Origin of the sequence: Flavobacterium hydrophilum (assembly GCF_003202405.1) — a bacterium.
Lineage (GTDB): Bacteria > Bacteroidota > Bacteroidia > Flavobacteriales > Flavobacteriaceae > Flavobacterium > Flavobacterium hydrophilum.
Window position 1 is genome coordinate 1 of record NZ_QJHL01000001.1, and the last position, 57,527, is coordinate 57,527.

The following is a 57,527-nucleotide window of genomic DNA, read 5'->3' on the forward strand; positions in this document are numbered from 1 at the left end:
TCACCTCTTCCCATCCCGAACAGAGAAGTTAAGCCCGCCTGCGCAGATGGTACTGCAATTATGTGGGAGAGTATGTCGTCGCCTTTCTTTGAAAACCCTATTCTTATGGATAGGGTTTTTTGTTTTAAATGAGGTACCTTAGCTCAGATGGTAGAGCAATGGACTGAAAATCCATGTGTCCCTGGTTCGATCCCTGGAGGTACCACAAGAATGCTCGGATGGTGAAATTGGTAGACACGCTGGACTTAAAATCCAGTGGACAGCAATGTCCGTGCGGGTTCAAGTCCCGCTCTGAGTACTGAAAACTCCAATTGGCTATGGCTGATTGGAGTTTTTTTTTTCTTAATGAAATTACTTGCTTAAAAACTGAAGCTTCCCGATGTTCCATACTGCGCTAGGGATGCAAGGGGAATCCTTTTGTGAGCCCTTATATTCCTGTATCATACCAAAACTGCCTGAACGAAAGATACACCGTAAAGCCCGCCCCGTAGAGAAACGCTAAAAAGAGTTTTATACTTCTGTTAAATTTTGATCAATTTTAATTTTAAATTTATGTATGTTTAGCCTTTCCAGATACGAATCTGTATTTTTGCTTTAAATATTTATAAGTTGACTATGAAAAAAAGTATTGTATTGTTGGTGCTATTTGTTATTTCAAATCTAGCTGCTCAACAACGTCCTAAGCTGGTTGTTGGAATTGTAGTTGATCAGATGAAAATGGAATATTTATATCGATTTTCGAATGATTTTTCTCCAAACGGATTTAAAAGATTAATGAATAATGGATATACTTTTCAAAATATGCATTATAATTATGTGCCTACATATACAGCTCCGGGTCATGCATCAATTTATACTGGTACTACACCTGCAACACATGGGATTGTAGGAAATGAATGGTTTAGCAGAACTCTTGGAAAGCAAATGTATTGCACAGATGATGCTTCTGTAAAAACAGTTGGAAACGGAACTGCAGATGAAGGAGAAATGTCTCCAAAAAACCTGCAAAGTACAACCATTACTGACGAAGTTAGAATGGCTACAAATTTTCAGGGAAAAGTTATTGGAATGAGCCTTAAAGATCGTGGTGCCATTTTACCAGCTGGGCATTTTGCTAATTGGGCTTTTTGGTACAGTAAAACAGGTTCTTTTATTTCCAGTACTTTTTATGGAGAAAAATTACCAGAATGGGTATCCGAATTTAATAATGAGAAAAATTATCTGAAATACATAAATAAGGGTTGGGATTTGTATAAACCTGCTTCAACTTACAATGAAAGCCTTCCGGATGATAATCCTTATGAAGGGAAATTATATGGCAGTTCTGCTCCTGTTTTTCCGTATGACCTGAAAACAATGTATGAGAAAAATGATGCCGGAATTTTGAGATCTACTCCTTATGGAAATGATTTATTAGCGGATTTTGCAAAAAAAGCAATTGAAAAAGAAGAGTTGGGTAAAGATAATATTACGGATTTCCTGACGGTGAGTTTCTCTTCTACTGATTATGTTGGCCATTTATTAGGGCCACGTTCAATGGAACTTCAGGATACTTATTTGCGGCTAGACCAAACGATAGCTGATTTTTTAGCTTATCTGGATAAAACGGTAGGAAAAAATAATTATTTACTGTTCTTAACCGCTGATCATGCAGGAGCAGAGAATGTTATTTACTTGAAAGACAGGAAATATGATGTTGATAATTATCCGTCAAAAGATTTTAGAAAGAGTTTGCAGGATTTCTCTGTGAAAACATTTGGAGTAGATTTACTTTTGAATTATTCTAATTTTAATATCTTCTTCAATAAACAGATTATTAAAGATAAAGGTTTAGATTTAGTAAAAGTAAAACAAGCATTTAAAGAATTTTTGATTTCGTTACCACAGGTTAAAAAAGTATATACTGAAGAAGAAATTTTAGCTAATTCAGGAAATGATTATTATTTGAATTTCGTAGCAAAAGGATATGATGTAACACAGGATGGTGATATGGTTTTAATTGGTAAACCAGGCGTTATTGAATATTTACCAACTGGTACTTCACACGGAACGGCTTACACTTACGATACCCATGTGCCAGCAATTTTTTATGGTTGGCATATTAAAAAAGGCGAATCTTATGATAAAAAGGCGATTACTGAAATTGCACCAACCATTGCTCAAAAAATAAAAGTTACTTTTCCTAATGGAACAGAAGCTAAAGTAATGCAGGAAGTTTTGGATGAAAAATAATATTTTAGATATAAATTTATACCTGTCTTTAAAGACAGGTTTTTTTATGCAAAAAAAAAATGCTTTTCAGTTTTTTGAAAAGCATTTTTTCGTGTGAATTAGTAAACACTATCTTAGTAATAACTATGCGTTTGTTAGTGCTAATTCTTCATTGAAAGGAAGATTCCATGCTTCGGCAACTCCTTTGTAAAGGATTTTTCCGTTTGCGATGTTCAAGCCTTTTTTCAATTCTTCGTTTTCATTACAAGCTTTTTCCCAGCCTTTATTTGCTAATTGTACAGCGTAAGGCAAAGTAGCATTTGTTAAAGCTAAAGTAGATGTATAAGGAACAGCTCCCGGCATATTTGCTACGCAGTAGTGAACAATATCATCAATAATAAAAGTTGGATTTTCGTGAGTTGTTGGTGTACAGGTTTCGATACAACCTCCCTGATCTACAGCCACGTCAACAACAACAGTACCAGGGCGCATTAATTTTAGCATATCACGTGTAATTAAGTGAGGAGCTTTCGCTCCTGGAATTAAAACCGCTCCAACAATTAAATCAGCGTCTTTAATAGCTCTTGTAATATTGTAGTGGTTTGACATTTCTGTATTTACATTTGCCGGCATAATATCATCTAATTGACGTAAACGTGGCAAGCTTAAATCCATAATGGTTACCTGAGCACCTAAACCAGCAGCCATTTTTGCAGCCTGAGTTCCTACGATTCCTCCACCTAAGACTAAAACTTTTGCAGGAGGAACGCCTGGTACGCCGCCTAAAAGAATTCCTCTTCCTTTTAATGGTTTTTCAAGATATTTTGCTCCTTGCTGAATCGCCATACGTCCTGCAACTTCAGACATTGGAACTAATAAAGGCAAGCTTCGGTCAGTCTTTTCTACAGTCTCATAAGCTAAACAAACCGCTCCTTTTTCAAGCATTGCATGAGTTAATTCTTCTGAAGATGCAAAGTGAAAATAAGTGAAAAGTAATTGATCCTTTTTTATCAAAGGATATTCAGAAGCAATTGGTTCTTTTACTTTGATAATCATTTCTGCAATTGCATAAACGTCTTCAATAGTTGGTAAAACTAAAGCACCAGCTTGAATATATTCTTCATCAGCAAAACCACTTCCTAAACCGGCAGTAGACTGAACATAAACTGTATGTCCGTGTTTTTTCATTTCAGAAACTCCTGCAGGAGTTAAAGCAACACGGTTTTCATTATTCTTAATTTCTTTTGGAACACCTATTATCATTTTGTTATGATTTTTGTTTTTTATTGAGTTTGTGTTACAAATTTATTGATAGAGAATTTATTATTGATAATAATGATTTAAATAAGAAAATATTATTTTATTTTCTATTTTTACAGAAAAATATTCTTTACGGATTCCTTTTTATTTCTTTAAAAAGAAAAAATGACTGATTTGGATTAATTATAGAAAACGTTTTCGTTATGGCTTTAGATGAAATTGATAAAAAAATCTTACGTCTTTTACAGGAAAATGCTCATTATACACTGAAAGACATTGCAAACAAAATAAATTTGTCATTAACACCAGTTCATGATCGGGTTAAACGTCTTGAGAAAGAAGGTGTTATAGAGAAATATGTTTCAATTTTAAACAAGAAAAAATTAGGGAATAATCTAACTGTTTATTGTCAGGTAACCTTAACAAAACAGACTTATGACACATCTGAAGGTTTTAACCAGTCGATTTTAAATATGCCTGAAGTGGTAGAGTGTAATTATGTTTCGGGAAATTTTGATTATATGCTGAAAATTATCATTCCGGATATGGAAAGTTATCATCATTTTCATCAAAAGAAATTATCTGTTTTATCTGAAGTCTCATTAATTAATACTGTGTTTGTAATTTCTGAAGTAAAGAGCACAACCGTACTTCCTATTTAAAACAAAAACCACCAGAAAAATTCTGATGGTTTAAGAAATGGTTGGTTTTGGTTTTTATATTAATAGTAAGTGAATCTCCTAACTTTTGCAATATACTTTGCTAAACGTATGACCTGATGGCTATAGCCGTATTCATTGTCATACCAAATATAAAGAATGATATTTTTTCCGTCTTTAGAAACGATAGTTGCATTACTGTCATAAATTGCAGGCGCAGAAGTTCCAACAATGTCGGATGAAACGAGTTCATTGTTCAATGAGTATTTAATTTGTTCCACTAATTCGCCTTCTAAGGCATATTTCTTCATTATTTTATTTACAGCAGTCATTGAGGTTGCTTTTTTAACTTCTAAGTTTACAACTACCAAAGATCCGTTTGGTACCGGAACCCTAATAGCATTTGAAGTCAGTTTTCCTTCAAGTGACGGAATTGCTTTTGCGACTGCATTTCCTGCTCCTGTTTCAGTAATAACCATGTTTAAGGCTGCAGCTCTTCCACGACGGTATTTTTTGTGCATATTATCAACAAGATTCTGATCGTTTGTATAGGCGTGAATAGTTTCCAGATGGCCTTTTGCAATCCCTAAACTATCTTCAATAACTTTTAAAATAGGAGTTATAGCATTTGTAGTACATGATGCTGCCGAAAAAATAGCTGTCTCATCCGGATTGTATTCATTATGGTTTACGCCATATACAATATTTGGAACCCCTTTTCCGGGTGCCGTCAACAATACTTTACTGACTCCTTTTGAAATTAAATGTTTTTTTAAAGCTTCTTCAGATGTAAAAGCTCCACTGTTGTCAATGACAAGTGCATCATTAATTCCGTATTGTGTATAATCTATTTCTTCAGGCGAATTTGCGTTGATTATGTTTACTGTAGTTCCGTTAATAATCAAAGCATTATTTTTGGAGTCTGCTGTCACTGAACCCTGGATATTTCCGTGAATTGAATCATGCCTCAATAAAGAAGCTCTTTTCTCTAAAAGCACTGCATCTATTTTATCCCGGGTCACAATTGCTCTCAGGCGCAACTGGTTTCCTTTTCCGGTTTTTGACATTAGTTCTCTTGCCAATAAACGTCCAATTCTTCCAAAGCCATACAGAACGACATCTTTAGGCTGAATTTCTTTAGATGATTTGGCTTTTTTTAATTTATCCATTACAAAATATCTGGCATCCGGATATTTTTCTTCTTCCAGCTGATATTCATAAGTCAATTTTCCAAGATCTAATTTAGCAGGTGGAAAATCTAATGATAAAATGACCTTTGCAATTTCAACAGAATCAAAAATGCTAATTGGCTTGCCGACGAATTCTCCTGCATATTGATGCAAGTTGATAATGTCACTGACATTTTTATCCAGTAATTGATTTTTAAATAAAACCATTTCGATGGATTTGTCATACCATAAATCACTGATGACTTTAATTAATTCGACTCCGGCTCTTCTTCGGTCGACTTGTAGGGATACTTCTTTTTGGTACAAAGTTTTGTTGTTCATAATTGACTGAATTAAAAAAATAAAACGCTCACTATTTTAAAATTTTGCGCAAAACTACTTATTTCAATCGATTTCGTAAGCTATTTTGTGATTTATTTTTTAAAACAAAAAAAAGCCACCTTAATTTTTTTAAGATGGCTTTGGGTAATTTAGTTTCAGTTTGAAACTTATATGTAAGTGTTTTAAATGATAATTCTAAAGATTTCTCCGTTTTTATTTATCATTTCAATTCGGACGCTTTGACCTTCGTCTTTTTTATTTAAAAGTTTAGAAACAGTTTCAACATTTGTAGCTTTTATGTTGTCAATGCTTAAAATAATACTGCCCTGCAATTCATTTTGGTACTGCATCAAATTTTCATTTGTAATGTTTTTGATTTTTACACCATAATCAATTCTGAACTTCTTTTTATCGGTACCAGTAATGTCTTCTAATTCGATTCCTTTAAACTCGGCACTAAAAAACTCATTTTTGCTTAATGTTACCGGAACAACTTTAGATTTTCCTTCTCGAATATAGGTTACCTGTACAATATCATTTGGTCTTTTGGTATTGATATAGCCAGAAAGATCGGCAAAAGTCGAAATATTCTGATTGTCTAATTTTACAATGATGTCACCTTTTGTAAGACCCGCTTTTTGAGCTCCGGATTTAGGGGTAACCTTATTGATATAAAAGCCCTGTGTTTCAGAAATACCTAATTCTTTGGAAGCATTGCTATTTAATTCGCCACCTTCAACACCCAAAATTCCTCTTTGTACATTTCCGAATTCCATAATATCTTCAACAATTTTACGGGCATTGTTTGATGGAACAGCAAAAGAATACCCAACATATGATCCGGTCATTGAAGAAATCATAGTATTAATCCCGATTAATTCTCCACGGGTATTAACTAATGCTCCGCCACTATTTCCAGGGTTTACGGCGGCATCGGTCTGAATAAAGGACTGGATTCCGCTGGTGTCTAAATTTCTGGCTTTCGCCGAAACAATCCCGGCTGTAACAGTCGAAGTTAAGTTATAAGGATTTCCAACGGCTAAAACCCATTCTCCAACCTTTACACTATCAGAATTTGCAAAAGCAGTGTAAGGCAATTTTTCGTTGGCATCAATTTTCAATAAAGCAATATCCATTTTGGAATCTGTTCCAATTAGTTTTGCTTTATATGATTTTTTATTGTTTAATGTAATTTCAATTTCGGTTGCGTCTTTAATAACATGATTGTTGGTTACAATGTAACCATCTTCAGAAATTATAACTCCGGAACCTGTTCCAACCTGTTCCTGCTGTTGTCCTCCACCGTAGCCATAGAAAAATTCCATCATAGGATTACTAACAGTTCTGCGGGAAACATTTTTAACGTGAACAACAGTATGAATTGTTTTATCAGCAGCTTCAGTAAAATCTACTGTTTCGGCAGCCAGACCAACATTTCTGCCAAATGAATTTGGGGCAAGAGTAACAACAGAATTTTCTCTTCCCAATAAAGAACTGCTGCCGTCAAATAATAATTTGTAAGCACCAAGAGTAGTAGCACCACTCAATAATGACACTAAAAATAAGCTTGAAAATCTTTTCATAATTAGGATTTATGTTTAAGTTACTAACGTAAAATTAAAGGAAAAAATTATTTTGAAAAATGGTTTAACGCTCTTTAACAGTGATTAACATTTTATTAATTAATAGTGTGTTAAAAATGATGCTATTTAACATATTGAGTCTGAAATTAAAGGGTTTAAATGAGATGATTTGTTTTATAATTCTAAAATTGTGATATTGGGATAAATAATATTAAAATTTTAACATTAAATTTTTCGAAGTCATTTAGTGCAAGATGATTTAACAAATTACAATAAATGGTTAATTAATAGTTCGTACTTTTGTATTTTATAATCCAACAGAAATGCAAATAGAATTTTATAAATATCAGGGCACCGGAAACGATTTTGTAATGATTGACAATCGTTCAGGTTTCTTTCCAAAAGAAGATATAAAACTTGTGGAACGTTTATGCGACAGACGTTTCGGAATTGGTGCTGACGGACTTATTTTACTGGAGAATGATTCAGAAACTGATTTCAGAATGGTTTATTATAATTCAGATGGTAACGAAAGTTCAATGTGTGGTAACGGAGGTCGTTGTTTAGTGGCGTTTGCTAATCAATTGGGAGTTATCGAAAATAAAACCACTTTTATTGCTACAGATGGTTTACATCATGCAACAGTAAATGATGATTCAATTGTTTCATTGCAGATGATTGATGTTGATGAAGTTCAAAAGAAAGAATCATATACTTTTTTAAACACCGGTTCGCCTCATCATGTACAAATTGTAGATGATTTGGAACATTATAATGTAAAAGAAAACGGAGCTGCACTTCGCTACGGAGAATTGTACGGACAAAAGGGAAGCAATATCAATTTTGTAAAAAAAATAAATGATTCTGAATTTTCACTTCGAACTTACGAAAGAGGAGTAGAAGATGAAACGTTAGCTTGCGGAACCGGTGCAACAGCTGTTGCAATTGCTATGAATGCAACAGGTCAAACAGATAAAACTTCGATTGATATAAATGTTGAAGGTGGAAAACTGGCGGTTTCTTTTGATAAATTAGGAGAACATTTTATGAATGTTTTTTTAATTGGTCCGGCAAAATTTGTTTTTAAAGGGACAATCGAAATTTAATTTTCCAGAAATCTGAAGTTGTAATGATAACTCTCAAAGGCAAAACTATCTATCTACGCGCATTAGAACCTAATGATTTAGAATTTGTATATGCTATGGAAAACGATCAGAACATTTGGGAAGTCAGCAATACTAATACGCCCTATAGCCGTTACTTAATTAGACAATATCTTGAAAATGCTCAACAAGATATTTATGAGGCTAAACAATTGCGTCTGGCGATTTGTCAGGATGAAGATTTTCCGGCCATAGGATTGATCGATTTATTTGAATTTGACCCTAAAAATAACAGGGCAGGGGTTGGTATTGTAATTCAAAACAAGGAAAATAGAAATCAAAACATTGGTTCTGAGGCTTTAGAGTTATTAATTAAATATTCTTTTTACAATTTAAATTTACATCAATTGTATGCAAATATTAGTGTAGGAAATGTAGCAAGTATAGCTCTTTTTACTAAATTTGGCTTTGAGCAAACAGGAATTAAAAAAGATTGGATCTTGCTAAATGGACAGTATCAGGACGAAGCAATTTTTCAGTTAATTAACAAACAAATTTAAATTTTAAACTTTGAAATTAAAAAAGATTATCACGATAGTTGCCGTAGCCGTTATTTCAGTTTTGATGATTTACGGATTTATTTTAATTAGCAAAATTTTTAGTGCCAATACTAAATTTGAAGAAAAAGAACTTTATGTTTATGTCCCTACTGATGCGACTTATGCAGATGTCAAAAAAATATTAGAACCTTATATTAAGAATTTCGACAATTTTGAAATGGTAGCCAGTAAACGCAGCTATCCTGAAAATGTAAAATCAGGTCGTTTTTTACTTAAAAAAGATATGAACAATATTGATTTAGTTCGTGCAATGCGTTCTAATGTTCCGGTTAAACTGGCTTTTAATAATCAGGAACGCTTAGAGAATTTTGCAGGAAGAATAGGTTCTCAAATAGAAGCTGATAGTTTATCACTTTTGAAAGCAATTAAAGATTCTACTTTCTTAAAACAAAATGGCTTTAATGAAGAAAATGTTTTTGCCATGTTTATTCCAAATACTTATGAAGTGTACTGGAATACTTCTGCAGTAAAATTCCGTGATAAGATGATTAAGGAATACCACAATTTCTGGACAGCAGAAAGAATTGAAAAAGCTAAAAAACAAGGACTAACACCAGTTCAGGCTACAATTTTAGCTTCTATTGTACATAAAGAATCCGTTAAAAAAGATGAAAGACCAAGAATTGCAGGTGTTTATTTAAATCGTTTGCGTTTAGAAATGCCTTTACAAGCTGATCCAACAGTGATTTATGCTTTAAAATTACGTGACAATAATTTCGATCAGGTTATCAAAAGAGTATTTTATAACGATTTGATTATGAGATCTCCTTATAATACTTATGTAAATATAGGACTTCCTCCAGGACCAATTGCGATGCCGGATATAACTGCAGTGGAAGCTGTTTTAGCTCCTGAGAAACACGATTATATCTATTTCTGCGCCAGTATCGATCGTTTTGGCTATCATGAATTTGCTTCATCTTATGAACAGCACACCATTAATGCAAAAAAATATTCAGACTGGATTGCCAGTCAGGGCGTAACAAGATAGTTTTGAATTTTAAATTTCCATTTTTTTTATTGGTTTTATCTTTTTTGAGCTTTCAGGCTATTGAAGCCCAAAGTAAAATCGAAACTTTTTTAGAGCCTTCGGATACTTTAAATAAAAGAAGACAAAATACTGTTATCATATCTGAAGCTACTCTGGCTTCGGCTACGTTAATTGGTTTGAATCAGATTTGGTATGCAGATTATGCCAAATCTGATTTTCATTTTATAAATGATAATGATGAATGGCTTCAAATGGATAAAGTTGGACATTTTTATTCTGCTTATCATTTAGGAAGGTTTGGTGCTGAAGCCCTTAATTGGAGCGGAGCAAGTTCTAAAAATCAATTGATTTACGGAGCTGGTATTGGTTTTGTTTTTCTTACTGCTGTTGAAGTTTTAGATGGATATTCTGCAGAATGGGGTGCGTCTTCAGGGGATTTAATTGCTAATGCAGCGGGAACTGCTTTATATGTTTCTCAGGAGTTACTCTGGAAAGAACAGCGAATTACACCTAAATTTTCCTTTCATACTACTCACTACGCAAAACAAAATCCTGATAAACTTGGAAGTTCACTTAATGAACAGATTTTAAAAGATTACAATGGACAGACTTATTGGCTATCTGTAAACCTGTATTCTTTTGCTAAAGAAACAAAAATTCCGAAATGGTTAAATGTAGCTTTAGGATATGGAGGTGAAGCAATGCTATCCGGAAATAATAAAAATGAAAATCTTGTTTTGGGGCAAAAAGTAGAAAATTTTCGTCAGATTTATCTTTCTTTTGATGTCAATTTAGCTAAAATTAACACAAAATCGCATTTTTTAAAAACTGTTTTTTCCATTTTTAACACAATTAAAATTCCGGCTCCAACGCTTGAATATACCGCCAATAAAGGGCTTAAAGGACATTTGATTTATTTTTAAAAATGATAATTCGTTGATTATCAGTGTTGTTTTTAATTTCTTAACTTTGCATCGTAGAAATTTCAAAAAGGTGACAGCGTTTTGAAGAAAAACAATTTATGATAAAGAAATGGTATTTTTATGCGGGTTTAGTCGTTATTATTACATTTTTAAGTTTGGGTTTCAAACCCTTTAACCGGGAGACCAAGTCCTGGTTTTTAACAGAAAAAACAGATGGATCAGAATACATTTTTCCATCACAAGAAGAGGATGATTATCCTAATTTAAATGTCCCATACACCGGAAATCATTTTATTGGTTTCAAAGAAGCAGTTGCTTTTAAAGAATCTCAGGGAAAATACCGAAAAGTAAATTCTATTGGGTACATGGGTAAATACCAATTTGGATCCCAAACTTTAAGATCTGTAGGTGTTCACAATGAAAAAGCATTTTTAAAAAATCCTGCTTTACAAGAAAAAGCATTTATCGCTTTGCTTTCTAAAAATAAATGGATTTTGCGTCGTGAAATTCATAAGTATGAAGGCAAAACCATCAATGGAGTTGAAATTACCGAATCAGGAATTTTAGCAGCAGCCCATTTAGGAGGTGCAGGTTCTGTAAAAAACTTCTTCAAAAACAAAGGAAACAGGCATTTTAGGGATGCTTACGGCACTTCATTAAGAAGTTATATGAAAGCCTTTGGAGGTTACGACCTCTCTTATATTGAGGCAGATAGTAACGCAACAATTAACGATTAAGAATTAAATGCATAAAAAAATCCCGAATATATCGGGATTTTTTTATGCATTTAATTTTCTTCTAATCAATTAATATTTCTAAGATTTTGATTGCTGCTTCACTAATTTTTGTACCAGGTCCAAAAACGGCAATTGCTCCGGCATCAAATAAATATTGATAGTCCTGAGAAGGAATTACACCTCCAACAATAACCATAATGTCTTCACGGCCGTGTTTTTTAAGTTCTTCAATCACTTGTGGAACTAATGTTTTGTGACCTGCTGCCAATGATGAAATGCCTAAAATATGAACGTCATTTTCAACAGCTTGTTTTGCGGCTTCAGACGGAGTCTGAAATAACGGTCCGATATCAACATCAAAACCTACATCAGCGTAGCCTGTTGCTACTACTTTTGCGCCCCTATCGTGTCCGTCTTGCCCCATTTTGGCAATCATGATTCTCGGGCGTCTTCCTTCTTGTTTTGCAAAAACGTCAGCTAACTGCTTCGCTTTTTCAAAATTTTCATCGTTTTTAATTGCTGCACTATACACGCCACTAATAGATTTTATTTGTGCTTTGAACCTGCCAAAAACACTTTCGAGAGCATTACTGATTTCACCTAAAGTTGCTCTGTTTCTCGCAGCTTCAATAGCAATTTCCAGTAAATTTCCCTGGCCGGATTTAGCACAATGAATTAATTTTTCGAGTGATTGGTTTACTTTTTCAGTATTTCTGATTGTTTTTATTGTTGATAGACGTTCAATTTGCTGTTTTCGAACCATTTGGTTATCTACATCTAAAATGTGCAAAGGATCTTCTTTTTCTAATCTAAATTTATTTACGCCTACAATAATATCTTGTCCGCTGTCAATTCTTGCTTGTTTTTTTGCAGCAGCCTCTTCAATTCTAAGTTTTGGAATTCCGGTTTCAATGGCTTTTGTCATTCCGCCCAATTCTTCTACTTCTTCAATAAGCTTCCAGGTTTTCTCTACCATTTCATTGGTAAGGCTTTCGATATAATAACTTCCTGCCCAGGGATCTACTGTTTTGGTTATTTTAGTTTCTTCCTGTAAAAAAATCTGAGTGTTACGCGCGATTCTTGCAGAAAAGTCTGTTGGTAAGGCAATTGCTTCATCAAGAGCATTGGTGTGTAATGATTGTGTTCCTCCAAAGACAGCTGCGGAAGCTTCGATACAAGTTCGGGTTACATTATTAAAAGGATCCTGTTCTGTTAAACTCCACCCACTTGTCTGGCAGTGCGTTCTTAAAATTAATGATTTATCACTTTTTGGATTGAATTGTTTTACCAATTTTGCCCAAATCATTCTTCCGGCTCTCATTTTAGCAATTTCCATAAAATGATTCATACCTATAGCCCAAAAAAATGATAATCTGGGGGCAAATTCATCAATAGTCATTCCTGTTGATAATCCCGTTCTGATGTATTCTAAACCATCTGCGAGTGTATAAGCCAGTTCAATATGAGCTGTTGCACCTGCTTCCTGCATGTGGTAGCCTGAAATTGAGATAGAATTGAATTTTGGCATTTTTTTGCTTGTAAATGCAAAAATATCGGCAATGATTTTCATAGATGGCGTTGGCGGATAAATATAGGTATTACGAACCATGAACTCTTTTAAAATATCGTTTTGTATGGTTCCTGAAAGTTTTTCGGTAGCAACTCCCTGTTCTTCTGCTGCAACGATATAAAAAGCCATGATGGGTAAAACAGCGCCATTCATAGTCATCGATACCGACATTTCATCTAATGGAATCTGATCAAAAAGCACTTTCATGTCTTCAACAGAATCAATAGCTACACCCGCTTTCCCTACATCTCCCACAACCCTTTCATGATCTGAATCGTAGCCCCGATGTGTTGGCAAATCAAAAGCAATGGATAATCCTTTTTGTCCGGCGGCTAAATTTCGTCTGTAAAAAGCATTGCTTTCTTCTGCAGTTGAAAATCCTGCATATTGACGAATTGTCCATGGTTTTCTCACATACATAGTTGCGTAAGGACCTCGCAAGTTTGGTGCAAAACCTGCCCCAAAATCTAAAAAATCCAATTCTTCAATATCTTTTTCAGAATAGTTTTTTTTGATTTCGATTCCTTCTGCTGTGGTAAAGTTTTGAGTTATACGTTCAGAGTTATGCGTCAGTTCGTCTAACGTCTCACTTTTAACATCTATCTTGATATGTCTAAGGTCTTTTCTCATTTTTATATGGATAACTAATGAAGATTTTTAAGTCCATTAATCAAATTATTAATTACTATATAATAAGGTAAATAATAAAATAATATTCCTAACAGTAAAGCAGTGGTTGCTATAAAAATCTTTTTATAGTTTTTATATGTAATCCCAATAGTAAAATAGATTAAACAAGTAATTATCATAATTAATGATAATATCCAAAAAACAATAAAATAAACTCCCATTATTCTTGTTCTAAGCGTTCCTGTTCCTGCTTTTCAGCTAATCTTTTTTCTATAATGGGTGTAATTAATGTTTTTCGGGGCTTTATTTTCACAAAAGGAAATAATTCTAAATCGTGTTTCATTTTGTCTTCCGGATTTGGATATTTATTCGTGCCTAATAAAACTTCTTTTTGAGTATCGAATAATTCCTGTTCTTTATCGGCGCTTTCCTGAATTTTCTTTTTGATGGCTCCGTCATTCAAAAGTTTTAAAAAACCTCCATTGGCTTCAATATCTTTAAATAAAGCCAGACTTTTTTCGGCTAGTTGAATGGTTAAACTTTCAATATAATAACTTCCATCAGCAGGATTATCCACTTTATCAAAATAACTTTCATGTTTTAAAATCAATAATTGATTTCTTGCAATCCGGTCGCCAAATTCATTGTCTTTGTGGTACAGGGAATCGTAAGGTAAATTTGCAACAGTATCAGCGCCTCCTAATATTGCCGACATACATTCTGTTGTGGTACGAAGCATGTTGACATTGTAATCGTATATGGTTTTATTGCGTTTGGTGGGTGTAACTAGTAAATGACATTCTAAATCGGGATTGTATTCGGCTGCAATTAAGTTGAAAAGCATTCGCAAGGCACGAAGTTTTGCAATTTCAAAGAAATAATTAGTTCCTGCGGCTACCTGAAATACAATTGGTTTTGTCAAGTCCCGAAAGCGATTCAGATATTCGTTTGCATGTGCCAGACTGTATGCGATCTGCTGTGTTATATTGGCTCCGGCATTTTGGTAGAGACCTGAATCAATACTTAATATGGAAAGATTTGCTGTTGCTTTTGAAATCTTTTCGAGCGTTTCAAAATTATTTTTATCAGATGTCGCAAACCAGTTTCCTTCTCTGGCTAAATGGCCAATTGGATCTAAATTGCAATAAAAAATAGCTTTTTTTTGAATTGAAATAGTATCTAGTTTTTTTACGAAATCGATTGAAATGAAATTCAAATTAAAGTAAACGATTCGGTTTTCTAAAGTAAGATTTTCTAATAATTTTTGAATGTCGATTGTCTCGTTTTGAATTGTAAAGCGTAGGCTTTCTGCACCTCTTTCCAAAGTATTAATGGCTCTTTGAATCGATTTTTCGAGATCATAGACAAATATGTTTTGGCAAATTTTAAAATTTGAAACTTGTGTTTTTACCGGAGCAGTTTTAGAATCGTCATCGTAATGGTAAAATGGTTTTACCTGAATATCTTCGGGAGAATTCCAGATTACGGTTTTGTTGTAATCGGCTCCATCCAACTCAAACTGAATTTTTTGTTTCCATTGTTTGGATGAAATCGGATTAAAATCGTCGAATAGGGTAGTGGCCATTGGATGTTTTTCTAATTATTCTTTTCCTGAATTGTATCTCCTTCAAATTTGATAATGTATATGTCTTCGCTGTCTTTTTTCATGAAGTATTTTTCGCGGGCATATTTTTCAATCTGTTCAGGGTTTTTGAGCTGTTTGATTTGTTCCTGATCTTTTTTTATTTCTTCCTTATAATAAGTTTTATTGTCTTCAAGTTCATTGATCTGGTCATTTAAAAACCGATGGTCGAAATAGGAATAATTATCTAAAAACAACATCCATACTACAAAAAAGAGTAAAACCCAAACATATTTATTGCCCAGAAATTTGAACCATTTTTTATCTTTATATGGATTTTTCATTTGAATATGATTTGTGTTTTTAGCCCCGATAGAGCCGGTATACTTTTTATGGCTTTTTCTGCCATAAAAAGATAAAGGCGAAAGCGGGAAATAGCTCCTTACTTTTCTGGAATAAATTTACAATAAAAATTATGAAATTCGCTGATTAATTACGGCACGAACTACGTCAATTGCTACGGTATTATATTTGTCGTTTGGAATTATAATGTCAGCAAAAGCTTTTGAAGGTTCGATAAATTGCTCATGCATAGGTTTTAATGTGTTTTGATAACGTGTTAAAACCTCGTCGATATCTCGTCCGCGTTCTGAAATATCACGTTTTAAACGGCGAACTAATCTTTCGTCGGAATCGGCATGAACATAAATTTTGATATCAAAAAGCTCACGTAATTCGGGATTGGTTAAAATTAAAATACCTTCTACAATCATTACTTTTCGGGGATGTGTTGAAACGGTATCATCAGTTCTGTTGTGCTGAATAAATGAATATACAGGCTGATCAATTGTTTCGCCAGCTTTTAAAGCTTTAAGGTGTTTTTCTAACAATTCAAAATCAATAGATCTTGGATGATCAAAATTGATTAATGCTCTTTCGTCAAAAGATAAATTATGGGTTTCCTTGTAGTATGAATCCTGAGAGATTACGCCAACTTCAGTATCCGGCAATTCATTCATGATTTGGTGTACTACTGTTGTTTTCCCACTTCCAGTTCCTCCTGCAATTCCAATAATGAGCATAAATTCAATGTTATAATTTGTTTGACAAAAATAATAATTAAAGTTAAATGTTGAAGTGTATTGAGAATTTAAACCATATAAGCAATGTTAGTAAATATATGTAACAAGATATTTAAACAAAATAGTACTTAACTGAACTTATATCATTTATATGGTGAAAAACATAAAAAAAATCCCGACAGCATTGCTATCGGGATTTGGTGCAATCAGTATAGTTTTATAAAATATTCTGAATTTAGTAAGCACTTGTAATTATTTATTCTTTTTTGCTTTTATCATCATTTCAAGCTGATCCCAAAGTTCTTCCGGGATTGCTTCTAACAAATTAAATTGTCCTGCGCCTTTTAGCCATTCGCCTCCATCAATAGTAATAACATCACCATTTATGTAAGCTGAAAAATCAGACACCAAATATGCTGCCAAATTTGCCAGTTCCTGATGATCGCCAACACGTTTTAAAGGAACTTTTTTGGCCATATCAAATTTCTCTGCCAAATCTCCCGGCAACAATCTGTCCCATGCGCCTTTAGTGGGGAAAGGTCCCGGAGCAATAGCATTAGAACGAATTCCGTATTTTGCCCATTCTACAGCCAAACTTCTGGTCATAGCCAAAACCCCTGCTTTTGCTGTAGCACTTGGTACTACATAAGCGGATCCTGTCCAGGCATAAGTTGTTACAATATTTAAAATCGTTGCAGTTGTTTGTTTACTATCGATCCAGTGTTTTCCAAAGGCAAGTGTACAGTTTTTTGTACCCTTTAATACAATATCTATAACAGTGTCAAATGCATTGGCAGACAGACGTTCTGTTGGGGAAATGAAATTTCCGGCTGCATTATTTAAAAGAACATCTACTTTTCCAAAAGTTTTTAAAACTTCCTGAAGCATGTGTTCGACTTCTTCATAATGACGAACATCGCATTGAACAGGTAAACATTTTCCACCGGTTTCAGTTTCCAGTTCTGTTGCAGTCGTTTTAAGCTTCTCTAAATCTCTTGAAGTAATCGCTACCTGAGCTCCTAATTCTAAAAAATATTTGGTCATCGCTTTTCCTAAACCGCTTCCGCCGCCTGTAACCACAATGACTTTACCTTTTAAAGCATCGTCCCGTAACATTTTATCTGTGTAGCTCATACTTTTTTTATTTTACAAAATTAGTTAATTTAAATAGGATGCATGCATAATATTGTTATAAATTTTTAAAAAACTTTATATTACGCATATTTTTTTTGCTGCTGACTCTAGTGTGAAGTTGTCTTTGGCGAAACAAAAGCGTATCAATTTCTGATCTTTGTGGTCAGAGTAGAAAGTAGAAATTGGAATTGCAGCAACACCATGCTGAGTAATCAGGTTTTTGCAGAAGGTAACATCATCTTCTTCTGAAATATTGGCATAAGAAGCTACCTGAAAATAAGTTCCTTCACAGGGTTTCAATTCGAACCGACTGCCTTGAAGCAGTTTTTGAAAATAATCCCGTTTTTCCTGATAGAATTTTCCAAGTAAATTTACATCAACTACATCCAGATATTCGCTAATGGCAGCTTGTGAAATACTATTAACGCTAAAAACTAAAAACTGATGTACTTTTTTGATTTCTTTCATTAAATGTTCCGGCGCAATGGTATATCCAATTTTCCAGCCCGTGATGTGAAAAGATTTTCCGAAAGAAGAAACCATTACACAACGGTCTAAAAGAAAGTTTTTGGTATGTGCCGAAATGTGTTTTTCTTCAAAAGTGATGTATTCGTAAACTTCATCGGATAAAACTATAAGGTTGGGGTATTTAGAAAGTATTTTTTCCAGATGAAGGAAATCATTTTCTGTTAATATTTTCCCTGTTGGATTATGAGGATTATTAATGATAATGAGTTTGCTTTTTGAGGAACAGGCTTTTTCTATTGTTTCCCAATTTGGTGTGTAATCATCGTTTAGCGCCACCCGAACTGGTTTGGCTTTGCATAGTAAAACAGGAGATTCGTAAGAATCGTAGCTCGGATCCAGAATAATGACTTCATCGTTTTCTTTTACTAAAGCCAAAATGGTTGTGAAAATTCCCTGTGTTGCGCCAGCTGTAACCAAAAGTTCTATATCTGGATTAATTGTTCTGTTATAAGAACTCTGGATTAATTTTGCAATTTTATTCATCAACGGCGGATAACCTGCCATTGGTGTATATTGATGTACATTTTCTTTTGCTAATCTCGCTACAATATCTGTCAGCCTTTCATCAACAGGAAAATTAGGAAATCCCTGCGAAAGATTTATTGCATTATGTTCAGCTGCCATTTTAGACATTACCGTAAAGATGCTTGTCGTTACATTTGGGAGTTTACTCATGGTGAAGTTTGATTAGGGAAAGAATTGTAAAAGTAAGATTAGCTTAATCTATTACCATCGGAATGGAGTACAAAACTCTGACGATTTTATTATTTTGTTTTCCCGGACTCCATTTTGGAAATAATTTTAAAACACGTATGGCTTCCTTGCCTGTTTCGTGTCCAAGGTCTCTTAAAATTTTAATATCACTTAATGATCCATCTTTTTCAAGTATAAAAGTGGCGTATATTCTTCCTTTTAAACCGTCTTTTGGATTTTTGAAGTTTTGTTTTATGAAAGCATTCATTGTTTCTAATCCGCCAGGAAATTCAGGTTTCACTTCTAATCCTGCGGTATTATAAACTTGATTTTCTTCTTCTTCTTTTATAACCTCTCCTTTATAATTATGGAGATTTTCCGGAGTTATTTTAACTTCTTCACTTTGAGAAAATACATTTTGTACGCAACAAATTAAAGTCAGAATTAGAAACTTTTTCATAGAAGAGAGTTTAAAAGTTAGTTTACATTTTATGAATAATAAAAATCGTCGGTCTGTTATGTAAATCTACTTTTAATTTCTTCCAATCCGAAACTTTCATTGTTTTAATGAATTCCGTTGGCAAAGTAATATCTGTCGCAATACATAGATGTGTCGATGGATTTAAAATCTGTAAAAGATCTTCAACTAATTTATTGTTTCTGTACGGCGTTTCAATAAATAACTGTGATTGGTTTTTATCCTGGGACAATTTCTCAAAATGGCGAATTGCCGATTTTTTTTCGTCTTTATCAATGGGTAAATAACCGTTGAAGGTAAAACTTTGTCCGTTCATTCCGGAAGCCATCATCGCTAATAAAATCGAAGAAGGTCCAACTAACGGAACAACCTGAATTCCTTTTTCGTGTGCTAATTTTACAATTACTGCACCTGGATCTGCAACTCCGGGACAACCGGCTTCGCTCATTAAACCCATATTTTTTCCTTCTAACAAAGGTTTTATAAAGTCTAAATGTTCGCTTGCTTCCGTTCTTTTGTTTAAAGTAAAAAGAACCAATTCTGATTGTTTCTTTTCCGGGTAAACTGCTTTTATAGATTTTCTGGCCGTTTTGTCGTTTTCTACAATATAATGGTCAATAATTTCTATAGTTCTTCTTACGGTTTGTGGTAAAACATCCATCGGATCGCTTTCGCCCATTGTGGTTGGAATTAAATATAATTTTCCCAGAAGTTTCATGTATTTGATGGGTATAAAATGAAATACTTTTTCAATTAAATCTAAGGTTTAATAATTGAAAAAGTAATTTAAGAATGTTTTTCGATAAGTTTTTTGGCAATTATTTCGGCAACTTCGTTCAGCATTTGATAAACGTTGTCAAAGCCATTTACTGCTCCGTAATAAGGATCAGGGACATCAACATTTTCATCCGGAAATAATTCATTTAGAATGAGATTCACTTTGCTCTTGTGTTCAGGAGTTTTGGCAAGATGAATAATGTCACGATAATTTGAATTATCCATAACGTAGATATAATCAAATTCATCAAAATCAGAAGTTTTAAATTGTCTTCCTTTTTGACCATCAATACACAAACCATTTTTTTGAGCAACAGCAATAGAGCGTTTGTCAGGAGCGTGACCAACATGCCAGGAACCTGTGCCGGCAGAATCAACTATAAAATTTTCTTTTGGTAATTTGGACTCTAAAATGCCTTCAGCTAAAGGTGATCTGCAGATATTTCCCAAACAAACCATTAAAATTTTTACTGGCATGATGCGCGTTTATAGCGTTAATTTTTTGTTGATATCTTCGACAAATTTTTTGAATTGTTTGTCTGTAGAAACTAAGTTGTCAACTGTTTTACAAGCGTGTAATACGGTAGCATGATCGCGATCTCCAATTTGAGAGCCAATGTTTGCCAAAGAAGCTTTTGTGAATTTCTTTGCAAAAAACATGGCCAATTGTCTCGCCTGAACCACATGTCTTTTTCTTGTTTTTGATTGAAGGGTTTCAATATCCAACTGAAAATAATCAGACACAATTTTTTGAATATAATCAATAGAGATTTCTCTCTTTACATTTTTAACAAATTTCTCTACAACACTTTTAGCTAACTCAATTGTTACTTCTTTTTTATTAAAAGAAGATTGAGCAATTAAGGAAATAATAGCTCCTTCAAGTTCTCTAACATTGGTTTTGATGTTACGGGCAACATATTCAATAATGTCTTCCGGCATTTCAACACCATCACGGTAAAGAATGTTTTTTAAGATTGAAATACGAGTCTCGTAATCCGGCTGATGCAGCTCAGCGGATAATCCCCATTTGAAACGGGATAATAAACGCTGTTCGATATCCTGCATATCAACAGGAGCTTTGTCAGATGTTAAAATTACCTGTTTTCCGTTTTGGTGTAAATAGTTAAAAATATGGAAAAATACATCCTGAGTTCCTGATTTTCCGGATAAAAACTGAACATCATCAATAATTAAAACGTCAATTAATTGGTAAAAGTGAATGAAATCATTACGATTGTTCTTCTTGACCGAATCAATATATTGTTGTGTAAAAATTTCTGCAGAAATATACAAAACGGTTTTTTCAGGATATTTGTCTTTTACTTCAACCCCAATAGCATGTGCTAAGTGTGTTTTTCCTAAACCAACTCCACCAAAAATTAATAACGGGTTAAAGGATGTTCCCCCCGGTTTATTAGCAACAGCCATACCTGCAGAACGGGCTAAACGGTTTGAATCTCCTTCAAGGAAATTGTCAAAACTGTAGTTGGCATTTAACTGCGATTCAATTTTTAAATTTCTGATTCCGGGAATTACAAACGGATTTTTGAGTTCAGGATTTAAGTTTTTAAACGGAGCGTCAACCTCTTGCGGTTTCATTGGTACTCTATTGGAACTTGGCAACTGTTCGGTAAACGGTTGTTTATTTCCATAAGTGTTTTCCATTTTAATTTTATAGAGTAACTTTGCGTTTTTTCCCAGTTCTTTGGTAAGCGCAACTTTCAATAATTTTACGTAATGTTCTTCGAGCCATTCGTAGAAAAATTTACTTGGAACCTGAATATATAACGCGTTGTCGGTTAGCTCAACTGATTTGATTGGTTCAAACCAAGTTTTGTAGGCTTGATCTTGAATATTGTCTTTTATAAAGGACAAACAGTTTTCCCATACCGATTGAGCAGTTTTAGTCATAAATTCAGATAAATTTTTTTTATTATTGATAAAGATTCTCCTAATAAAAGGGAGCAATTTTATTCCGTATTTCGGGATAACAAATATGTGAACAAATTTCTGTAAAAAAAAATATTTTGGCTTCTAATTTTATAAAAAAATGTTGTAAGGAGTCTTTTTGAAATTAAATTTTTTTAATATATAAATAATGAAAAATCATCAAACGCAAGTGCGTGTTCGTTACTCTGAAACGGATCAAATGGGTGTTGTATATCATGGGAATTATGTCCCGTATTTTGAGATAGGACGCGTCGAATGGCTTAGAAACAAAGGGATTTCGTATAAAAGTATGGAAGAAAGCGGAATCGGACTGCCTATTGTTTCGATGCAGATAAATTACAAAAAATCGGCGCGTTATGATGAGCTTTTAACAATTCATACAACTTTCAAAAGTCAGTCTTCTGTCAAGATTGAATTTGACTGCGCAATCTATAATGAAGCGAATGAGTTATTAACAACGGCAGTGTTTATTTTAGTATTTATTTCGTTAAAAACAGGTCGTCCAACCGCTCCTCCGGATTATATTTTAGAATTATTTAAAACGCTTGAATAATTGTTAAAATGAGGTGTGTTTTTATATTAATTTAGGTAATTTTAATATTGATTTCAAACATTAAATCAAAAATGCTGAATATTGATTCGGCATTTTTTTTTCGTGTTTTGGTGATTATTTTGCCAATTGGCAGACCGGAATCTTCATCAATTTCCATTTCCTGAGATGTTATTTCTAATTTCTTTTCTTTGATTACACGCATTACTTTGTTCATGTTTTTGTAATCAAAAGAAATTAAAAAATGTACATCGATTGTTTTTTCAACAATTTGAGAAACCTCAAGTGCCATTTGGGCTGTGGTTTTATAAGCTGCAATTAGTCCGCCAACACCTAATTTAATTCCGCCAAAAAATCGAACAACCACTACCAGAACGTTGGTTAAGCCAAAAGATTGTATTTGTCCATAAATTGGAGCTCCTGCTGTGTTACTGGGTTCGCCATCATCATTTGCTCTGTAATAATTTTTTGGAGCTATACCAATTTGATAGGCATAACAATAATGTACAGCGTGAGGATGCTGCTTTTTTAAGTTTTCAATAATCGGTTTTACCTGTTCTTCATTTTCGATCGGAAAAGCATAACCAAAGAATTTACTTCCTTTTTCCTTAAAAAGCACTTCTTCAGAGTCAAAAGCAATGGTTTGATAGGTGTCGTTATATTCCAAAAGTAAGAGTCTAAAGTATTTGTTTTTCAAATAAATCGACAACATCTTCTTTACCGACCTGCAAATTCCAAACATGAAGACCTAAAGCTGCGGCTGCATCTGTATTTTCTTTTTTATCATCTACAAACAAAGTTCGTTTTGGGGACAGTTCGTGTTTGTTAATAATATATTGATAAGCTTCAGGATTTGGTTTTCGTTTTCCAATTTCAAATGAAAAATAAACTTTTTCAAAACATTGGTAAAAATCACTGTAAAATGAAGTACCACTTTTGTTTTCGAAAGTTTCAATATGAATTGAATCAGTATTGCTTAATAAAAATAAACGGTATTTTTTTGAAAGCATTTGCAGAAATTCCAATCTGTACAAAGGAAAATCTGCCAGAACAGCATTCCATGCTTCCAGAATCTCTTCTTTTGAAGCGTTTGGCAGTTCTTTCTGAAAACCTCCTATAAAATCTTCATGAGAAATATCTCCTGTTTCAAATAAAAGATTTAATCGGTCAAATTCGGAATTCCATTCGGTCATACCTAATTTTTGTAATCCTGAAATGGTAGCTTGTTTATCTAAATTGATAAAAATATCCCCAAAATCAAAAATTATTGTATCAATCATGATTTCTAACGTATATTAATTCGTCGTTTTGAATATAAGTTTTTATTGCATTTTTCTTTGAAAGAGTTGGTGATTTTATCCCTTTTTCAAAAGAAGTTTTTCCAATAAAAATTCGTGCTTCATCCCAAATATTTTGGTCTATAAAAGACTGCAAAGTCTGTAAACCGCCTTCAATAATAATAGACTGAATTTGATTTTGATGTAAAACTTCCAAAATCTGCGGGATGATATTTTGATTAAAATCAATTACTTCAAAGGTAGTGTTTTCTGCTGAAAAGCTAATTTCAGATTTTGTAAATAAGATAGTTTTAACGCTGTCGTCAAAAATAAAACTGTCTTTTGAAATACGATTGTTTTGGTCTAAAATAACTCTTATCGGATTGTTTCCGGACCAGTCTCTTATATTTAATTTTGGATTATCATCAATTACGGTTTGAGTTCCAACTAAAATTGCCTGTTCTTCACTTCTCCATTTATGAACCAATTGTCTGGAATATGGATTGGTAATCCAAACAGGTTTTCGTTCCTTAATGATTTTTTTTTCCGGAGCCAAAAAACCGTCCTGGCTTTCAGCCCACTTTAATATAATATAAGGTCTCTTTTTTTGATGAAAAGTAAAAAAACGTTTATTAAGTTCGTTACATTCATTTTCTAAAACACCAACTATTACATTAGAACCAGATTCTATTATTTTTTTAATTCCTTTTCCTGCTACCTTTTCATTTGGATCCACAGTTCCAACGACGACATTTGGAATTTTATGCTCAATAATCAAATCGCAGCAGGGAGGTGTTTTTCCAAAATGACTGCAAGGTTCTAAACTCACATAAATAGTAGCTTTTTTTAATAGTGATTTGTCTTTTACAGATCTAATTGCATTGACTTCTGCATGGGCTTCTCCGGCTTTTTTGTGCCAGCCTTCGCCAATAATTTTGCCTTCGTAAACAATTACACTCCCCACCATTGGATTTGGATATGTAGTTCCAAAACCATTTTGAGCCAGTTCGATGCAGCGTTTTATGTATTTCTCATGTGTATTCACAGTACAAAAATAGTGATTTTTTGAGTTTTGAGCCGAATGTTAACAGGGGAGTTGAGGGACAATACGAAAAGTATGTTTATTTTTGTAAGGATAGAATGAATACAGAAAATGGAAAATTGGATTATCAGAGAAATTAAAAAAGAAGACAATCAGTCAGTTGCACAATTAATACGATCTGTTTTTGACGAAATGGAAATTCCGAAAACAGGGACAGCTTATGAAGATCCGTATTTAGATTTAATGTTTGAAGAATATAATAAGCTACGTTCGGTTTATTTTGTTGTTGAAAATGAGGGTGAAATTGTAGGCTGTTGTGGAATTGCGCCTTTAGAAAATGGCGATTCAAAGATTTGCGAATTACAAAAAATGTATTTTTTGCCTAAAACCCGAGGGTTAGGTATTGGAAAAGAAATTATAGAAAAATGTTTTGAGCAGGCTAAAAATTTTGGTTTTGAAAAATGTTATATAGAAACGATGCCTTTTATGCATGCTGCCCAAAGACTATATAAAAAATCAGGATTCGAGTATTTAGATGCTCCTTTGGGATGCACAGGGCACAGTTCCTGCCCGGTTTGGATGTTGAAAGAATTATAAAATTAAGATTGGTGTAAAAATCATTTTGCAACATTAAGTTGTATGCAATTGGATTTATCCTAAAATACTCATAAAGCTAAATGAAAATCAAACAATACAGAACTCTATTTATTAAGGAACTTTCTTCGTTATATGATGCATATGAAGCAGAGAGTTTTTTTTATTTGATATTAGAGGATAAACATAAACTTAGGCAGATTGATTTGGCACTGAATCATGAATTAGCTTTTTCTGATGCAGATTTAGCAGTTTGGAGTACTTTTATAAATGAGTTGCATAAGGAAGTTCCAATTCAGTATTTACTTGGAAAAACAAATTTTTATGGATTGGATTTTGAAGTGAACGAAAATGTTTTAATTCCCAGACCGGAAACCGAAGAATTGGTTGAATGGATTGTTAATGAAAACAAACAAAACGATAAACTCAAGAAACTAAAAATTCTGGACATCGGAACCGGAAGCGGCTGTGTCGCAATTTCGCTGGCTAAGAATCTGCCAAATGCAGAAGTTTATGCCATGGATGTGTCTAAGAAAGCTATAAAAACAGCAAAAAGAAATGCGGTAAGCAATAAAGTTGATGTGACTTTTATACTAAAGAGTGTTTTAGAATTAGAGATTCTGAAATCGGATTATGATATTATTGTCTCGAATCCACCCTATGTTCGCAATTTAGAAAAACAGGAAATTAAAAAGAATGTTTTGGATTATGAACCACACCTGGCATTGTTTGTAGAAGATGATGACGCTTTGATTTTTTACAGAAAAATTGCCGAATTAGCTCAAAAGAACTTATTGGAAAAAGGACAATTATACTTTGAAATCAATCAGTATTTAGGAAAAGAAATGACTGATTTGCTGGAAAAAATGAATTTTAAAAATATTGAATTACGAAAAGATATTTATGATAATGACCGGATGATGAAGGGTATGAAAAGTGATTTGTAACATACATTTCTAATCTAGCCCCGATAGGAGTGGAAATCCTTTTGTGCCAGAGTTTGGTACAAAAGATTGTAACGGATAGCGGGACAAAAGGTGTTTTGAAACGATTAACGTCTGCTTTTAAAATCTACTCATAACGCAAAGCCTCAATAGGATCCAGTTTTGAAGCTTTGATTGCCGGATACAAACCGGAAACAATAGCAACCATAAAACTGGTTCCAAAAGCGATCATGATAGCAAACCATGGTACTACGAATGCAAAACTCATAGCGGTTGCAATACCAAATCCAATCAGCATTCCTAATATAATGCCAACTAATCCGCCAATTTGTCCAATCAGTAAAGTTTCGATAAAAAATTGAAAAGCAACAGTTGCCCTTGTTGCTCCTAATGCTTTTCGAACACCAATCTCGCGGGTGCGTTCAGTAACTGAAACTATCATAATATTCATCAAAGCGATTGATGATCCTAATATGGTAATTATGCTGATAACAGCAGAAGCCCAGTCTAAATATTGAGTAATTCCGAGAATTCGGTTGATTAAATCGTCGCTTCGGCCTATGCCAAAATTATTGTCGCGAACCGGGCTCAGTTTACGAACTCTGCGCATGGTACTCGTTGCATTGTCGATAGCTTGATCTAAAAGTTCTTTTTTAGAAACCATTACACTCATTGTGTAATTGATATTTGGAGCTGTGAATAAGGAACGTGCCACCTGAATTGGGATCAAAACCCTTAAATCCTGACTGTTTCCAAAGGTGGAGCCTTTTTCTTTTAAAACACCAATCACTTTAAAACGTGCACCGCGAATCGAGATGATTTTGTCAATTGGATTAACGTCTTTTAATAATCCTTTTTCGAAATCAGAACCAACAACGCAGGAATACGTGTTGTTGTCGATGTCAAATTGATTGAAGGAACGTCCTAAATTTATTTCTAAACCAGAATTAGAAATAAAATGTTCATCGACACCCACAATTGTAATTTCGGGATCTGTTTTTTGATCCAGATATTTTACTTCGGCTTTTGATGTTGCGGTAAAAGAAAGTGAAGTCTCTGTAAAAGGATATTTGTATTTATTTTTAAAAGCTACGGCTTCAGGGTACGAAATAATCGGATTAATAATTTCACGTTCATTTCCACCACGATTTCTAACCGTGTTTTCGTATTGATTGATGTTGAAAGTATTGGCTCCCATGGAAGCAAAATTGGTCGAAACAGTATTTTCAAGCGCTGTTACAACGGTTAAAATTCCAACTAAAGCCGTAATTCCGATAGCGATAATTAATACAGTAAGAATAGTACGCAGCAATTGTGTTTTGATGGAACCAAAAGCAATTCGGATATTTTCTTTAAATAATTTTAGCATCATGACCAATTTGACACGAAAATACGTTTTTTGTTACAAGTTTGTTTTCGAACTGTTATTATTTATTTTAAAAAGTAAGATATTTGCAGGCGATTTAGAATTAAAGGGAATTCTAATTAATCCAATAATTTATAAGAAGGTCTTTTAAAAAGTAAGATTTCACAAGAAATCTAAAATCTAAAGATCCAAAATCTAATAATCTAAAAAAGATGGCTTCAAAACCAAGTATCCCACAAGGAACCAGAGATTTTTCACCTGCTGAGGTGTCAAAACGTCAATATATTATTCAGACTATAAAAAATAATTTCGAAAAGTTTGGTTTTCAGCCAATTGAAACACCTTCGTTTGAAAATTCAGATACTTTGATGGGAAAATATGGAGAAGAAGGAGATCGTTTGATTTTTAAAATCCTGAACTCGGGTAATTTTTTCTTCAATAAAAATAAAATTGAATTACCGGAATCTATAGAATCTCTGCAAGTTAATTCTGCGGAGACAATTGATTTGAATCAAAGAATTGAGCTGAATAAGTTTACCGGAAAAATTTCAGAAAAAGCTTTGCGTTATGATTTGACTGTTCCGTTTGCAAGATATGTGGTTCAGCACCAAAACGAAATTGAGTTTCCGTTCAAAAGATATCAGATTCAGCCTGTTTGGAGAGCAGACCGCCCACAGAGAGGACGTTACAGAGAATTTTATCAATGTGATGCCGATGTTGTGGGTTCAAAATCATTATGGCAGGAAGTAGAATTGGTTCAGTTATATGATACTGTTTTCACGTCTTTAGGTTTGGAAGGTGTGACAATTAAAATCAATAATCGAAAAATATTATCAGGAATTGCAGAAGTAATTGGAGCATCTGACAAGTTAATCGATTTCACAGTTGCTTTAGATAAACTGGATAAAATTGGTGAAGATGGTGTAAAGAAAGAAATGATTGAAAAAGGGATTCCTGAAGAAGCTTTGATTAAAGTACAGCCACTTTTTAGCTTTAGCGGAACTTTTGCAGATAAAATCAGTCAGCTTTCAGATTTATTAGCTTCGTCTGAAGAAGGAATAAAGGGGGTTGAGGAGCTTAAGTTTATTTGTGACAATGTTGCTGTTTTAGGCCTTTCAACTGCAATTTTAGATTTGGATGTGACTTTGGCCCGTGGATTAAATTATTACACCGGAGCTATTTTTGAAGTAGCAGCTCCAAAAACGGTTTCGATAGGTTCAGTTGGAGGCGGAGGAAGATACGACGATTTGACCGGTATTTTTGGTTTGAAGAATATGAGCGGAGTTGGGATTTCTTTTGGATTAGACCGAATTTATCTTGTTTTGGAAGAATTGCAGTTATTTCCTGAAACAGTTGCAGCAACATCAAAAGCATTGTTTGTTAATTATGGTGATAAAGAAGCTTTATATGCTTCACAGGCAATCCAAAAATTAAGAAAAGAAAACATTAAAGTAGAATTATATCCCGATAATGTAAAAGTCGGGAAACAGTTTCAATATGCTGATAAAAGATTGATTCCGTTTGCAGTAATCGCAGGGGATCAGGAGATTGCTTCGAATTCATATTCTCTTAAAAATTTAGTAAGCGGAGAACAGATTTCTGTAGATTTTGAAGGATTGAAGGCTGCTTTACTTGTTTAACTGTAAAGAACGCTAAGATTTTTGTGCAAGGTTCGAAAAGCTTTTTTAAGAAGGGAAAGTTTGCAAAGCTTTGGGGATGATTGTATTAAAGAATTATTAGTATTTAATCAGCTTAAATCTTTTTAAATCTATGTGAAATAGTTGCAGGAAAAGAAAAAAAACTTTTTATTTGCGGCCTTAAATTACGGGCGTAGTTCAAGGGTAGAATAGCGGTCTCCAAAACCGTTGATGGGGGTTCGAATCCCTCCGCCCGTGCGATAAAACAAGATCAAAACAGCATAAAAAAAAGCTTCGTCTGAATTACAGCGAAGCTTTTTTTAATATAAGGTAAACTTGAATTAATAATTTATATAAGCCGAGGCTAACCCTTAAATTCAACTTTGATAGGTAATAATTTAGATTTGGTTTTCAGTCTCAAATATAGAACAAACTATAACGTAATAGTCTTAAAATTATACTAAATTTTTCTTTAAGAAATTAAAGCTTAAAAGAATATGAAAATTTTGAAAGTGACAATTTGACATTTTAAAAGATTTGGCAGTACTTTTGCAATTCAAAAAAAGAAATTGAAAATGAAGTTTAAGAATATTTTTAAAAATACAAATAATATGACTACTGAAAATACAGAATTCGATCAGGAATTAGATGATGTAACGTTAGAGAACAATGCCAACGGTGAGCAATTAATTGTTGAAGAATTAAGTGTTGAAGAGCAATTGGCTCAGGACTTGGCAAAAGAAAAAGATAAGTTTTTGAGATTATTTGCCGAATTTGAAAATTACAAAAAAAGAACTTCAAAAGAACGTATTGATCTGTTTAAAACAGCCAATCAGGAAGTTTTATTAGCAATGCTTCCTGTTTTAGATGATTTTGACAGAGCAACTGTAGAAATAAACAAGTCTGACGATGAAAATTTGAAAAAAGGTGTAGAGCTGATCCATGAGAAACTAAAAAGTACTTTGGTTTCAAAAGGTTTAGAGCAGGTTGAAGTAAGAGCAGGAGATGCTTTTAATGCTGATTTTGCTGAAGCAATTACCCAAATTCCAGCTCCGTCTGATAAATTAAAAGGGAAAATTGTTGATGTTATTGAAAAAGGATACAAATTAGGAGACAAGATTATTCGTTTTCCTAAAGTGGTTATCGGAAACTAAAAAAATACAAATTAGATTCTGAAAGACAATTAAAAAGTATTGGAATTTGGGATTTATTTTTTGAATTTGGAACTTTACCTAAATTATGAAAAAAGATTTTTACGAAATATTAGGCATTTCAAAAAATGCTGATGCTGCCGAAATAAAAAAGGCTTACCGAAAAAGTGCGCTAAAATATCACCCTGATAAGAATCCGGGTGACAAAGAGGCAGAAGAAAACTTTAAACTTGCGGCAGAAGCTTATGAAGTTTTAAGCGATCCGCAGAAAAAAGCAAAGTACGATCAGTACGGACATCAGGCTTTTGACGGTTCCGGAGGATTCGGAGGCGGTCATGGCGGTATGAATATGGATGACATTTTTAGCCAATTTGGTGATATTTTCGGTGGAGGATTTGGTGGTTTCGGCGGAGGCGGAGGCGGTCCTCGTCGTGCTAAAGGAAGCAATCTTCGAATTAAGGTGAAGCTGACTTTAGAAGAGATTGCAAATGGAGTTGAGAAAAAAGTAAAAGTAAAACGTAAAGTTCAGGCAAAAGGTGTTACGTACAAAACATGTTCGACTTGTAATGGTCAGGGACAGGTAATGCGTGTAACCAACACTATTTTAGGAAGAATGCAATCTGCATCCACATGTCCTACTTGTGGTGGATCAGGACAAATTTTAGATAAAAGGCCTTCTGAAGCAGATGCTCAAGGAATGGTTCAGGAAGATGAAACGGTTTCAATTAAAATTCCTGCGGGAGTTGTTGACGGTATGCAATTAAAAGTTTCTAACAAAGGAAATGATGCTCCGGGAAATAGTATTCCTGGTGATTTAATTGTTGCCATTGAAGAGTTAGAACATGAATTTTTGAAACGTGAAGGCGAAAACATTCATTTTGATTTATACATCAGTTTTCCAGAGGCTGTTTTAGGTGTTTCTAAAGATATAGAAGCAATAAACGGAAAAGTTCGTATTAAACTTGAAGAAGGGATTCAATCCGGAAAAATATTAAGATTAAAAGGAAAAGGTATTCCAAGTATTAATGGTTACGGAAACGGAGATTTACTCGTTCACGTAAATGTTTGGACACCAAAAACACTGAATAAAGAGCAAAAACAATTTTTTGAAAATGCTTTAAACGATGAACACTTTATTCCGAGTCCTGAAAAATCAGAAAAATCATTTTTTGAAAAAGTAAAAGATATGTTTTCATAAGCTAAGCTTTTTTTAAAATGTTTAAATAATATAAAACCCATTCTAACATAAATTTAGGATGGGTTTTTTGTGTATTAGTACTTAGATTCGGTGTGAATTATTTACTTTTACAGGCGCAAAGCCACAATGGTCAAATTGATGCAGAAAATCTAAAAATCGCATGAGCAACTTACTCGAAGTACATAAAGTCGTAAAACAATACGGCGATTATGTAGCGCTTAACGAAGTTTCATTAAATGTCCCAAAAGGGAGTATTTATGGACTATTAGGTCCAAATGGAGCTGGAAAAACTTCCCTTATCCGAATCATTAATCAAATTACTTTGCCAGATAGCGGCGAAATAATTTTAGATGGAGAAAAACTGCAGCCTAAACATGTACAGACTATTGGTTATCTTCCTGAAGAAAGAGGTTTATATACTTCTATGAAAGTAGGAGAACAATGTTTGTATCTGGCGCAAATGAAAGGACTTTCTAAATCCGAAGCCAAACAGCAACTGGATTTCTGGTTTGATCGATTAGGAATTCAGGGTTGGTGGAACAAAAAAATTCAGGAGCTTTCGAAAGGAATGGCGCAGAAAATTCAGTTTGTAGTTTGTGTTTTACATAAACCTAAATTGTTGATTTTTGATGAGCCTTTCTCGGGATTTGACCCTGTAAATGCAAATGTAATCAAAGATGAAATTCTGGCATTGAAAGAACAGGGTTCAACGATTATTTTTTCCACACACAGAATGGAAAGTGTAGAAGAACTTTGTGATCATATTGCCTTAATTCACAAATCGAATAAATTAATCGAAGGAAAGGTAAGTGATGTAAAACGCCAGTATAGGACTAATAGTTTTGAAGTGGGAATTTTGACGAATAACGTAGAAGGTTTGATGTATGATATTACACAAAAATTCAGTGTTTCGCAGGCTAATTTTAAATCTTTAAATGATGATTTGAAATTAAATATTGAAATTGGAAATGCCGCACCAAACGAATTATTGAATATCCTCACTCAACGTGGGCAAGTCACACATTTTGTAGAAAAAATCCCGAGTGTAAACGATATTTTTATCCAGACAGTAACAGGTTAGGTTTTTTAGATTATTAGACTTCTTAGATTCTTTGACTGAATCTGGAAATCTAAAAAATCTAATTATCTAAGTAGTCTAATTATCTAGTAATCTAGTAATCTAAATAAATGAGTATAATTTCATTGATTATAAAAAGAGAATTTATTGCCAAAGTCCGCAATAAATCTTTTGTTGTCATGACTTTTTTAAGTCCGGTATTATTTGTGGCAATTGCCGGATTTATTGGTTATCTGAGTACAATGAAAGCTGAAACGAAGCGAATTGCAATTCACGATGAAACAGGTTTATTTGCCAATGATTTTTTAAAGCAGAATAAAAAAGATGTAGAATATAAATATCTGAATTTATCTGAAATTGATGTAGAAGCATTAAAAGACAGTATTGCAAAAGAAAACTTTAGTGGTTTGTTAATAATTCCAAAAACAAACAGCGATAAAGATCTTGAGTCAAAAATTGATTTTATTTCCAATAGCAGTCCAAGTATTTCTTTTATCGAAAATACTCAGGATGTAATTGCCTCAAAAATTACCAAAATCAATTTAGAAAAGGCAAAATTGGATACTTTATCCATTCAGAAAGCACAGGCAAATGTAAATATTCATCTTGCAAAAGCTTCCGGAGAAGAAAGTTTAAAAGGTCTGAATGAAATAAAAATTGGAATTGGAGGCGCTTTTGGATATTTAATCATGATGTTTATTATCATTTACGGGAATATGGTCATGCGAAGCGTAATTGAAGAAAAAACCAATAGAATTGTCGAAATCATTATTTCATCGGTAAAACCATTTCAGTTAATGATTGGTAAAATAGTGGGAACCTCACTTGCAGGATTATTGCAATTTATAATCTGGGCGATAATTGGTTTAGGATTAATGTTTGCAGCTTCAGCATTTTTTGGAGTAAATGTTGGACCTACGGCAAGAATTTCACCTGAATTAATGCAATCAGCGCAACATGAACTTTCAGGATCTGCACAGATGTATATTGCAGAATTATGGAATCTGCCTATTGCTAGTATCATAATCGGTTTTATCGTTTACTTTGTAGGAGGCTATTTTCTGTACAGTTCGTTTTATGCCGCAATTGGAGCAGCAGTAGATAATCAAACCGATTCACAGCAATTTTTACTGCCAATTATAATGCCTTTAATATTGAGTGTTTATATTGGTTTTTTTACAGTTGTAAATGATCCTCATGGTACAGTAGCTGTTGTGTTTTCGATGATTCCATTAACGTCTCCCATAGTCATGTTAATGCGACTTCCATTTGGTGTGCCCTGGTGGCAAATTGCAATTTCGGTATCATTATTGTTTGTTACCTTTTTCCTTGTTGTCTGGTTTGCTGCAAAAATTTACCGTGTTGGTATTTTAATGTACGGCAAAAAACCAACATGGAAAGAATTGTATAGATGGCTTAAATACTAGTTTTTGAAGTTGAAGGTTCAGAGGAGCAAAGGTTCAAAGATTCTTACTTTGAATTTTTAGTACCTTAGAATAATCAATTTTAAGAAATACAATAAAGCATGAAAGAAATATTAATAACCAAATAGGTTAAAAGGTTTTATAGAGACAAAGATGTTAAACTTTGCTCCTCTGAACCTTTGCAACTTTGAACCTTAGAAAAAGAATGAGTAAGATACTAATTATAGAAGACGAAGCAGCGATCAGAAGAGTTTTGGTGAAAATTTTATCAGAAGAAAATGATTCTTATCAGGTTGATGAAGCAGAAGACGGGGTTGTAGGACTTGATAAAATAAAAAACAATGATTACGATTTGGTTTTGTGTGATATCAAAATGCCAAAAATGGACGGTGTTGAGGTTTTAGAAGAAGTAAAAAAGGTCAAACCTGAAATTCCGATGGTGATGATTTCCGGTCATGGCGATATGGAAACGGCTATTCAAACTATGCGTTTAGGTGCTTTTGATTATATCTCGAAACCACCTGATTTAAATCGTTTGTTAAATACAGTCCGAAATGCTTTAGATAAAAAACAGCTCGTTGTTGAGAATAAAATCCTGAAGAAGAAAGTTAGTAAAAACTACGAAATGGTGGGTGAAAGCGAAGTTATTAATCATATAAAAGTCATGATTGATAAAGTCGCTCCAACTGAAGCCAGAGTTTTGATTACCGGACCAAACGGAACTGGAAAAGAATTGGTAGCACATCAATTGCACGAAAAAAGCGAACGTGCTAATTTTCCTTTAATCGAAGTAAACTGTGCTGCGATTCCAAGTGAATTGATCGAAAGTGAATTGTTTGGTCATGTAAAAGGTGCTTTTACATCAGCAGTAAAAGATCGTGCGGGAAAATTTGAAGCAGCTGATAAAGGAACTATTTTCCTGGATGAAATTGGCGATATGAGTCTTTCGGCGCAAGCCAAAGTTTTACGTGCGCTTCAGGAAAATATGATCACAAGGGTTGGTGCTGAAAAAGATATCAAAGTTGATGTTAGAGTAGTGGCAGCAACCAATAAAGATTTAAAAACAGAAATTGCCGAAGGACGTTTTCGGGAAGATTTGTACCATCGTCTGGCTGTAATTTTAATTAAAGTTCCGGCATTAAATGACAGACGTGACGATATTCCGGCATTGATTAAACATTTTACAGAGAAAATTGCTTCGGAACAAGGAAACGCCGTGAAAATATTTTCGGCTCAAGCCATAAAATTATTGCAGGAATATGACTGGACCGGAAATATCCGTGAACTTCGAAATGTGGTGGAGAGACTAATTATTTTGGGAGGAAGCGAAATTTCTGAATCAGATGTAAAAATGTTTGCAAGCAAATAATGATTTGATTTAGATTTTACTCAGAATCTAAAATCAGAAATCTAAAATCAAATATGAAACTAAAAAAAATAAACGAGAAGTTACAAGACGGCTTAATTGAAAACGGTTTAACAGAAGCTAATATATTGCAGATGGAAACTTTTTCGACGATTAAAAGCGGTGCAGATTGTATGATTATTTCTCCTGCCGGAACCGGTAAGTCGACAACAATTGTATTGAATGTAATTCAGCAATTGGCTGGAAAAGTAGAGGAATCACCAAGAGCTTTGATTATTGTTGAAGACAAAACCAAAGTTTTGGAAATGGTAGAACTTTTTGAGAAATACGGAAAATATACCAATCTTGAAATTTATGGTGTTCACGATAAAGGAGATATGGATTATGATAAAAACTATATTTCTACCGGAATCGATGTTTTAATTGGTACGCCAAATAAATTAAGTGATATGTTTACTACAGCCGGCTATAATGTGAATCGTTTGAAAATGTTTATTCTTGACGATGCCGATCCAATTTTGAAATTACGCAATGAAACTAAAATTATGCGTATTTCGAACAGTATTGCTAAAACACAGCGTATTATTTTTGCTGAAACCTTAACGGAGCGTATCGAAATTTTAGCAGATAAAATGCTAGTAGAACCTTATTTCTTTGATATGGATGAGGAGGGTGAAGAAGAGTTGGACGAAGAAGAGGATCAAATTGAGGAGGAATAAAAATAATAATAAAATAAAAAAATGTCATGGGATTAATGAAGGTATTTTCAGGAAGTGAGGTATTAGCCATTGCTTTGCAGGAAAAATTAGAATCAGCTGGTGTAGAAACGGTAAAGAAAGATAATATCCAATCAGCAAGATTAGCTGGTTTTGGGCAAACAGATTTAGCAGTTGAGGTTTTTATTCAGGAAACAGATTTTGCAAAAGCAAATCCGGTTATTGAAGAATTTAGAATGAGTATTTAATTTTTTTTTTCGGTCTTTTAGCACTCAATTTAACTTGAAAACTAGGGACTAACAACTAAGGACTAAAAAAAATGCAATATAAAATGTTAGTGCTCGACATGGATGATACCTTGTTGACAGACGATCATAAAATTTCGGAATTAAATAAAAAAGTGCTTCTTGAAGCTCAGGCAAAAGGTGTTTATGTGGTTTTAGCCTCTGGCCGTCCAACTTCAGCAATGACTGCTTACGCGAAAGAATTAGAATTAGATGTAAACGATTCCTATATTATTTCGTTTAATGGTGCCGTAATCAGTACAGTTAAAGATGATCTTGTGTTATTTGAACAATGTTTGACACCGGAACAAATTCATGATTTATACGATTACAGTGTAAAAATGAAAACGCACATCATCACTTATCTTGATGGTGAAATTATCAGTGAAACTGATTCAGAGTATATAGAAATCGAAAAAGAAATCACTGGATTGCCCCACAATAAAGTTTCCGACTTTAAAGCAACAGTTACCAAACCAGCGGTAAAATGTATATTACTCGAAGAGCCTTCGTATTTGAAAGCAGTAGAGCATGATTTAAAAGCTGCAATGCCACATCTGAGTGTTGCTATGTCAAAACCATTTTTTCTGGAAGCAGCTCAATACGGAATTGATAAAGCAGCAAGTATAAAAATCCTGGCAGAGAAATTAAATATTCATCAAAGCGAAATTATTGCTGTTGGAAATGCAGGAAATGACCTTACCATGATTGAGTATGCTGGTTTGGGAGTCTGGGTTGATAATGTAACACCGGAATTGCGTGACAGGGCAAATGTAATTGTAGCATCAAATAATGACGATGGTGTTGCTGAGGTTGTACAGCGTTACATATTGGTTTAATTGTTATTTTTAAGCAAATAAAAAAAAACCGAAATTTAAGTCTTTAAATTTCGGTTTTTTTATTTTATAAAATCTACCTGATTATTTTTTAGCTACAGAAACAAAATATTTATTTCCATCACCCATTGTTAGTTTTACACGCTCATCACAAAGATCAATTGCAAAATTTGCGCTTTCGTAACAGCTGCAAGTTGTATTTTTGTCTTTAGACATTTCAGTTTTACAGTTGTTATTTTTAAAAGTTGTCAATTGAGGAGTATATAAACTTACCAAATCTGTAGAAGCCGTTACAAGTGAAATAATACTAGCAGAATTAGTGTTTGTAATTCTATAAACGATTCTGTCAGTATAATTAACTTCATTAACAACTACTTTTCTAATATAGGTATAGGCAGTAGATCCTTCTCCCGGTTCTTTAACTTCAAATTTAAATCCAACAGCACGTATGGCAATGTCAAATTGTTGTTGAGAGTTTAAACTAGCCCAATTTGTTAATGTACTGATTGTTGGAAACGGATTTGAGTTTGCAGCAGGAGCAGCTGTTTGTGCCTGTGTGAAGATGGTTAAAAAGATTAAGCAAATCGTGGGGAAAAATGCTTTCATATAGTTTTTATTTTTTTTTAAAATGCCTACTCTAATTTGGTTTTCGGCTTTCCCATTGTGATTAGAAAATTTTAAACGTTGAAAATCTAATAATCGTATTTTTAAAATTTAATTTTCTTTATAAAATTTCGATGTGTGAATTTAAGTTTAATATTAATGTCAGCAAAGAAAAATGTAAGAAAAAATTAATTCCAATGTTAATTTTATGTATTTAATCGGATTTTTTTGCTTTTTGTCGATTTTTTCTTTCATTTTTTCTTTTCTCAACCTTTAAACCCTGTTTTCAAAATCTGATCAGGTTAAATCCTTTAACTTTTTATTCAATTTACTTTATTTAAACAGGAATAAATGCCTGTCTCATTCAATGTATTGATTTATAATTGATTATTGATTTTATTTTAAAGAAATTTGTGTGTAAATTTGCAAACTCTTTAATCAAAGATGTAAATATAATAATCTTACTACTTAAAACGTAGTACATTCCTATGGAAAATAGAAAAAAAGTTGCTTTTTATACGCTGGGCTGCAAACTGAACTTTTCAGAAACGTCAACAATTGCCAGAAACTTTAATGATGAGGGTTTTGACAGAGTTGATTTTGAAGAAGTAGCAGACATTTATGTTATCAATACTTGCTCTGTAACAGAAAATGCTGATAAGCAATTTAAGCAGGTCGTAAAAAAAGCAATGAAACTTAATGAAAAGGCTTTTGTTGCCGCTGTGGGTTGTTATGCGCAATTGAAACCTGAGGAATTAGCAGCTGTAGATGGTGTAGATTTAGTTTTGGGAGCTACTGAAAAATTTAAAATTACCGATTATATTCATGACTTGAGCAAAAACGACATGGGTGAGGTTCATTCATGTGAAATTGCCGAAGCAGATTTTTATGTTGGTAGTTATTCTATTGGAGACAGAACTCGTGCTTTTTTGAAGGTTCAGGATGGCTGTGATTATAAATGTACCTATTGTACTATTCCGTTGGCAAGAGGAATTTCAAGAAGTGATGCTTTAGAGAATGTATTACAGAATGCAAAAGAAATTTCTGCTCAGAACATCAAAGAAATTGTTCTGACAGGAGTAAATATTGGTGATTATGGAAAAGGGGAGTTCGGAAATAAAAAACATGAGCATACTTTCTTAGATCTGGTACAGGCTTTAGATAAAGTAGAAGGAATCGAACGCTTGCGAATTTCATCTATCGAACCTAATTTACTTAAAAACGAAACCATTGAATTCGTTTCTAAAAGCCGCACTTTTGTACCGCATTTTCACATTCCGCTGCAATCCGGCAGTAATGATATTTTGAAATTAATGAAGCGTCGTTATTTGCGAGAAGTATATACAGAAAGGGTTAATAAGATTCGTGAAGTAATGCCGCATGCGTGTATTGGTGTTGATGTAATTGTAGGCTTTCCTGGCGAAACAGATGAACATTTCTTAGAAACCTATCATTTTCTGAATGACATGGATATATCCTATTTACATGTATTTACCTATTCTGAAAGAGATAATACAGAAGCTGCTGATATGCCAGGTGTCGTTTCTGCAAATGTAAGGGCAAAACGAAGTAAAATGCTGCGTGGATTATCTGTTAAAAAACGCCGTGCTTTTTACGAAAGCCAGTTAGGAACCAACAGGACTGTTTTATTTGAAGGTGAAAATAAAGAAGGATACATTCATGGTTTTACCGAAAACTATGTGAAAGTAAAAACACCATGGAATCCTGAATTGGTGAATACTTTGCAAGAAATCAATTTGACTAAAATTGATGAAGACGGAAGTGTACGTTTGGAGTTTTTAAACAAATTAGCAGAAGCATAGTTTTAAAAAGTCAAAATTAAATTTACATATTTGTCAGTTCGAGCGAAGTCGAGAACTTTATGAAAACTAAACATTTCGACTCCGCTCAGTGTGACAAAAACAACGAAGCCCTTTATTTCTAAAGGGCTTTTGTTTTATAGTGAAATTTTATTTCTCGTTTTCTTCTGAAATGAGTTTTAATGAGTTGACATAATCAGTGTCAAATTCGATTACTCTGATTTTTTCGGGGTTAAAATTTAGCTCCCCGCCAAAAGCACCTCTAATGTCTAAGAAATCAATGGTTAGTATTTCGTCGTTTATCTCAATGAGTTTTCCTAAATAAACTGATTTAGGTGATTTTTTTACTATCTGAAAAATACCATATTTGTTTTGAATATAATTTAGAATTGTACTCAAATCCTTAATCGGAATGATGTCTTCGGCATTTGTTTTTAAACCTTTCAGGCGAATTACCTTTTCGTTAAATTCAAGTTCTTCATCTCTTTCGATTGCTTCGATATTTTTATTTTTCAGAATTATAAAGCCGTCAATTATAAAATCAACAGGATTGTTTCTCAATAAAATCCAGTCATCAGAATAATCAATGAGAAATCCGGTGAAGATTTCTTTTTTATCTGTAAATGCAATTGAAACCAATTGTCTTAAATATTGTTCCATTCTTATTTGTTTTTAATTCTAAAAGTCAAGTTTCAAATTCCAATTTTAAGTTAAGTAAAATAATTGGAATTTAGAATTTCGCCGATTGGAATTTATATTTTAATTTAAGGGTTTGTAGACCAAATACTGCTGTTTTTAATAAAGACCCTGCGATTCAGTTTGAGCTGGGCAATTATCAATTCTGCAATATCTTCAGACTGCATTACTTTTTCAGGATTTCCGTCAGTCAGGTTTAAGTCTTTTGCCATATCAGTTGCAACTGTACTTGGTGTTAAAGCTGTAACGCGAATGTTGTGTTTTCTCAATTCCTGCATTAGAGAATCTGTCAATCCTAAAACTGCAAATTTAGAGGCACTGTAGGCACTCGTTAATGCATTACCATTTAATCCCGCAGTTGAAGAAATATTGATGATATCGCCAGTTTGTCTTTCAATCATATTCGGTAATACGGCACGGGTTGTATAATATGTTCCCATTAGATTTACCTGAATAATTTTTTCCCATTCATCAGGTTCTAATTCCAGAAATTTTCCAAAAGAAGCAATTCCGGCATTATTGATTAAAATATCAATAGTTTTAAATTCAGCCAAAGCTTTTTCTACTGCTGAATTTACGGAATTTATGTCAGCAACATCTGCAGTTAATGCTAATGACTTAACCCCAAAATTTTCAATTTTTACGGCTAATTGTTCAACATCGAGTTGTGTTCTTGAAACTAATATTACATTTACACCTTCTTTTGCCAGAGCAATGGCAATCGCTTTTCCAATTCCTTTACCGGCTCCTGTAATCAGGGCGTTTTTATTTTTCAAGTTAGTCATGATTATATTTTTTAGAAATGCAAAAAGCATCTGTTCAGTACTACAAAAATACAGTTTTTGCTTACCAAAAAGATGCTTTTTTATTTTCTTAATCTAAGTTTAACAGCTTTTATTTATTCTTTCAAAACCATATCAATACACATTACAGCAGCCAGAATTAATTGTCTGAGCGGAGAATCTGCAGCTACTGTTTCTTCAATTTGTAATACATAATTATCGGCACTGGTAAAAAACTCTTTACCTAATCCTGCCCATTTTTTATTTACTTGTGCAAGCTGTTTATTTTCATGTGTAAATTTAAAATCCCAGCCGGTCCATTTTCCCTGAAGTGTTGCGACAGGTTTTTCATTTTTATCCAGTATTTCAAATCTTCCTCCAAAAGAAAAGAACTTTTGTTTGAAGGTTCCAATTAATCTGTCTTTCTCATCAAAAACTTCAACAGTAGAGCGAAAAATGGCAATACCACGTTTTACTGAAATCAGCTTTTCGCCCAAAGCTGTTGTAATTTCAACATTAAAAGGCGTCATTCTCTTATAATCAGTAAAGCGTAACATTTTGGTAAAAAAGCCCAGATTGTTCTCGCGGCAATTCATAATAATCTGATTGGTTTCAGGATTGTAAATGTCATAATTGTTTGATGCTTTAAGCATTCCGATATGTTCTTTGACTAAGAAAAGATTTTGATTTAAAATTGGGTTCATGAAATTTTGTTTGAAATTTGATTGATATTAGACTTTTTGAAGATTGTAGTTTTAACTTCTTTAAGGTGTTCAAATGTAAAAATAATTTTGTTAATGAATCAATATTAATGAATGATTAAAATGTCGTGTGAGAGATTTTATAATCATTTCTTTTCTTTAGATATAATAACGACAACTCCGTTTATAGCCTGATTTCCGTAAAGTGAAGTCGCATCATTACCTTTTAGTACTTTTACTTCTTTAATATCATTCGGATTTATTTTAGAAAATTGATTGGAGTTTATGATGTCCCCATCCAAAATAAACAGCGGTTCTTTGAAAACAGAATTAGAAGGCGCACATATTACAATTCGTTTAGTTGAAGTACCAGACTGAACAAAATTTGAAAAAACTTTCACATCGCAAATTGTGTCTTTTGCCTTGATTAAAGATTTTGAAGTTGTTTCTATTTCGGAAACACGATTTTCCGGTTTTTTAATAATAGTTTTTTCCTGTGCTTTTGATATGAAACATATAGACATAGAAAGGACTAATGAAATAAGTTTTACTTTTTTCATGATAGTGAGATTTTAAATTGAAAGCTTTTTAGTTATTTTTTTAAAGCTGGTTTCCCTTTTTTGGTAGTAATAATCACAACTCCTTTTCGGCCTTTTTCGCCATATTTTTCTGTGGCTTCCAGATCCTGAAGAATCGTAATGGTTTTAATTTCCTGTTTGTTTAAAGGGGCATAAGGACTTGTAGGGTTTGTGCCAAATAAATCATTTTCTGAATAATAGATTCCGTCAATAATGTATAAAGGTTCATCCAGAACAACAAGGGATTCTACATTTTCCGGGTTTAAATTAGGAAGTTCGTCCTGCATCATTTTATCTCTTTTTGCGTCATTGCTGTGAGAAATTGCATTTCCGTTCAGTACAATTAAAGGAGCTGCTTTTTTAGCCTTATGCTCTTGTTTATCTGCAAAGGCGACTTTTGCAGATTCTCTTTCTTTAAATTTTGAAGAATAACCCATTTCTTCACTGGTTTCTTTTTTTGAAACTATAGTATTGTCTTCTTCAAAAAGTTCCTCTTTTAAGGGGGGAGCTGCAATAGCTTCGGGAGTCATTTCAGAAACAACCACCGGTTCAATAAATTGAACACTGGATCCCATTCCGGTTGCTTGCTGGATAGCGACACTTTCTTTGTTTTTTGCCTGATTTTCAATAATTTTAATCGCTTCTTCTTTAGAGACAATTCCTGAGTCAGAAGAAAACGTTTCGCTTTTTGGATTTAAATCGGATTTTTGAGCTTTTTCAGTTTCCTGAATAACCACTTTTGGAATCTCATTTACAGCATTTTTATCTGACTTTAAAAATTGAAATCCAAGGGAAATTAATAGCAGAAAAGAAGCTGCTACTGCAATTTTCTTCCATAATGCAATGGTTTTTTTGTCTTCCTTTTTGTTCAGTTTATCTTCAACACGTGACCAGATCTTTTCCATTCCCGGGAAATCTTTCTGTTCCGAGTTGTGTGCGGCCTCTTTAAATTTATCGAATATTTTATCGTGATTGTCCATGACTATTTTGCTTTTTGATAATACAATTTATTTACTAATTCCTTCAGTTTTGTTTTGGCGGCATTTAATTGCGATTTTGAAGTGCCTTCCGAGATTTTCAGCATTTCGGCTATTTCCTTGTGTCCAAAACCTTCTATGACAAAAAGGTTGAAAACAGTTTTGCAGCCGTCTGGAAGGTGGTTTAATAAATTGAGTAAATCTTCTTCTTCTAATGTGCTGATCTCATCTGTAAAAGGCTGCGATAAAACCTTTACATCATCCAGATACATATTGAAATTGGTGTTCTTTTTAATAGTTGCCAAACAATGATTAACGGTAATTTTTCTTGACCAGGCTTCAAAGGCTTTTTCTTCCTTAAGCTGGTTCAGTTTTGTAAAGATGGTGTAGAAAGCATCGGCAAGGGCTTCTTCGATTTCTTCTTCCTTCTTGAGGTATCGTTTGCAAACACGATAAAGCTTTGGAGCCATGTGCTCATAAACCTGACGCTGGGCATCACGGTTCATTTTTTTGCAGTTAGAAATTAGCGTTTCGTTTATCACAATTCTGGTCTTTAATTATAAAGAGAACTAAAAAGGGAAAAAGGTTGGGACGAGTATGAAAAAAGTTTGGTTTTTTTTAATAGTTGTTCGTAGAGACGCACAGCAGTGCGTCTAAAATGCAATTATTTTAGTGTTTCTCTGTGGAAATATTTTGTGAACCTTTGTAGAAGTTATTTGGCAGAGATTCACAAAAGGATACACGAAGATTCGCAAAGTAAAATATCTGTTTAATTTTTATGATTTAAATTGTTATACCATTTTGCTATTTTTTGAATTTCTTTTGTATTTGTTTTAGGACTGCATGCAAGACCTAAATTTATTTTTGTGTTAGAAATATAAGAGTTTAAAAAAATAATTGCAAAACCGCCAATTTCAGCTTCATCGTCAGGGAAATAAGATGAAAAAATATTCATATAACTGCAACACTTTTGTTTAGATTGCATGATGGAAATTAGATATTCGACATCTTTTGGCTTAACCCAATCTTCAGGAAATTCTCCAGCCATACTTATGCAATTGAACTTTGTATGCTTCTTATATTTTTCTGTAAAAAGTATAATAAACGATTTTGGATCTAAATTTTTTGGGGATAAAGTTTTGGAATATTCTTTTCGTGTTAAATCTTCTATACTCGTAAATTCTAAGTTGTCTTTTTCTGCATTGTTTATTTTAAAGTCGTAAAACAGATAACCGCTAATTGAAAGAATGAAAATTACTATTAGTGAAAGAAATGTTTTTTTCATAGAAATAGTCTTACTTGACCGGTAATGTCAATTTATAAATCTTAGTTTCCAATAGTTCCGTATCATTATCTTCGCAAAGCAGAAACTCGATTTTATTATTTTCTTTTTTGTAGAGAGTCAAACCTTCAAATTTATTGGTTGCCGTTATTTTTTGAGTAAAATCAATTTTCATGGTTTTGAGATCTATTCTTCCAATGAAACTTCCCAGAACTTCGCCGTCATCGTAAGTTGATTTAGTGTCTTCTGCGGTGGAGAGAAAATAAATTTTGTCTTCGACCAGAACAGCATCGGTAAAGCTGGAACGAACCCCTTTTATTTTCGGCAGTTTGTAATTGACAGAAATCAGAGCAAATTCTTCACCAAGATTTTTGGCATGGATGGTGAAAATGGTGTTTTTGTTTGAGATTCCATTTCCGCGGTTGAATAAGTACCAGTTTTCACCATCAAAAATAGCGCCTTCCAGATTGAAATCTTGCGGTTTTATATCACCAAAATTTTGCATCAGGGCGTACAAATCAACCAGATTATTTTTTTGTAAAATGGTTTTCGATTTGAGATCGAATGCAATCATTTTATTTCGGTTTTCGGTAGAACCGGAACCAAAAACATAAAGCGTATCGTTATGATGCGTGATGGATTCGAAATCGGGTTTTATATTTTTCGGAATATTTTGCGACGGATTATCAATTAAAGGATGATGGCTTAACTGCTGATCCTGCATGTTGTATTCGTATAAGAACCCACTGTTGTCGCCAATAATGTAAAGTGAATTATTATTGAAAAATAATCCGGATGCAGAACCGATTCCGATGATTTGAAATAGTATTTCTAATGTGAATTTTTCCATGAAATGTTGTTTTGAAAACTAATGCCTAGCCCTGATAGAAGTGAAAATCCTTTTGCCCCGCTTCTTTAGCGAGGCAAAAGATTGTAACGGATAGCAGGAATATGCTTCGTAAAAATAGTATATTTATGACACAAAAAAATTTAAAATATGAAATCGCTACTGATAAAACCTTTGTATAAACAAAATTGAAGGCGATAAGATAAGTGACCAATAACAATAAATTAATACAAATGAAATCAATAGATCCAAAAGATTTTAAAGTTACAGACAAAATAAAGTTATCCAGGATTCCGACTTTGCTTGATATTGAAGCGAGTGATGATGAAAAAGAAGAGAAACTGGATAAAGTTCAGGAGAAACTGAGTGATTTGCAGGATGTAATGTATTCGCACAATAAATATGGCGTTTTGATTTGCCTGCAAGGAATGGATACGTCCGGAAAAGACAGTCTGATTCGGGAAGTTTTTAAGGAATTTAATCCGCGTGGAGTTGTGGTTCACAGCTTTAAAACACCAAATTCAACCGAATTGGAACATGATTATTTGTGGAGACATTATATTGCTCTGCCGGAGAAAGGGAAGTTTGCGATTTTTAATCGTACACACTACGAGAATGTTTTGGTAACGCGTGTGCATCCTGAGTATGTTTTGGCTGAGAATTTACCGGGAATCAATTCGGTTGATGATATTACACCGAAATTCTGGAAAAAAAGAATTAAGCAAATCAATAATTTTGAAAAGCACATTGCTGAAAACGGAACCATCGTGATGAAATTTTATCTGCATTTGAGCAAAGAGGAGCAAAGAGAACGTTTGTTACGTCGTTTGGAAGAAGAAAAACATCATTGGAAATTTTCACCCGGAGATTTAAAAGAGCGGGAACACTGGAAAGAATACCAAAAATATTACGAAGAAGCAATTAATAAAACTTCGACAGATTATGCACCCTGGTATGTAATTCCTGCAGACGACAAAGAAATGGCACGCTATATTGTAGCAAAAATTATTTGGGAAGAAATGCAGAAACATACGGATATTAAAGAACCTGAACTTGACGATAAAATTAAAGCTAATATTGAAATGTATAAAAAGGAATTGGGCGGGAAGAATTAGATAATTAGAAAATGTGATAATTAGATAATTGTATTACTTGGTTTTCTTTCCTAAGTATAAAAAAAACTAAACCCGACAGATTTTAAAAATCTGTCGGGTTTCACCAAAAAAAAATAAAAATAACTCTAATTTATTTTACAATTCAAAACCATACGCTACACGAAGTGCAATCTGATTGGTATTGAATTTGTCATAATCTTCATATCTTACACTAACATCTATATGTTTTCCAGCATAACCAATACTTGGAGCCCATAAAAGTGAAGTTTCGTTATAATCATTAGTTACAGCAAAACCTGCACCTACTTCTCCCATAACATAGAACTGATCTTCCCAGAAGAAAGCTTTAAAACCGGCTTTTGCAGGAATGAATCCTAAATCAGGAACATCATCTCCAACAAACAAATTAGTAAAACCGGTAGTAAGTGTTAACGAAGTTCTTTTGGATAAATCATATTGAAGTCTTACATCACCACCAAGAGCCCAGTCGTAGTCATCCCCATCTGTCGGAATTCCACCGCTGACACCAAATCCTAATTTAAATTTTTGATCGTAGTTAGAGCTTTCTGCAGTTTGCGCAGATGTAGTTGTCGTGCAAAAAATTGCAATGGCTGCAACAAATAAAATTCGGATGTTTTGTAAATTTTTCATGCTTGTATTTTTTTAATTACTATGTTGTAAAAGTAGTTTTGAGGTAGTGGTAAGTCGTTATATAATTTTCAGGAATCGTTACATAATGTGAATATTGTTAAAATTTCAGGTAATAGTAAAATGTTGTGAATCCCTTGTTTTATTGGTGTTTAAGTTAATATTGACCAAAAATATTTGATTCACTTTATTCTTAATGTTTGATTAAGATGTTAAAATGGTGTAAGGATTTTTTTGCTTTTGCAATTATTAAATCCATTAAAACTCAATATTTCTACAGAATCCAAAGCAACTGATTATCTTTGCAGGCTAAAATGATTAAAAGTGAATTTAAAGCAGTACACAAAAGAGTTTTCCTATAATTTAAGGCTGGCATATCCTGTTGTTTTAGGAATGGTTGGCCATAACTTAATAGGTATGGTAGATAACATAATGGTAGGCAGATTAGGAAGTACTGAACTGGCAGCAGTTTCCTTGGGAAATAGTATGATTTTTATTGCGATGTCGTTAGGGATTGGATTTTCTACAGCCATTACACCTATTGTTGCAGAAGGTGATGCCGAGAAAAATGATACTAAAATACGTTCTGCTTTTCATCATGGATTGTTTTTATGTACTATTTTAGGATTAGTCCTTTTTGGAGTCATTGTTCTGGCAAAACCAATAATGGAGATGCTGCATCAGCCTGACGAAGTTATTGCCCTTGCAAAACCTTATCTGGACTGGGTTGCTTTTTCTCTTATTCCGTTAATAATGTATCAGGGCTACAAACAATTTGCAGACGGACTGTCGTTGACAAAATATTCGATGTATGCTATGGTAATGGCCAATGTACTTCATGTAGGGATGAATTATGTATTGATTTACGGAATCTGGATTTTTCCAAAAATGGGAATTATTGGTGCAGCTATAGGAACTGTAATTTCTAGAATATTTCTGGTTATGTTCATGCACATCATGCTTTCAAGAAGAAATGATTTAAAGCATTTCTTCAGCAATTTCAGTTTTGAGGAAATTAAAAAAGAAACAATAAAAAAAATAGTGAGCATTGGTTTTCCATCAGCCATGCAAATGCTTTTTGAAGTCGTATTGTTTACAGCTTCTATCTGGTTATGTGGTAATATTGGCAGAACCAGTCAGGCAGCAAATCAAATCGCATTGAGTCTGGCTTCAATGACTTTTATGTTTGCGATGGGCTTAAGCGTGACTTCGATGATCAGAGTAAGCAATCAAAGGGGACTGCAGGATTATAAAAAATTAATAGTTGTAGCACGCTCTATTTTTTTACTGGCGATCATCATAGAAAGTGTTTTTGCAATTGTATTTGTAGCTTTTCACCAGTTTTTACCACACATTTTTTTGAATATGGAAAACACAATACAGCTTACAGACAATACAGAGGTAATTGAAATTGCTTCAAAATTATTGCTGATTGCGGCAGTGTTCCAGATATCTGATGGGATTCAGGTTGTGGTTCTGGGGGCTTTACGCGGATTACAGGATGTAAAAATTCCCATGTACATTACTTTTGTCGCGTATTGGGTTATCGGTTTTCCAATTTCGTATTATTTAGGAGAATACACTTCTATGAAAGCAGCCGGAGTATGGGTCGGGCTTTTGGCGGGCTTAACTTCTGCAGCACTTTTTCTGTACATCCGCTTTAATTACTTAACCAAAAAATTAATTAAAAATTAACTTTCAAATAACTACATTTGAAACCTAAAAAATAAATTAAACATGGAATTACCTAAATTTTTACTTGGAGATAATACTGATTTTCCAGATGATATTTTCATCATTCACCTTGATTACCCAAGATTTATTATCAATTTAAAAGATGATGAGGTAGAATTTCTGGAAGAAGCAGAAGATCTGGATGAAGCTGAATTAAATGCAGAAATGGAAGGTTTAATCGAAAAAGCAAATGATTTTTACGATCGCGAAATAAATCGTTACGAAGAGTAGAGACGCACTGCAGTGCGTCTCTACCCTGAACCAATCAAAATTATCTGATGAAAAATTTACGTTTTTTAAAACCCGTTTTCAGTTTTATAGCAATCGGATTGCTCATTACTACCTTAAGCAGAATATTTTTATTTTTTATTTTTAAAGAAAGGGTTGTCGAAACGCCTGATTTCTGGTATATTTTTCCAATCGGTCTTCGAATGGATTTAATTTTACTTTGTTATTTGTCGTTTCTGCCCGCTGTTTTAATTACTTTTTTACCAAATAAATGGCTAAAGTTTACCAATTCTTTTTTGGTAATTTACAGTTTTTTATTCCTGTTTCTGATTCTTTTTGTAGAATTGGCTTCACCGGATTTTGTAAAACAATACGATACACGTCCGAATAAGATTTTCTTAGATTATCTGATTTATCCAAAAGAAGTTGTCGGAATGCTTCTGAAAAGTTATCTGACTTCTATCATCGTAACATTCCTGATTTTGGCAGTTGTCATCTATTTTGCTTTTAAAAAAGGAAAGAAATATTTTTATACAACCAGCACAGAATACAAATTCAAATTAATGGTTTTTCCGTTGGTTGCTTTTGTATTGTTTTTTGGAGCGCGTTCAAGTCTTACTTCAAAACGTCCAATTAATGCCAGTAATGCTGTTTTTTCGACAGATCAGCTTACCAATACTTTAGGATTGAACTCTTTTTATACCGTTGCTTTTGCAGCCTATTCGATTAAAAACGAAGGAAATACCAAAATGTATGGTAAAATGGAAGAAGCCGAAGCCATTGCCCGTGTAAAAAAATACATGATTGCCGGACCAAATGATTTTACAGATGCTGAAATTCCATTTCTGCATGTGCAGCAGCCGGATTCTGTTTTGAAAAAGCCTTATAATCTGGTCATTTTTCTTCAGGAAAGTTTAGGAGCTGAATATGTTGGAATTCTTGGCGGAAAACCTTTAACACCTGAATTTGATAAATTATCGAAAGAAGGTTTATTATTTACAAATCTGTATTGTACCGGAACCCGAAGTGTCCGTGGAATTGAAGCAGTTGTTACCGGATTTTTACCTTCTCCTTCTGAAAGTGTAGTAAAGCTTGGAAATTCGCAACAGGGATTTTTTACTTTGGCAGATGCCTTAAAACATAAAGGGTATGATACAAGTTTCATTTATGGCGGAATGGCAAATTTTGATAATATGGCTTCGTTTTTTAACGGAAATGGATTTCAGGATATTGTGGATCAGGAAGATTTTGAATCTGATGGGAATAAATATGTTTTCAAAGGAACCTGGGGCTATTCTGATGAGGATTTAGTTACGAAAGCAAATAATTATTTTAAATCTAAAGGAGACAAACCATTCTTTTCTTTGATGTTTTCTACATCTAATCATGAACCTTTTGAATATCCTGCGGGAAGAATCCAGCCTTATGATAAAAAACCTGCAACCGTCAACAATGCGATGAAATATGCTGATTTTTCGATTGGGAAATTCTTTGAAATGGCTAAAAAAGAGGCTTATTTCAAGAACACGATTTTCATTGTGATTGCAGATCATAACACCAGAACCTACGGAAAGAATTTAGTGCCGATTAATAAATTCCATATTCCCGCTTTAATAATGGGACCGGGAGTTCCAAAAGGGGTTTCATACACTAAATTAGCAAGCCAAATTGATATTCCGCCAACATTATTAAGTTATTTGGGGATATCATTTGAAACTCCAATGGTTGGAAGAAATCTAAATCAATTAGATGCAAAAACACAAGGAAGATCTATCATGCAGTTTAATGATATCAATGCATTCAGAGTCGAAAATCAGGTTGTCATTATGCAGCCAAATTTGAAACCGCTGCAATTCGAAATCAAAAATGATACAACTTTAATTCCTGTAAAATTAAACGAAGAATTAGCAAAAGATGCCTTGGCACACGTTATAACTGCCGGAAATTTATATAAAGAAAATAAGTATAAGCTTAGAACGAAATAGTTCAGGAGAATAAAAATAATACACAGCTGCTAAGATGATTTTTTCTTTAGCAGCTTTTTTTTGCTTTTGATATTATTCAACTAACAATTAAAATAATAGTCTAACGAAATAGTTGTAACTTTAATATGTTGATTTTTAGCGTTCTGTGGTGTGTTTTTAGGAGATTAAAGGTAACAAATAAGGAACTTCGTTTATCTATCTATAAATTATTTAAAACTAAATCGTTATGAAAAATTTTAAACCAGCAATTTTTACAGCAACATTAGTTTTGTGTTGCCTGTTAAATGTAAATGCTCAAGACAGCAAAATTGTAAAAACCACTAAAACCATTTCCGGTTCAGAAAGCACTTTAGAAGCATCTGCACACAAAAGCAGTATAAATGGCATAAATAACGGAATGCCAAATCGAATTTCGATGAATGTTACAGTTGCAAAACAAACACAGGGAGCAACGTTTGGAGAAAAAGTAAATGCCGGAAAAATAAATGTAACCTTAGTTGAAGGCGGATGTGTTGTTTTATTTTCTTCAAATGAAGGGTACAGAGTCAATACAGCAGATAAAAGTATTAAGGAATTAAGTAAAAGTGAATCCGCTGCTTTTGGCGAAAAAGTCAATCAGGGTTTGCATGCGGCGGGCAATGCTGTAGGGCAGGGAGCCTCTTTATTGGGTGGTGCCATGCCTGGAGGGTCTGTTATTTCGGCTACCGTTTCCAGTGTGGGTAATTTGGCAGGAAGTGGTGGAGGAGCAGCTGCAGCTTCTTATGCAGCGACAGGAAAAGCAGCAAAACCCGATTCTGAAAATAAAGTTTTAAAAATTCAGGATAATGCAAATGAAACTGTATTCGATCTGCCTGATGGTGAATATGAATTAAGTTTTGTTATTGTTGAAAAAGCCACTTCGGGTTTGAAAGACACTTTAAAAACCCAGGTCAGAATGGCTTTTTCAATAGAAAAAGGCGTTTTAAAAACGAAACATGATACTGCTAAAAATTCAGTAGGAAACATTCGTTAAAAGAATTAAATAGATCCGGATTTAAATATTTCATATTGTGTTTTTTAATTTAAAAGTCAAAGAAGGGGGTAACAAAAAATGAATTTGTGTATCTATCTATAAATCATTAAAACTAAATCGATATGAAAAATTTTAAGACAGCAATTTTTACAGTAGCATTTGTATTATGTGGATTAACTGGTGTAAAAGCTCAGGATAGCAAAAATGTAAAAGAAAAAACAGTTAAATCCAGTTCTGCGTCAGATTCTAAAGCAACATTAGAAACACCAACAAATGTTGGGATTCCATTAGAAGCAAGACGTTTGAAAACCAAACACGATACGGCTAAAAATTCAGTAGGGAATATCCGTTGAAGAAATAAAATTTTCTGTACAAAAAATAGAAAAGGTTATATTTTTTTATACTTATCTAATAATATCTGAGCGGCTGCAAAAGGTGATATTTCATTATTTTGCACCGCTTTTTTTGTTTCGTCTAATTGGGAAAGAATTTTCGGATTGTTGAAAAAGTCTGATTTCAGATGTTCATTAATGGTTTCTATCATCCAAAATTGATTCTGTTCTTTTCGCTTTTCGTCAAAATATCCAGTTTCATGGGTTAATTCAAAATATTGAGAAATTGTTTCCCAAATGTCTGATATCCCATCTTTGGTTATGGCACTGCAAGTCGTCACTTTTGGTTGCCATGTTGATTTTTTAGAAGGAAATAAATGCAAGGCTCTGTTAAATTCAATTTTGGCCAGATTTGCTTTTTTGATATTGTCTCCGTCAGCTTTGTTGATTACAATCGCATCCGCCATTTCCATAATACCGCGTTTGATACCCTGAAGTTCGTCTCCCGCACCGGATATTTTTAGTAATAAGAAAAAGTCAACCATGCTGTGAACTGCCGTTTCGCTTTGGCCTACACCAACTGTTTCAATAATAATGACATCAAAACCTGCGGCTTCGCAAAGGATAATTGATTCACGGGTTTTTCTGGCCACACCACCTAAAGTTTCCCCGGAAGCACTCGGTCTGATAAAAGCGTTTTCATCTTTTACCAATTCTTCCATACGGGTTTTATCACCTAAAATACTACCGTGAGAAAGCGAACTGCTTGGATCAACCGCTAATACGGCCACTTTTTTTCCTAATGAAGTTAAATGTTTTCCGAAGGCTTCAATAAAAGTGCTTTTTCCAACACCAGGAACGCCTGTAATTCCTATTCGGATTGATTTATTGGCTTCAGACAAACATCCTTTAATTACCTGATTTGCTTTTTCAGTATGGTCCTGATTTGTGCTTTCGATTAAAGTAATGGCACGACTTAAGGTTGTTCGGTTTCCGGAAATTATTCCTGAAATCAGTTCTTCAGCAGATGGCTGCTGTCTGCGTTTGTTTTTAATTTGGCTGATAGCCGATGCGTTGGTGATTTCGGGAGATGAAATTCCAGCTTTTTCGTTTAAACTGCCGGCCTGCTTATTTGAACTTGACAAAACACATTTTTTAGAATTGTAAAAGTACTGAAAACAAAAACAGTTTCAAAAGCAGAAAATTGCCTTGAAAACTGTTTTTTGTTAAAACACAAATTAATTATCTCGCTTTTAAATTCGTGCTAATTTGTGAAATCTGTGTTTTATTAGTATCCTGCAGTAAATCGAACCTGGTGGTGTTTTGGGATTTCTGTTTCGTCAGCAATAACAACTGCTAAATCTTCTACAGATAAAATGCTTCTTTGCTCATCATTAAAAACCGGGTTTTCTAAACCTAAACGATATTTTCCTGTTCTTCCTGTTTTAGTTCCCTGATGCATTTCAAAAGCAGGACTAAAAAATGCCCAGTCCAGTTCTTTTTCTTCTTTAATGATATTCAGATATTCTCTTGCAGCATTTGCTCCGTCATAAATTTCTTTTGGAAAATCAGGCGTGTCAATAGCTTGTAATCCCGGTGCTACAAACAAACTTCCGGCTCCTCCGATGGTGATAAAACGGGTAACTCCTGATTTTTTAACGGCTTCCTGAATGGCTTTTGATCCTTTAATGGAATCTTCGTAAATATTCGGATTTGACCATCCTGGATTAAAAGCATTAATAACAGTGTCGTGACCTTTTAAAATTTCTGCCAATGCATCAACGTTAAAAATATCTGCAGCGATCCATTTTGCATTTGCAGTATCTTTAGGAGTTCTGGCAATTGCTGTAATTTCGTGTTTTCTGTCTGCGAATTCATTTACAAGGGCTGAACCAACAAATCCAGTTGCTCCAATAATTGCGATTTTCATAATATATAAATTTATTTAGTAATAAAAAAAGTTACAGTTTTGGATAAAAAAATAGCTTTAAAACTGATTAGAGAAATCTTCTAATGTGATGTTTTTCAGTTCTAAACTTACTTTTTCGTTTAAATCGGCATACAATCCCGATAAATTTTCATTGATTTTCTTTCCAACAGGACAATCCGGATGGGGTTGATTTTTGGCATAACCTAAATTAATCGTGTCAAAAGTCATTTGAAATATTTCTTTCAGGGTAATATCAGTGGCATTTTTGGCTAATCTTGTTCCGCCGTTTTTACCTTCTTTACTTTCTACAATATGATGTGCTTTTAAGTTGGCAATTTCTTTTCTGACCAAAACCGGATTCAGATTGATACTTCCTGCAATAAATTCTGACGACAAAAAATCATTCGGGAATTTAGTGAGCAAAGTAAGGATGTGAATCGTTATGGCAAATTTACCTGAAAGCATACTGTAATAAATTATATTACAAATATAATGAGTTTTATAACACAAAACCTAATTTTAACTTTTTTTTCAGTAATTAGTAAAAAGTAATTAGTAAAAAGTAATTAGTAAAAAGTAATTAGTAAAAAGTAATTAGTAAAAAGTAATTAGTAAAAAGTAATTAGTAAAAAGTAATTAGTAAAAAGTGATTAGTAAAAAGTAATATGATTACTAAATGCTAAGTCTTTTGGGAATCTTTTTTTAATATCCACATTATACAAAAGCTAATTACTATTCGCTTTTCACCAGTCACTAAATTATAAATACCTACTTTTGTAACCATCCCGTGATATGAATAATTTTATTATAATATTCTTCTTTTTATTTTTAGGACTGCTTTTGCAAAAAGTGAAAGGTTTTCCAGTAACGTTTTATAAAATCCTGAACAAAATTGTCGTTTATGTATGTCTTCCGGCAATTACTTTATGCCATATTCCGAAAATACAATGGAGCAATGAATTATTATTTCCAATTGGTTCAGGCTGGATAACTTTTATCCTGGCGTTTGCGTTTTTTCATTTTTTAGGAAAAAGATTAGGGTGGTCCAATAAATTGATTGGCTGTTTGATTTTAACAGCCGGATTAAGCAATTCGTCTTTCCTTGGTTACCCTATAATTGAAGCATTATTTGGGAAAAAAGGTTTAGAAACGGCAATTTTGGTTGATCAGCCAGGAACCTTCGTGGTAGTTTCAACTTTAGGGGTTTTTGTTGCCGCCTTTTATTCTAAAGGGACTCCGGATGCTTTTGGTATCATAAAGAAAATAATATTATTTCCTCCTTTTATAATGTTTGTTCTGGCTTGCTTAATGAATGTTTATAATTATGAATTGAATTTAGATATTGAATTTATTTTATTAAAAATAGGAAGTTTGGTAACACCACTGGCCTTGTTATCAGTAGGATTACAATTAAGTTTTGACAGGAAAAGCCAGCACTGGAAATTCTTACGCCTCGGACTTTTTTTTAAGCTTTTCCTGGTTCCGTTTGTCATTTTAGTTCTATATGTTTTCATTTTTAAACAGCATTCTGAGCCTATAAAAATTACGATAATGGAAACGGCTATGGCACCGATGATTACAGGTGCAATTTTGGCTTCGACTTATGGTTTAAAACCTAAATTAAGCAGTATGATGGTTGGTTTTGGAATCCCAATTTCCTTTCTAACCCTTGCCATATGGTACTTTATTGTGAATTTTATTTAATTATGAATTAATTATATAGGGAAAATAGAATTTTAACTAATTTTTAAATTTTGATTGTTTTCTGAATGCATTTTTTAGTTAATTTTAGGGGAACTAAAAAACATAATTATGTCAACATTACGATTAGGCGATATAGCTCCGGATTTTCAGGCTGAAACTACACAGGGAACAATTAATTTTCATGAATGGTTAGGAGATTCATGGGGTGTTTTATTTTCACATCCTGCAGATTTTACACCGGTTTGCACAACTGAATTAGGAACAGTAGCCAATTACGTTCCAGAATTTACAAAAAGAAACACTAAAGTTTTAGCTTTGAGTGTTGATGGTTTAGAATCACATAAAGAGTGGATTAAAGATATTAACGAAACCCAAAATACAGAGGTTAATTTTCCAATTATTGCAGATGAAGATAAAAAAGTAGCAAATTTGTATGATATGCTGCACCCAAATGCAAGCGATAAATTTACAGTGCGTTCTGTTTTTGTAATCGGACCTGATAAAAAAATAAAACTAACTTTAACGTATCCGGCTTCGACAGGAAGAAATTTTGACGAATTGCTTCGTGTTATTGATAGTTTGCAGTTAACGGCAAATTATAGTGTTGCTACTCCTGCAAACTGGAAGGATGGACAGGATGTTGTAATTGCACCTGCAATTCCGGATAGTGATATTCCTGCAAAATTCCCAAAAGGACATACACCAATTAAGCCCTATTTACGTTTGACTCCACAGCCAAATAAATAAGCTTTTTTTTGATTTTAAGATACTAAGGTGCTAAGTTTCTGAGATTTTGATCTTAGATTAATTAGCACCTTATAAATTTATTGTCGTTAATTAAAAAACTTAGCTATTTAACGGCTTTTCAATAACTCAGCCATCTTTTTCTTATCACCAACTACCCAGATAATATCGTTTTGCTGTAAAATCAAACTAGATTCAGGGTTTAGGATTCGGTTTCCGTTTCTTTCAATTCCAACCACCATTCCACCAGTTTTTCCTCTAAACTGACCAATGCTTTTCTCCGTAAAGTCTTCATTAGAAACTTCCAACTGACGCAGAACA

General features: G+C 33.5%; 59 protein-coding genes, 3 tRNA genes and 1 rRNA gene (1 of these 63 running past the window's edge). 32 read left to right on the top strand and 31 right to left on the bottom strand.

Annotation, left to right across the window (positions count from 1 at the left end; translation table 11 throughout):
• From rrf to pafA, 4 genes are all read left to right on the top strand, one after another.
• A 5S ribosomal RNA gene (rrf, locus tag DMB68_RS00005) occupies positions 1–87 on the top strand; the annotation flags it as partial.
• 45 nt (positions 88–132) lie between these two features.
• Positions 133–205 (top strand) — tRNA-Phe (locus DMB68_RS00010).
• Between the two features lie 7 nt (positions 206–212).
• Positions 213–298 (top strand) — tRNA-Leu (locus DMB68_RS00015).
• A 317-nt stretch (positions 299–615) separates the two neighbouring features.
• Positions 616–2,232, top strand: a complete 1,617-nt coding sequence (pafA, locus tag DMB68_RS00020; protein WP_110344653.1) for an alkaline phosphatase PafA — start codon at positions 616–618, stop codon at positions 2,230–2,232.
• 123 nt (positions 2,233–2,355) lie between these two features.
• On the opposite strand, the gene ald is transcribed toward pafA, so the two are convergent.
• On the bottom strand, positions 2,356–3,474 hold the full coding sequence (ald, locus tag DMB68_RS00025; protein WP_110344654.1) for an alanine dehydrogenase: 1,119 nt from the start codon (positions 3,472–3,474) through the stop codon (positions 2,356–2,358).
• A gap of 200 nt (positions 3,475–3,674) precedes the next feature.
• On the opposite strand from ald, the gene DMB68_RS00030 reads away from it, so the two are divergent.
• The gene (locus DMB68_RS00030) at positions 3,675–4,133 is read left to right on the top strand and encodes an Lrp/AsnC family transcriptional regulator (protein WP_110344655.1); all 459 of its coding nucleotides are present in this window, start codon (positions 3,675–3,677) and stop codon (positions 4,131–4,133) included.
• A gap of 59 nt (positions 4,134–4,192) precedes the next feature.
• On the opposite strand, the gene DMB68_RS00035 is transcribed toward DMB68_RS00030, so the two are convergent.
• Together DMB68_RS00035 and DMB68_RS00040 are read right to left on the bottom strand one after the other, a co-directional pair.
• Entirely contained in the window at positions 4,193–5,641 is a 1,449-nt protein-coding gene (locus DMB68_RS00035) for a glyceraldehyde-3-phosphate dehydrogenase (protein ID WP_110344656.1), read from the bottom strand.
• Between the two features lie 182 nt (positions 5,642–5,823).
• Positions 5,824–7,224, bottom strand: a complete 1,401-nt coding sequence (locus DMB68_RS00040; protein ID WP_110344657.1) for a trypsin-like peptidase domain-containing protein — start codon at positions 7,222–7,224, stop codon at positions 5,824–5,826.
• A gap of 323 nt (positions 7,225–7,547) precedes the next feature.
• On the opposite strand from DMB68_RS00040, the gene dapF reads away from it, so the two are divergent.
• From dapF to DMB68_RS00065, 5 genes are all read left to right on the top strand, one after another.
• Positions 7,548–8,330, top strand: coding sequence for a diaminopimelate epimerase (gene dapF, locus DMB68_RS00045; protein ID WP_110344658.1), 783 nt, complete (start codon positions 7,548–7,550; stop codon positions 8,328–8,330).
• A gap of 23 nt (positions 8,331–8,353) precedes the next feature.
• Positions 8,354–8,887, top strand: coding sequence for a GNAT family N-acetyltransferase (locus DMB68_RS00050; RefSeq protein ID WP_110344659.1), 534 nt, complete (start codon positions 8,354–8,356; stop codon positions 8,885–8,887).
• 10 nt (positions 8,888–8,897) lie between these two features.
• Complete coding sequence (mltG, locus tag DMB68_RS00055) at positions 8,898–9,938, top strand: endolytic transglycosylase MltG (RefSeq protein WP_110344660.1); 1,041 nt, start codon at positions 8,898–8,900, stop codon at positions 9,936–9,938.
• 2 nt (positions 9,939–9,940) lie between these two features.
• A complete protein-coding gene (locus tag DMB68_RS00060; RefSeq protein ID WP_110344661.1) occupies positions 9,941–10,861 on the top strand; it encodes a DUF2279 domain-containing protein in 921 nt (306 codons plus the stop codon).
• Between the two features lie 98 nt (positions 10,862–10,959).
• A complete protein-coding gene (locus tag DMB68_RS00065) occupies positions 10,960–11,598 on the top strand; it encodes a peptidoglycan-binding protein LysM (protein ID WP_110344662.1) in 639 nt (212 codons plus the stop codon).
• A gap of 61 nt (positions 11,599–11,659) precedes the next feature.
• On the opposite strand, the gene scpA is transcribed toward DMB68_RS00065, so the two are convergent.
• From scpA to dnaA, 10 genes are all read right to left on the bottom strand, one after another.
• Positions 11,660–13,798, bottom strand: coding sequence for a methylmalonyl-CoA mutase (scpA, locus tag DMB68_RS00070; RefSeq protein WP_110344663.1), 2,139 nt, complete (start codon positions 13,796–13,798; stop codon positions 11,660–11,662).
• Positions 13,799–14,018: 220 nt separating this feature from the next.
• Entirely contained in the window at positions 14,019–15,383 is a 1,365-nt protein-coding gene (locus tag DMB68_RS00080; RefSeq protein WP_110344665.1) for a methylmalonyl-CoA mutase subunit beta, read from the bottom strand.
• An 11-nt stretch (positions 15,384–15,394) separates the two neighbouring features.
• Complete coding sequence (locus tag DMB68_RS00085) at positions 15,395–15,724, bottom strand: FtsB family cell division protein (protein WP_196783667.1); 330 nt, start codon at positions 15,722–15,724, stop codon at positions 15,395–15,397.
• 129 nt (positions 15,725–15,853) lie between these two features.
• Positions 15,854–16,462, bottom strand: a complete 609-nt coding sequence (udk, locus tag DMB68_RS00090; RefSeq protein ID WP_110344667.1) for a uridine kinase — start codon at positions 16,460–16,462, stop codon at positions 15,854–15,856.
• A 252-nt stretch (positions 16,463–16,714) separates the two neighbouring features.
• Positions 16,715–17,596 carry an SDR family oxidoreductase gene (locus DMB68_RS00095; RefSeq protein WP_165830069.1) on the bottom strand — a complete coding sequence of 294 codons (882 nt, stop codon included), beginning with the start codon at positions 17,594–17,596 and terminating at the stop codon, positions 16,715–16,717.
• A gap of 75 nt (positions 17,597–17,671) precedes the next feature.
• Positions 17,672–18,799: a methionine aminotransferase gene (locus DMB68_RS00100; RefSeq protein WP_110344668.1), complete on the bottom strand. Its 1,128-nt coding sequence runs from the start codon at positions 18,797–18,799 to the stop codon at positions 17,672–17,674.
• Positions 18,800–18,842: 43 nt separating this feature from the next.
• A complete protein-coding gene (locus DMB68_RS00105; protein ID WP_110344669.1) occupies positions 18,843–19,277 on the bottom strand; it encodes an energy transducer TonB in 435 nt (144 codons plus the stop codon).
• Positions 19,278–19,299: 22 nt separating this feature from the next.
• Positions 19,300–20,013 carry an SAM-dependent methyltransferase gene (locus DMB68_RS00110; RefSeq protein WP_110344670.1) on the bottom strand — a complete coding sequence of 238 codons (714 nt, stop codon included), beginning with the start codon at positions 20,011–20,013 and terminating at the stop codon, positions 19,300–19,302.
• A 68-nt stretch (positions 20,014–20,081) separates the two neighbouring features.
• Entirely contained in the window at positions 20,082–20,549 is a 468-nt protein-coding gene (locus DMB68_RS00115; RefSeq protein ID WP_110344671.1) for a low molecular weight protein-tyrosine-phosphatase, read from the bottom strand.
• A 9-nt stretch (positions 20,550–20,558) separates the two neighbouring features.
• Positions 20,559–21,986: a chromosomal replication initiator protein DnaA gene (gene dnaA, locus DMB68_RS00120; RefSeq protein ID WP_007809948.1), complete on the bottom strand. Its 1,428-nt coding sequence runs from the start codon at positions 21,984–21,986 to the stop codon at positions 20,559–20,561.
• A 187-nt stretch (positions 21,987–22,173) separates the two neighbouring features.
• On the opposite strand from dnaA, the gene DMB68_RS00125 reads away from it, so the two are divergent.
• Positions 22,174–22,578, top strand: a complete 405-nt coding sequence (locus DMB68_RS00125) for an acyl-CoA thioesterase (protein ID WP_110344672.1) — start codon at positions 22,174–22,176, stop codon at positions 22,576–22,578.
• Between the two features lie 31 nt (positions 22,579–22,609).
• Here DMB68_RS00125 and DMB68_RS00130 read toward each other — a convergent pair whose 3' ends face one another.
• The 3 genes from DMB68_RS00130 to ribD are packed head-to-tail and all read right to left on the bottom strand — an operon-like array spanning position 22,610 to position 24,897.
• Positions 22,610–23,242 (bottom strand): IMPACT family protein, encoded by a 633-nt coding sequence (locus DMB68_RS00130; RefSeq protein ID WP_110346299.1) that lies wholly within the window; start codon positions 23,240–23,242, stop codon positions 22,610–22,612.
• A 10-nt stretch (positions 23,243–23,252) separates the two neighbouring features.
• Entirely contained in the window at positions 23,253–23,855 is a 603-nt protein-coding gene (locus tag DMB68_RS00135; protein ID WP_110344673.1) for an HAD family hydrolase, read from the bottom strand.
• Positions 23,848–24,897, bottom strand: a complete 1,050-nt coding sequence (gene ribD, locus DMB68_RS00140; protein WP_110344674.1) for a bifunctional diaminohydroxyphosphoribosylaminopyrimidine deaminase/5-amino-6-(5-phosphoribosylamino)uracil reductase RibD — start codon at positions 24,895–24,897, stop codon at positions 23,848–23,850. The genes DMB68_RS00135 and ribD overlap by 8 nt, the downstream gene beginning before the upstream one ends.
• Before the next feature lie 108 nt (positions 24,898–25,005).
• Between ribD and DMB68_RS00145 the strand changes: the two genes are divergently transcribed.
• Both DMB68_RS00145 and prmC read left to right on the top strand, forming a co-directional pair.
• Entirely contained in the window at positions 25,006–25,491 is a 486-nt protein-coding gene (locus tag DMB68_RS00145) for a GNAT family N-acetyltransferase (protein WP_110344675.1), read from the top strand.
• 80 nt (positions 25,492–25,571) lie between these two features.
• Entirely contained in the window at positions 25,572–26,435 is an 864-nt protein-coding gene (gene prmC / locus DMB68_RS00150; RefSeq protein ID WP_110344676.1) for a peptide chain release factor N(5)-glutamine methyltransferase, read from the top strand.
• 124 nt (positions 26,436–26,559) lie between these two features.
• Here the strand turns inward: prmC and DMB68_RS00155 are convergent, their stop codons facing one another.
• A complete protein-coding gene (locus DMB68_RS00155; protein ID WP_110344677.1) occupies positions 26,560–27,804 on the bottom strand; it encodes an ABC transporter permease in 1,245 nt (414 codons plus the stop codon).
• A 206-nt stretch (positions 27,805–28,010) separates the two neighbouring features.
• Here DMB68_RS00155 and hisS point away from each other — a divergent pair, with 206 nt between their 5' ends.
• The 10 genes from hisS to DMB68_RS00205 all read left to right on the top strand — a co-directional run bounded on the left by hisS (position 28,011) and on the right by DMB68_RS00205 (position 37,491).
• Entirely contained in the window at positions 28,011–29,438 is a 1,428-nt protein-coding gene (gene hisS, locus DMB68_RS00160) for a histidine--tRNA ligase (RefSeq protein ID WP_110344678.1), read from the top strand.
• Positions 29,439–29,622: 184 nt separating this feature from the next.
• Positions 29,623–29,693: transfer RNA gene (locus DMB68_RS00165), tRNA-Trp, on the top strand.
• Between the two features lie 317 nt (positions 29,694–30,010).
• Positions 30,011–30,589 carry a nucleotide exchange factor GrpE gene (locus tag DMB68_RS00170; RefSeq protein WP_110344679.1) on the top strand — a complete coding sequence of 193 codons (579 nt, stop codon included), beginning with the start codon at positions 30,011–30,013 and terminating at the stop codon, positions 30,587–30,589.
• 85 nt (positions 30,590–30,674) lie between these two features.
• Positions 30,675–31,784 carry a molecular chaperone DnaJ gene (gene dnaJ / locus DMB68_RS00175; RefSeq protein WP_110344680.1) on the top strand — a complete coding sequence of 370 codons (1,110 nt, stop codon included), beginning with the start codon at positions 30,675–30,677 and terminating at the stop codon, positions 31,782–31,784.
• A 160-nt stretch (positions 31,785–31,944) separates the two neighbouring features.
• Positions 31,945–32,865: an ABC transporter ATP-binding protein gene (locus DMB68_RS00180; protein WP_110344681.1), complete on the top strand. Its 921-nt coding sequence runs from the start codon at positions 31,945–31,947 to the stop codon at positions 32,863–32,865.
• Between the two features lie 107 nt (positions 32,866–32,972).
• Positions 32,973–34,289, top strand: coding sequence for an ABC transporter permease (locus tag DMB68_RS00185; protein WP_110344682.1), 1,317 nt, complete (start codon positions 32,973–32,975; stop codon positions 34,287–34,289).
• Positions 34,290–34,491: 202 nt separating this feature from the next.
• The gene (locus tag DMB68_RS00190; RefSeq protein WP_110344683.1) at positions 34,492–35,655 is read left to right on the top strand and encodes a sigma-54-dependent transcriptional regulator; all 1,164 of its coding nucleotides are present in this window, start codon (positions 34,492–34,494) and stop codon (positions 35,653–35,655) included.
• A 53-nt stretch (positions 35,656–35,708) separates the two neighbouring features.
• Positions 35,709–36,371 (top strand): DEAD/DEAH box helicase, encoded by a 663-nt coding sequence (locus tag DMB68_RS00195; RefSeq protein ID WP_110344684.1) that lies wholly within the window; start codon positions 35,709–35,711, stop codon positions 36,369–36,371.
• Between the two features lie 26 nt (positions 36,372–36,397).
• The gene (locus DMB68_RS00200) at positions 36,398–36,616 is read left to right on the top strand and encodes a putative signal transducing protein (RefSeq protein WP_110344685.1); all 219 of its coding nucleotides are present in this window, start codon (positions 36,398–36,400) and stop codon (positions 36,614–36,616) included.
• A gap of 71 nt (positions 36,617–36,687) precedes the next feature.
• The gene (locus DMB68_RS00205) at positions 36,688–37,491 is read left to right on the top strand and encodes a Cof-type HAD-IIB family hydrolase (RefSeq protein ID WP_110344686.1); all 804 of its coding nucleotides are present in this window, start codon (positions 36,688–36,690) and stop codon (positions 37,489–37,491) included.
• Between the two features lie 81 nt (positions 37,492–37,572).
• Here the strand turns inward: DMB68_RS00205 and DMB68_RS00210 are convergent, their stop codons facing one another.
• On the bottom strand, positions 37,573–38,094 hold the full coding sequence (locus tag DMB68_RS00210) for a hypothetical protein (protein WP_110344687.1): 522 nt from the start codon (positions 38,092–38,094) through the stop codon (positions 37,573–37,575).
• Between the two features lie 485 nt (positions 38,095–38,579).
• Here DMB68_RS00210 and mtaB point away from each other — a divergent pair, with 485 nt between their 5' ends.
• A complete protein-coding gene (mtaB, locus tag DMB68_RS00215) occupies positions 38,580–39,914 on the top strand; it encodes a tRNA (N(6)-L-threonylcarbamoyladenosine(37)-C(2))-methylthiotransferase MtaB (protein WP_110344688.1) in 1,335 nt (444 codons plus the stop codon).
• Between the two features lie 147 nt (positions 39,915–40,061).
• Here the strand turns inward: mtaB and DMB68_RS00220 are convergent, their stop codons facing one another.
• From DMB68_RS00220 to DMB68_RS00255, 8 genes are all read right to left on the bottom strand, one after another.
• On the bottom strand, positions 40,062–40,571 hold the full coding sequence (locus tag DMB68_RS00220) for a hypothetical protein (protein ID WP_110344689.1): 510 nt from the start codon (positions 40,569–40,571) through the stop codon (positions 40,062–40,064).
• A gap of 104 nt (positions 40,572–40,675) precedes the next feature.
• Positions 40,676–41,392, bottom strand: coding sequence for a 3-ketoacyl-ACP reductase (locus DMB68_RS00225; RefSeq protein ID WP_110344690.1), 717 nt, complete (start codon positions 41,390–41,392; stop codon positions 40,676–40,678).
• A 113-nt stretch (positions 41,393–41,505) separates the two neighbouring features.
• Positions 41,506–42,093 (bottom strand): LURP-one-related/scramblase family protein, encoded by a 588-nt coding sequence (locus tag DMB68_RS00230; protein WP_110344691.1) that lies wholly within the window; start codon positions 42,091–42,093, stop codon positions 41,506–41,508.
• A 143-nt stretch (positions 42,094–42,236) separates the two neighbouring features.
• Positions 42,237–42,650 (bottom strand): TonB-dependent receptor plug domain-containing protein, encoded by a 414-nt coding sequence (locus DMB68_RS00235; protein ID WP_110344692.1) that lies wholly within the window; start codon positions 42,648–42,650, stop codon positions 42,237–42,239.
• A 32-nt stretch (positions 42,651–42,682) separates the two neighbouring features.
• On the bottom strand, positions 42,683–43,648 hold the full coding sequence (locus DMB68_RS00240) for a hypothetical protein (RefSeq protein ID WP_110344693.1): 966 nt from the start codon (positions 43,646–43,648) through the stop codon (positions 42,683–42,685).
• A 2-nt stretch (positions 43,649–43,650) separates the two neighbouring features.
• Positions 43,651–44,151: an RNA polymerase sigma factor gene (locus DMB68_RS00245; RefSeq protein WP_110344694.1), complete on the bottom strand. Its 501-nt coding sequence runs from the start codon at positions 44,149–44,151 to the stop codon at positions 43,651–43,653.
• 263 nt (positions 44,152–44,414) lie between these two features.
• Positions 44,415–44,930 (bottom strand): hypothetical protein, encoded by a 516-nt coding sequence (locus tag DMB68_RS00250; protein ID WP_110344695.1) that lies wholly within the window; start codon positions 44,928–44,930, stop codon positions 44,415–44,417.
• A 10-nt stretch (positions 44,931–44,940) separates the two neighbouring features.
• Positions 44,941–45,777 carry a DUF6929 family protein gene (locus DMB68_RS00255; RefSeq protein ID WP_110344696.1) on the bottom strand — a complete coding sequence of 279 codons (837 nt, stop codon included), beginning with the start codon at positions 45,775–45,777 and terminating at the stop codon, positions 44,941–44,943.
• Between the two features lie 230 nt (positions 45,778–46,007).
• Here DMB68_RS00255 and DMB68_RS00260 point away from each other — a divergent pair, with 230 nt between their 5' ends.
• Entirely contained in the window at positions 46,008–46,889 is an 882-nt protein-coding gene (locus DMB68_RS00260; protein WP_110346300.1) for a PPK2 family polyphosphate kinase, read from the top strand.
• Between the two features lie 135 nt (positions 46,890–47,024).
• Here DMB68_RS00260 and DMB68_RS00265 read toward each other — a convergent pair whose 3' ends face one another.
• On the bottom strand, positions 47,025–47,540 hold the full coding sequence (locus DMB68_RS00265) for a hypothetical protein (protein WP_110344697.1): 516 nt from the start codon (positions 47,538–47,540) through the stop codon (positions 47,025–47,027).
• A 321-nt stretch (positions 47,541–47,861) separates the two neighbouring features.
• Between DMB68_RS00265 and DMB68_RS00270 the strand changes: the two genes are divergently transcribed.
• The 5 genes from DMB68_RS00270 to DMB68_RS00290 all read left to right on the top strand — a co-directional run bounded on the left by DMB68_RS00270 (position 47,862) and on the right by DMB68_RS00290 (position 52,849).
• The gene (locus tag DMB68_RS00270) at positions 47,862–49,232 is read left to right on the top strand and encodes an MATE family efflux transporter (protein WP_110344698.1); all 1,371 of its coding nucleotides are present in this window, start codon (positions 47,862–47,864) and stop codon (positions 49,230–49,232) included.
• Between the two features lie 42 nt (positions 49,233–49,274).
• A complete protein-coding gene (locus tag DMB68_RS00275) occupies positions 49,275–49,502 on the top strand; it encodes a hypothetical protein (RefSeq protein ID WP_026984926.1) in 228 nt (75 codons plus the stop codon).
• Between the two features lie 47 nt (positions 49,503–49,549).
• Positions 49,550–51,484 (top strand): LTA synthase family protein, encoded by a 1,935-nt coding sequence (locus DMB68_RS00280; RefSeq protein ID WP_110344699.1) that lies wholly within the window; start codon positions 49,550–49,552, stop codon positions 51,482–51,484.
• A 226-nt stretch (positions 51,485–51,710) separates the two neighbouring features.
• A complete protein-coding gene (locus tag DMB68_RS00285; RefSeq protein ID WP_110344700.1) occupies positions 51,711–52,496 on the top strand; it encodes a hypothetical protein in 786 nt (261 codons plus the stop codon).
• Between the two features lie 122 nt (positions 52,497–52,618).
• The gene (locus DMB68_RS00290; RefSeq protein WP_110344701.1) at positions 52,619–52,849 is read left to right on the top strand and encodes a hypothetical protein; all 231 of its coding nucleotides are present in this window, start codon (positions 52,619–52,621) and stop codon (positions 52,847–52,849) included.
• Positions 52,850–52,884: 35 nt separating this feature from the next.
• Here the strand turns inward: DMB68_RS00290 and meaB are convergent, their stop codons facing one another.
• The 3 genes from meaB to DMB68_RS00305 form a co-directional block, all read right to left on the bottom strand.
• A complete protein-coding gene (meaB, locus tag DMB68_RS00295; protein WP_110344702.1) occupies positions 52,885–53,973 on the bottom strand; it encodes a methylmalonyl Co-A mutase-associated GTPase MeaB in 1,089 nt (362 codons plus the stop codon).
• A 143-nt stretch (positions 53,974–54,116) separates the two neighbouring features.
• Complete coding sequence (locus DMB68_RS00300) at positions 54,117–54,758, bottom strand: NAD(P)-dependent oxidoreductase (RefSeq protein ID WP_110344703.1); 642 nt, start codon at positions 54,756–54,758, stop codon at positions 54,117–54,119.
• A gap of 57 nt (positions 54,759–54,815) precedes the next feature.
• Positions 54,816–55,223 carry an Rrf2 family transcriptional regulator gene (locus DMB68_RS00305; protein ID WP_110344704.1) on the bottom strand — a complete coding sequence of 136 codons (408 nt, stop codon included), beginning with the start codon at positions 55,221–55,223 and terminating at the stop codon, positions 54,816–54,818.
• 327 nt (positions 55,224–55,550) lie between these two features.
• Here DMB68_RS00305 and DMB68_RS00310 point away from each other — a divergent pair, with 327 nt between their 5' ends.
• On the top strand, positions 55,551–56,462 hold the full coding sequence (locus DMB68_RS00310) for an AEC family transporter (RefSeq protein WP_110344705.1): 912 nt from the start codon (positions 55,551–55,553) through the stop codon (positions 56,460–56,462).
• 108 nt (positions 56,463–56,570) lie between these two features.
• Positions 56,571–57,209 (top strand): peroxiredoxin, encoded by a 639-nt coding sequence (locus DMB68_RS00315; protein ID WP_110344706.1) that lies wholly within the window; start codon positions 56,571–56,573, stop codon positions 57,207–57,209.
• Positions 57,210–57,316: 107 nt separating this feature from the next.
• On the opposite strand, the gene DMB68_RS00320 is transcribed toward DMB68_RS00315, so the two are convergent.
• Positions 57,317–57,527, bottom strand: the 3' portion of a protein-coding gene (locus DMB68_RS00320) for a cation:proton antiporter domain-containing protein (protein WP_110344707.1). The gene runs 2,027 nt beyond the window's last position; only the last 211 of its 2,238 coding nucleotides appear in the window; its start codon lies off the right edge, out of view; the stop codon is at positions 57,317–57,319.

Coding starts and splice junctions, on each gene's coding strand:
- DMB68_RS00205 (WP_110344686.1), top strand. CDS start 36,688: ATGCAATATAAAATGTTAGTGCTCGACATGGATGATACCTTGTTGACA.
- DMB68_RS00110 (WP_110344670.1), bottom strand. CDS start 20,013: ATGAAACTTCTGGGAAAATTATATTTAATTCCAACCACAATGGGCGAA.
- pafA (WP_110344653.1), top strand. CDS start 616: ATGAAAAAAAGTATTGTATTGTTGGTGCTATTTGTTATTTCAAATCTA.
- DMB68_RS00200 (WP_110344685.1), top strand. CDS start 36,398: ATGGGATTAATGAAGGTATTTTCAGGAAGTGAGGTATTAGCCATTGCT.
- DMB68_RS00115 (WP_110344671.1), bottom strand. CDS start 20,549: ATGCCAGTAAAAATTTTAATGGTTTGTTTGGGAAATATCTGCAGATCA.
- DMB68_RS00225 (WP_110344690.1), bottom strand. CDS start 41,392: ATGACTAACTTGAAAAATAAAAACGCCCTGATTACAGGAGCCGGTAAA.
- DMB68_RS00260 (WP_110346300.1), top strand. CDS start 46,008: ATGAAATCAATAGATCCAAAAGATTTTAAAGTTACAGACAAAATAAAG.
- DMB68_RS00315 (WP_110344706.1), top strand. CDS start 56,571: ATGTCAACATTACGATTAGGCGATATAGCTCCGGATTTTCAGGCTGAA.
- DMB68_RS00190 (WP_110344683.1), top strand. CDS start 34,492: ATGAGTAAGATACTAATTATAGAAGACGAAGCAGCGATCAGAAGAGTT.
- prmC (WP_110344676.1), top strand. CDS start 25,572: ATGAAAATCAAACAATACAGAACTCTATTTATTAAGGAACTTTCTTCG.
- ald (WP_110344654.1), bottom strand. CDS start 3,474: ATGATAATAGGTGTTCCAAAAGAAATTAAGAATAATGAAAACCGTGTT.
- DMB68_RS00105 (WP_110344669.1), bottom strand. CDS start 19,277: ATGAAAAAGTTTCTAATTCTGACTTTAATTTGTTGCGTACAAAATGTA.
- DMB68_RS00145 (WP_110344675.1), top strand. CDS start 25,006: ATGGAAAATTGGATTATCAGAGAAATTAAAAAAGAAGACAATCAGTCA.
- DMB68_RS00080 (WP_110344665.1), bottom strand. CDS start 15,383: ATGGCCACTACCCTATTCGACGATTTTAATCCGATTTCATCCAAACAA.
- DMB68_RS00300 (WP_110344703.1), bottom strand. CDS start 54,758: ATGAAAATCGCAATTATTGGAGCAACTGGATTTGTTGGTTCAGCCCTT.
- scpA (WP_110344663.1), bottom strand. CDS start 13,798: ATGAGAAAAGACCTTAGACATATCAAGATAGATGTTAAAAGTGAGACG.
- DMB68_RS00100 (WP_110344668.1), bottom strand. CDS start 18,799: ATGAGTAAACTCCCAAATGTAACGACAAGCATCTTTACGGTAATGTCT.
- DMB68_RS00280 (WP_110344699.1), top strand. CDS start 49,550: ATGAAAAATTTACGTTTTTTAAAACCCGTTTTCAGTTTTATAGCAATC.
- DMB68_RS00050 (WP_110344659.1), top strand. CDS start 8,354: ATGATAACTCTCAAAGGCAAAACTATCTATCTACGCGCATTAGAACCT.
- DMB68_RS00240 (WP_110344693.1), bottom strand. CDS start 43,648: ATGGACAATCACGATAAAATATTCGATAAATTTAAAGAGGCCGCACAC.
- DMB68_RS00285 (WP_110344700.1), top strand. CDS start 51,711: ATGAAAAATTTTAAACCAGCAATTTTTACAGCAACATTAGTTTTGTGT.
- DMB68_RS00195 (WP_110344684.1), top strand. CDS start 35,709: ATGAAACTAAAAAAAATAAACGAGAAGTTACAAGACGGCTTAATTGAA.
- DMB68_RS00185 (WP_110344682.1), top strand. CDS start 32,973: ATGAGTATAATTTCATTGATTATAAAAAGAGAATTTATTGCCAAAGTC.
- mtaB (WP_110344688.1), top strand. CDS start 38,580: ATGGAAAATAGAAAAAAAGTTGCTTTTTATACGCTGGGCTGCAAACTG.
- udk (WP_110344667.1), bottom strand. CDS start 16,462: ATGCTCATTATTGGAATTGCAGGAGGAACTGGAAGTGGGAAAACAACA.
- DMB68_RS00310 (WP_110344705.1), top strand. CDS start 55,551: ATGAATAATTTTATTATAATATTCTTCTTTTTATTTTTAGGACTGCTT.
- DMB68_RS00235 (WP_110344692.1), bottom strand. CDS start 42,650: ATGAAAAAAGTAAAACTTATTTCATTAGTCCTTTCTATGTCTATATGT.
- DMB68_RS00275 (WP_026984926.1), top strand. CDS start 49,275: ATGGAATTACCTAAATTTTTACTTGGAGATAATACTGATTTTCCAGAT.
- DMB68_RS00135 (WP_110344673.1), bottom strand. CDS start 23,855: ATGATTGATACAATAATTTTTGATTTTGGGGATATTTTTATCAATTTA.
- DMB68_RS00180 (WP_110344681.1), top strand. CDS start 31,945: ATGAGCAACTTACTCGAAGTACATAAAGTCGTAAAACAATACGGCGAT.
- DMB68_RS00230 (WP_110344691.1), bottom strand. CDS start 42,093: ATGAACCCAATTTTAAATCAAAATCTTTTCTTAGTCAAAGAACATATC.
- DMB68_RS00290 (WP_110344701.1), top strand. CDS start 52,619: ATGAAAAATTTTAAGACAGCAATTTTTACAGTAGCATTTGTATTATGT.
- DMB68_RS00250 (WP_110344695.1), bottom strand. CDS start 44,930: ATGAAAAAAACATTTCTTTCACTAATAGTAATTTTCATTCTTTCAATT.
- DMB68_RS00245 (WP_110344694.1), bottom strand. CDS start 44,151: ATGAACCGTGATGCCCAGCGTCAGGTTTATGAGCACATGGCTCCAAAG.
- DMB68_RS00095 (WP_165830069.1), bottom strand. CDS start 17,596: ATGAGCTACACAGATAAAATGTTACGGGACGATGCTTTAAAAGGTAAA.
- DMB68_RS00085 (WP_196783667.1), bottom strand. CDS start 15,724: ATGAAAAATCCATATAAAGATAAAAAATGGTTCAAATTTCTGGGCAAT.
- dapF (WP_110344658.1), top strand. CDS start 7,548: ATGCAAATAGAATTTTATAAATATCAGGGCACCGGAAACGATTTTGTA.
- DMB68_RS00305 (WP_110344704.1), bottom strand. CDS start 55,223: ATGCTTTCAGGTAAATTTGCCATAACGATTCACATCCTTACTTTGCTC.
- DMB68_RS00255 (WP_110344696.1), bottom strand. CDS start 45,777: ATGGAAAAATTCACATTAGAAATACTATTTCAAATCATCGGAATCGGT.
- DMB68_RS00155 (WP_110344677.1), bottom strand. CDS start 27,804: ATGATGCTAAAATTATTTAAAGAAAATATCCGAATTGCTTTTGGTTCC.
- dnaA (WP_007809948.1), bottom strand. CDS start 21,986: ATGACTAAAACTGCTCAATCGGTATGGGAAAACTGTTTGTCCTTTATA.
- hisS (WP_110344678.1), top strand. CDS start 28,011: ATGGCTTCAAAACCAAGTATCCCACAAGGAACCAGAGATTTTTCACCT.
- DMB68_RS00125 (WP_110344672.1), top strand. CDS start 22,174: ATGAAAAATCATCAAACGCAAGTGCGTGTTCGTTACTCTGAAACGGAT.
- dnaJ (WP_110344680.1), top strand. CDS start 30,675: ATGAAAAAAGATTTTTACGAAATATTAGGCATTTCAAAAAATGCTGAT.
- DMB68_RS00170 (WP_110344679.1), top strand. CDS start 30,011: ATGAAGTTTAAGAATATTTTTAAAAATACAAATAATATGACTACTGAA.
- DMB68_RS00220 (WP_110344689.1), bottom strand. CDS start 40,571: ATGGAACAATATTTAAGACAATTGGTTTCAATTGCATTTACAGATAAA.
- DMB68_RS00210 (WP_110344687.1), bottom strand. CDS start 38,094: ATGAAAGCATTTTTCCCCACGATTTGCTTAATCTTTTTAACCATCTTC.
- DMB68_RS00035 (WP_110344656.1), bottom strand. CDS start 5,641: ATGAACAACAAAACTTTGTACCAAAAAGAAGTATCCCTACAAGTCGAC.
- DMB68_RS00040 (WP_110344657.1), bottom strand. CDS start 7,224: ATGAAAAGATTTTCAAGCTTATTTTTAGTGTCATTATTGAGTGGTGCT.
- DMB68_RS00265 (WP_110344697.1), bottom strand. CDS start 47,540: ATGAAAAATTTACAAAACATCCGAATTTTATTTGTTGCAGCCATTGCA.
- DMB68_RS00065 (WP_110344662.1), top strand. CDS start 10,960: ATGATAAAGAAATGGTATTTTTATGCGGGTTTAGTCGTTATTATTACA.
- DMB68_RS00030 (WP_110344655.1), top strand. CDS start 3,675: ATGGCTTTAGATGAAATTGATAAAAAAATCTTACGTCTTTTACAGGAA.